The sequence below is a fragment of the Ramlibacter sp. P4_H7 genome (genome assembly GCF_056400765.1).
In genome coordinates this window covers 57,672-113,081 of record NZ_JBFUKP010000012.1, presented here as the reverse complement: position 1 = coordinate 113,081, position 55,410 = coordinate 57,672, and the positions used below count along the sequence as shown (strand labels likewise).

Sequence of the window (55,410 nt, the reverse complement as noted above, 5' to 3'; positions counted from 1 at the left end):
AGGCAGCAGCGCTTGCGCAGCGCTATCGCCCGCTGGTGGAAGAGAACGCGGTCAGCAAGCAGGAGTACGCCAACGCGATCGCCTCCGAGAAGCAGGCCGAGGCCGACGTCGCCGCCGCCCGCGCGGCCGTGCAGACCGCACAGATCAACCTCGGCTATGCGTCGGTCACGGCGCCGATCTCCGGCCGCATCGGCCGCTCGCTCGTCACCGAAGGCGCGCTGGTGGGCCAGGGCGAGGCGACGCCGCTGGCGGTGATCCAGCAGATCGACCTGCTGTACGTCAACTTCACGCAGCCCGTGGGCGAGGTGATGAACCTGCGCCGCGCGCTGGAGCAGGGCCGCCTGAAGCGCGCCGGCGCCGAGGGCGCCCAGGTGCGCGTGCTGCTGGAAGATGGCACCGAGCACACCCAGCCGGGCAAGCTGCTGTTCGCCGACCTGAGCGTCGACCAGAACACCGGGCAGGTCACGCTGCGCGCCGAAGTGCCCAATCCGCGCGGCGTGCTGCTGCCCGGCATGTACGTGCGCGTGCGCATCGAGCAGGCCAAGGCCGCCAACGCGATGCTGCTGCCGCAGCAGGCCGTGACGCGCGCCGCCACCGGCGACACCGTCATGGTGGTCGCGCAGGACGGCCAGGTGAGCCCGCGCACGGTGAAGATCGGCGGCGCGCAGAACGGCCAATGGGTGGTGCTCGAAGGCCTCAAGCCCGGCGAGCAGGTGATGGTGGACGGCTTCCAGAAGCTGCGTCCCGGCTCGCCGGTGAAGCCCGTGCCCTGGGCGGCCGCAGGCGCGGCTCCCGCGGCGTCCGCGCCGGCATCGGCCGCGTCCGCCCGGACCGCGGCGCCATCCGCGCCGGCTTCCGCGGCTTCCGGCGCGAAGAAGGGCTGAGGGGCGCCGCATGGCCAAGTTCTTCATCGACCGCCCCATCTTCGCGTGGGTGATCGCGCTGTTCGTCGTCGTCATCGGCGCCGTGTCCATCACCAAGCTGCCGATCTCCCAGTACCCGCCGGTGGCGCCGCCCTCCATCGTGCTGACCGCCACCTATCCGGGCGCCTCGGCGAAGACGCTGGAGGAGAGCGTCATCAGCGTGATCGAACAGGAGATGAACGGCTCGCCGGGCCTCATCTACATGGAGTCGGTGACGCAGGCCAACGGCATCGGCCAGATCACCATCAGCTTCGAACCGGGCACCAACCCGGACCTGGCGCAGGTGGACGTGCAGAACCGCCTGGCGCGCGCGACGCCGCGCCTGCCGTCGGCGGTGACGCAGCAGGGCGTACGCGTGGAAAAGGCGCGCTCCAACTTCCTGCTGTTCACGATCCTTTCCTCGGACGATCCCAACTTCACGCCGGTGGACCTGGGCGACTATGCGTCGCGCGCCGTGCTGCCCGAGATCCAGCGGATCCCCGGCGTCGGCCAGGCGCAGCTGTTCGGCACCGAAGCGGCGATGCGGGTGTGGATCGATCCGGAAAAGCTGGTGGGCCTCAACCTGTCCACCGCCGACGTGAACAACGCCATCCGCGCGCAGAACGCGCAGGTGGCCGCCGGCACCATGGGCGACCTGCCCAACGTGAGCGGCCAGTCCGTGGCCGCCACCATCGTGGTGCCGGGCCAGCTCACCAGCCCCGAGCAGTTCGGCAACATCGTGCTGCGTTCCACGCCCGACGGCGCCACGGTGCGCCTGAAGGACGTGGCCCGGGTGGAGCTCAACGCCCAGACCTTCGCCAGCTCCGCCCGCCTGAACGGCAAGCCCTCGACCGGCATCGGCGTGCAGCTGTCGCCCAGCGGCAATGCGCTGGCCACCGCCGAGGCCGTGCGCAAGCGCATGGGGGAACTCGCGCCGTACTTCCCGCGCGGCATGAAATGGGACATCCCCTACGACAGCTCGCGTTTCGTCAAGATCTCGATCTCGCAGGTGGTGGAGACGCTGCTGGAAGCCGTGGCGCTGGTGTTCCTGGTGATGTTCCTGTTCCTGCAGAACTGGCGCTACACGATCATCCCGACGCTGGTGGTGCCGGTGGCGCTGCTGGGCACCTTCGGCGCGCTGCTGGCGCTGGGCTTCTCGATCAACGTGCTGACCATGTTCGGCATGGTGCTGGTGATCGGCATCGTGGTGGACGACGCCATCGTGGTGGTGGAGAACGTCGAGCGCATCATGAGCCACGAAGGGCTGCCGCCGCGCGAGGCCACGCGCAAGGCCATGGGCCAGATCCAGGGCGCCATCGTGGGCGTGACCGTGGTGCTGATCTCGGTGTTCGTGCCGCTGGCCTTCTTCGCCGGCTCCACCGGCAACATCTACCGGCAGTTCGCCGCGGTGATGGTGGCGTCCATCGGTTTTTCCGCCTTCATGGCGCTGTCGCTCACGCCGGCGCTGTGCGCGACGCTGCTCAAGCAGATCCCGGCCGGCCACCACGTGGACAAGCGCGGCTTCTTCGGTGGCTTCAACCGGCTGTTCATGCGCACGGCCAAGGGCTATGAGCTGGTGGTGCACCGCATCCTGCGGCGGGCCGCGCGTTACCTGGTCATCTATGCGGCCATCGGCGCCGTCGCGGCGCTGGTCTACACGCGGCTGCCGACATCCTTCCTGCCCCAGGAGGACCAGGGCTACATCATCGTCAACGTGCAGCTGCCCCCCGGCGCGACGCTGGAGCGCACGCGCAGCGTGATGGAGCAGGTGGAAGGCTTCATCCTCAAGCAGCCCGAGGTGCAGAGCATGGTGGGCGTGCTGGGCTTCTCCTTTTCCGGCCAGGGCCAGAACGCGGCGCTCGCCTTCGTGACGCTGAAGGACTGGAAGGACCGCAAGGGCGAGGAGCACTCCGCCGGCGCGCTGGCGGGCCGCGCCTTCGGTGCGCTGTCGCGCATCCGCGATGCCTTCATCTTCCCGCTCAGCCCGCCGCCCATCCCCGAGCTCGGGGTGGCTTCGGGCTTCACCTTCCGCCTGCAGGACCGCGGCGGCAACGGCCACGAGGCGCTGGTCGCCGCCCGCAACCAGCTGCTGGGACTGGCCGGGCAGAGCAAGGTGCTCTCGCAGGTGCGGCCCGACGGCCTGGAGGACGCGCCGCAGCTGCAGGTCGACATCGACCGCGACAAGGCACAGGCCCTGGGCGTGAGCTTCGACGCCATCAACACCACCTTGTCGACGGCGCTCGGCTCGGCGTACATCAACGACTTCCCCAACCGCGGCCGCCTGCAGCGCGTGGTGGTGCAGGCCGATGCGCCCTCGCGCATGCAGCCGGAAGACCTGATGCGGCTGAACGTGATGTCCAGCCAGGGGAAGGCGGTTCCGCTGTCGGCGTTCGCCACCACGCGCTGGATCACCGGCGCGATGCAGTCGGTCCGCTACAACGGCTATCCGGCCATGCGCGTTTCCGGCGCGCCGGCGCCCGGCTTCAGCACGGGCGCGGCGATGGACGAAATGGAGCGGCTGGCCGCGCAGCTGCCCGCCGGCTTCGGCTTCGAATGGACCGGGCAGTCGCGCGAGGAAAAGCTCGCCGGCTCCCAGTCGCTGATCCTGTACGGCTTCGCCATCCTGTCGGTGTTCCTGTGCCTGGCCGCCCTGTACGAGAGCTGGTCCATCCCGCTGGCGGTGATCCTGGTGGTGCCCCTGGGCGTGCTGGGCGTGCTGCTCGCGACGCTGTTCCGCGGCTACGCCAACGACGTGTACTTCCAGGTGGGCCTGATCACGATCATCGGCCTGTCGGCCAAGAACGCCATCCTGATCATCGAATTCGCCAAGGACCTGCAGGCCCAGGGCAAGAGCGTGATCGAGTCGGCTCTGGCGGCGGCCCACCTGCGCTTCCGGCCGATCATCATGACCTCCATGGCCTTCGGCCTGGGTGTGCTGCCGCTGGCCATTTCCTCCGGTGCGGGCTCCGCCAGCCAGCGGGCCATCGGCACCGGCGTGATCGGCGGCATGCTCACCGGCACGGGCCTGGCCGTGTTCTTCGTGCCCATCTTCTTCGTCGTCGTACGCGGCTACTTCCACGGCAGCGAGCGCCAACGCAAGCTGCACGCCCACGAGCTGCAACGCGAGATGCCCGCCGGCGCCACCGCCGGAGACCAGATATGAGTTCGCCCATGCGCAAGCTATCCCTCGTCGCCGCCGCCGCGCTGCTGGCCGGCTGCTCCTTCATCCCCAAGTACGAGCGGCCCGAGGCCCCCGTGCCGACCTCCTTCCCCTACGAATCGGCGAAGGACGGGAAGGCGGCCGCCGAGACCCCCTGGGACCAGTTCCTCGAAGATCCCAAGCTGCGCTCGCTGGTCGCCACGGCGCTGCGCAACAACCGCGACCTGCGCGTCGCGGTGCTCAACATCGCCCAGGCCCGGGCCCAGTACGACATCCGTCGCGCGGACCGTGTGCCCACGGTGAGCGCCCAGGTGAACGGCACCCGCGCGCCCGACGTTCGCGGCGACCAGGCCAATCTCTACACCGCCGGCCTCGCGATCAGCAGCTGGGAGATCGACTTCTTCGGGCGCATCGCGAGCCTGAGCGAGGCCGCGCTGGCCCAGTACCTGGCGACCGAGGAGGGTCGCAAGGCGGCGCAGATCTCGCTGGTAGCCACCGTGGCGAACACCTGGCTGGCCCTGGCGGCCGACGAGGAACTGCTGGCGCTGACGCAGCAGACGCTCGCCACGCGCGAGGAGACGCTGCGCCTCACGCGCCTGCGACTGGAGAACGGCGTGTCGTCGGAGATCGATTTCCGCGTCGCCCAGTCGCTCTACGAAACGGCACGGGTCACGCAGTCGCAGGTGCAGCGCCAGCGCGCGCTGGACCTCAACACGCTGGCCCTGCTGATCGGCGAGGGCGTGCCGCCCGGCTACGAGGTGGGCGTCACCACCGAAGGCGTGAACCTGCCCGACGTGCCCGCCGGCCTGCCTTCCGACGTGCTGGCGCGCCGGCCCGACGTGCGCCAGGCCGAGCAGCAGCTGGTCGCGGCCAACGCCAACATCGGCGCGGCGCGCGCCAACTTCTTCCCGCGCATCACGCTGACCGCGGGCGTGGGCACGGCGAGCACCCAGCTGTCCGGACTGTTCGCCGGCGGGTCCTGGGGCTACACGGTGGCGCCTTCGCTGGTGTTGCCGCTGTTCGACGCGGGGCGCAACCGCGCGGGCCTGGCCTCGGCCGAGGTGTCGCGCGACATCGCCGTGGCGCAGTACGAGCGCGCCATCCAGCAGGCCTTCCGCGACGTGGCCGACGCGCTCGCGGGCCGAGCGACCTTCGGCGACCAGGTGGCCGCGCAGGCGCGCGTCGTCGAGGCGGAGTCGGTGCGCGTGCGGCTGGCCCGCCTGCGCTTCCAGACCGGCGTCGCCAGCTACCTGGACCTGCTGGACGCGCAGCGTTCGCTGTTCACCGCGCAGCAGGGCCTGGTGCAGACGCGGCTGGCGCGCCTGCAGAACCAGGTGCAGCTGTACCGCGCCCTCGGCGGCGGCTGGACGGAGCCCACGGCCGGCTCCTGACCGGACTCAGGACCGCGCGCGCCTCTGCATCGTCGCGGCGCGGGCCCACTGGGCCAGGCGGGATTGGGCGATGGAAGAGAGCAGGGAAACGGCGAACAGCATTTTCTTTTCCGGTGCGGTGCGTGGGTCTGGTCCGCATCTTCGGGTCCGCGGCGCGCTCTGCCCGTCAGCCGGACGACGGAGCCGCCGTCGCCATTGCCGGACGGCCGTAGGAGGCGTCCGATGCCGGCGGCAGGCTCAGGGCGCGTTACCCTCGCTCGCCACCTGGTGGAACACGCTCGTGATGGCGTAGCCCTTTTCGTCGATCTGCGCGCGCGCGTTGTCGATCTCATAGGGATGCAGGTGCTCCGCGCTTTCGTCCACGTGCACCGCCTGCTGGCGGGCCTGCCAGTCGACGTTGGTGGCCTCTTCCGGGATCGGCCGGCCGCTGGGCACGATGAGGTAGGAGAACTTGTTGCCCGCTTCCGGGCGGCGGTAGATGTCGACGTTCATGCGGCATTTTGTCGGACCGTGCCGTCGGCGTGGCGTAGGACTTGGCCCTCTCGCGGGCCGAGGCCACGTGGGGCCTGCTCGACCGTTGGACCCGACGGGGTGGAGGAGGGGGCTACCGCCGAGGACACCTCCGGTCTACACTCGCGCCTTCCCCCGATCTCAGCATTTCCGATGATCGACCGCACGCAACACAGCATCCTGGTGGTGGACGACACTGCGGCGTCCCGGTACTCCACCTCCCGCAGCCTGCGCGCCGGGGGCTTCAACGTCGTCGAGGCCGCGGCCGGCGCCGAGGCGCTCGAACTCGTCGACTTCGTGTCCGCCGTCGTGCTGGACGTGCACCTGCCGGACCTGCTGGGATTCGAAGTCTGCCGCCTGCTGCGAAGCCGGCCGGCCACGGCCGAGCTGCCGGTGGTCTACGTCTCCGCCCTCTACATCACCGAACAGGACCAGCAGGAAGGCATGGGCACGGGAGGCAATGCCTACATGGTGTCCCCTGTGGATCCCGAGGCGCTGCTCGCCACCCTGGACCAGCTGATCGGCGACCGGCGCACGGTCAGCCACTGAGCGGCTACACGACCATGGCGGTGGCGGCCCCGTCCATCGAGAGGATGGCGCCCGAGATGTAGGAAGCGCGCGGAGAGGCGAGGAACAGCACCGCCGCGGCGATTTCCTCCGGCTGCGCCAGCCGCCCGAGCGGCAGTTTCTTCTCGGCCTGCTGCCGCACCTCGTCCACCGTCGCATTGCGCAGCCGCGCATCGGCCGCGAAGCCTTCCGCGAGCCGGTCGGTCAGCGTGAGGGTCGGGTTCACGGCGTTCACCCGCACTCCCTTGGGGCCCCAGGCCGCCGCCAGGCCCGCGCTGGCGAGCATCAGCGCCGCATTCGCGGCGCCGCCGGGCAGGTGGGTCGGCGTCGCGACCTTGCCGCCCATGCCGACCACGTTGACGATGCTGCCCGCGCCGCGCGCGCCCATGCGCCGCACCACCGGATCGAGCACGTGGATGGTCGCGAAGAACTTGGACTGCATCGCGTGGTGCCAGGCCTGCGGTTCGAGCTCCGGGAACGGCGTGCGCCTGGCCGCGCCGGCGGAGTTCACCAGCACGTCGATCGGTCCGCCCTCGCGTTCGACCGCATCCACCATGCGCAGCGCCGCCGCCGCATCGGTCAGGTCGGCCGCGTAAGCCCGCACGGCTTCGCCGCCACCGAGGCTGGCGCGCGCCTGTTCCAGCCGGGCCGGATCGCGGCCGACGATGCTGACGCGGCAACCTTCGCGCAGGAACTCGCGGGCGCAGGCGAGGCCGATGCCGCGGCTGCCGCCGGTGACGAGGACGTGGCGTCCTTGCAGTTGCAGGTCCATGGGGTCTCCTTCAGGCGATGTCCAGCACGACGTTGCCCAGCACCTGGCCCTGTTCCACCAGGTCGTGGGCGCGGGCGATCTCCGCCAGCGGCAGGCGCTGCCCCACCGTATGCAACAGCGTGCCCTCGCGCAGCAGCGCGTCCAGTTCGCGCAGGCCGGCCTGCCGGTCCGCGTCGCTGATCTCGTAGATGAAGACGAATTTCATCGTCGCCTGGCTGCGCATCAGCCAGAAGGTCGGCAGCGTCGATTCCAGCGCGCCCATGCCGTACACCACGAGGGTGGCGTGCGGCCGCACGCAGGCCGGGTACAGGCGCGCGTTGGCGGTGAGGTCCATCTCGATCACGGCGTCCACGCCTTGCCCGCCGGTGATCGCCTTCACCCGCGCGGCCACGTCCTCGTCGCGATAGCGGATCACGTGGTCGGCACCGGCACGCCGCGCGTGCTCCGCTTTCGCCTCGGTGCTCACGGTGGTGAGCACGGTGGCGCCCTTGCGCCGGGCGAACTGGATCGCGTAATGGCCCACCGAGCCGGCGCCCCCTGCGACCAGCACCGTCATGCCGGGCTGCAGCTGCGCCAGCCGCACGGCCTGCAGCGCGGTGAACGCTGGGATGCCCAGGCACGCGGCTTCCGCATCGCCGAGGCTGTCGGGCATCGCCACCGCCTGCGCCGAGGGCAGGGCGATCCATTGCGCCGCGGTGCCGAAAGGGCGGTTCCACTGGCCGTTCCAGATCCAGACACGCTCGCCGATGCGGCGCTCGGACACACCGGCGCCGACCGCATCGATGGTGCCCGCGCCGTCGCTGTGCGGGATCACCAGCGGCCAGGCCAACGTCGGTCGTCCCGGACCGCCCTTGCGCGTCTTGAAGTCCGAAGGATTGACGCCGGACGTGCGCAGCCGCACGCGCACCTCGCCCGGCCCGGGCTGGGGCGTCGGCTGCTCGCCGACGGTGAACACCTCGCTGGCCGGCCCCTGCCGGGTGTAGAACGCTGCCTGCATGTTGCTGCCCTCCGCTGGGCGATAGCGTACGTCAAGCCTGCGCCCGCCGCTGCAGGGCGCGCGCGAAAGCCCAGCCGATGACGGGCAGCGCCAGCGCCGGCACCACCAGCAGGGGCAGCGGGCCCCCATGGTCGTAGGCGAATCCCGCGAGCGACACGCCGATCGCCTGGCCGTTGAAGAAGCAGAACGCGAACAGCGCCATGCCGGTGCCGCGCATGGCCGGCGCCATCTGCGTGGCATTGGTCTGCAGCGTGTTGTGGAACAGGTAGGTGCCGAAGCCGACGGCCAGCGCCACCGGCGCCGCCACCCAGGCCCAGGGCGAGACATACCAGCCGAGGAAGCCCAGGCCCATCACGAAGCCGCCGGCCAGCACCATGCGCCGTTCGCCGAAGCGCCGCACCACGTGGCGCGCGACGATGGCATAGAGCAGGCCACCCAGCGCATAGAGCGCGATCAGCGCCGACGCCGCCGACAGGGCGAGGCCGAAGCGCTGGTGCAGGTAGGAAGGCAGGAAGGCGAGCGGGCCCAGCAGGAACACGCCCTCGGCGAACACCGCGGCCACCACGACGCGGGCCCACGGCACCGCCAGCACCGATCCCAGCTGGCGGGCGAACGCGAAACGGCCCGTGCCGCGCAGTGGCGGCACCGACGGGATGTGGCGCAGCCGCACCAGCAGCAGGAACGCGACCACCACGTAGCCGGCGCACAGGGCGCCGAACGCCCCGCGCCAGCCCAGCGGCGTGTCGGCGAACAGTCCACCGCCGAGCTGGCCGGCGGTCATGCCCGACAGCGTTCCCATCAGCAGGCGCGCGAGCGTGGCCTGGCGCTGCTCGTAGTGCACGGCGTCCCCGATCCAGGCGATGGCGAGCGGGATCACGCCGGCGGCGGCGATGCCCCAGAAGACCCGCAGGCGCACCAGTGCGTCGAAATCCGGGGCCAGTGCGCAGGCCAGCGAGGTGAGGGCGCACCCGAAGAGGGCCGCGCACATCACGCGCGCCTTGCCGTAGCGGTCGCCCAGCGGGCCGAACAGCAACTGGGAGACACCGTAGGCGACCGCGAAGGTCAGGACCACGCGGCCGGCCGTGCCGGCGGTGAGGCCAAAGTCGCTGGCGAGCCGGGGCAGCAGGCCGTCGCAGATGCGCAGGGCGGCACCGCTGAAGAAGCAGGCGATGGACAGGAGGGTGACGGCGGAGCGCGTCGCGGCGTCCGAGCCGCCGGCGGGCGTACTGATGGCGGGGGAATTCACGGCAAATCCTACATCGGCCGCCCGGCGCGGCTGGTTCAGCCGTTGGCGCCGTCCTACGGGGCCGGCGGCCGGCAGGCGCGACCATAGGCGGCGATGAATCTCCCACGCGTCCAGCTCACGGCCGATGGCCACCCGATCCAGGTCTATGTCGCCCGCAGCGACGAGGAACGGGCGCTCGGCCTGATGCACCGGCGCGAAATGCCCCAGGACGAGGGCATGCTGTTCATGTGCGACCGCAGCGCCGTCCAGAAATTCTGGATGAAGGACACACCGCTGCCGCTGTCCATCGCCTTCGTCGACGAAGACGGCACGATCCTGAAGATCGCGGACCTCGAACCGCACGACCTGGAATCGGAATCTTCCGAACACCCGGTGCGCTTCGTGCTGGAAGTGAACCAGGGCTGGTTCGCCGAGCGCGGCATTACCCCCGGCACGCGCCTCTCCGGTCCCGTCTTCCTGGAGTGAATGCCATGCAAGGTCTCCCTGGCGAGGCGGCCGCCTTCACGGCGCAGCCCGGCGACCCCTACCCGCTCGGCGCCAACTGGGACGGACAGGGCACGAACTTCGCGCTCTATTCGGAGAACGCGACGCGGGTGGAACTGTGCCTGTTCGATGGCGACGATGCGGAGACCCGCGTGCCGCTGCGCGAGCAGACGGCCTTTGTCTGGCACGGCTACCTGCCCGGCGTGCGGCCGGGCCAGCGCTATGGCTACCGCGTGCACGGACCCTACGAGCCCGATCGCGGCCTGCGCTTCAACCCGCACCTGGTCCTGCTCGATCCCTACGCCAAGGCACTGGACGGCGTGGAGAATTTCGAGGGCGGCGTGTTCGCCTATGAAGTGGGGGGCGAGCGCGAGGACCACGCCATGCTGGAATCGGAGCAGCGCGGCGTGCCCCTGGGAGTCGTCCTCGATCGCGCCTTCGACTGGGAGGGCGACCGTCCCCCGAACCGGCCGCTGCACGAAACCGTGATCTACGAGGCGCATGTCAAGGGCCTGACCATGCTGCATCCGGAGGTGCCCGAGGAACTGCGCGGCACCTACGCCGGCCTGGCGCATCCGGTCATGCTGGCCTACCTGCAGGAGCTGGGGATCACCGCCATCGAGCTGATGCCGGTGCACGCCCACCTGGACGATCCTTTCCTGATCGACAAGGGTCTTACCAACTACTGGGGTTACTCCACGCTCAACTTCTTCGCGCCGGAGCTGCGCTACAGCGCGGCGTTCCGTCGCGGCGACGCGGTGGGCGCGGTGCGCGAGTTCAAGGAGATGGTGAAGGCGCTGCATGCGGCGGGGCTCGAGGTGATCCTGGACGTGGTCTACAACCACACCTCGGAAGGCAACCACCTGGGCCCGACGCTCAGCTTCAAGGGCATCGACAACCCGACCTACTACCGGCTGGTCGGCGACGACCCGCGCTTCTACTTCGACTACACCGGCACCGGCAACACGCTCAACGTGCGGCATGCGCAGACGCTGCAGCTGATCATGGATTCGCTGCGCTACTGGGTGCAGGAGATGCACGTGGACGGCTTCCGCTTCGACCTGGCGAGCACGCTGGCGCGCGGCCTGCACGAGGTGGACCAGCTGTCCGGCTTCTTCACCATCATCCACCAGGATCCCGTCATCAGCCAGGTGAAGCTGATCGCCGAGCCCTGGGACGTGGGCGAGGGCGGCTACCAGGTCGGCAACTTCCCCGTGAAATGGGCCGAGTGGAACGGCGTGTACCGGGATTCGCTGCGCGCGTTCTGGAAGGGCGAGGGCGGACTGGCGAGCGACCTGGGCTACCGCCTCACGGGCTCCAGCGACCTGTACCAGGGCGACGGCCGCAAGCCGTCGGCGAGCATCAACTTCATCACCGCGCACGACGGCTTCACGCTGCGCGACATGGTGAGCTACAACGACAAGCACAACGACGCCAACCTGGAGAACAACCAGGACGGCCACAACGACAACCGGTCCTGGAACTGCGGCGCCGAAGGTCCCACCGACGACGCCGCGGTCAATGGATTGCGCGCGCGCCAGCAGCGCAACTTGCTGGCGACCCTGCTCCTGAGCCAGGGCACGCCGATGCTGCTGGGCGGCGACGAGTTCGGCAACAGCCAGCAGGGCAACAACAATGCGTACTGCCAGGACAACGCCCTCAGCTGGTACGACTGGGCGCAGGCCGACACCGCGCTGCTGGCCTTCACGCGCCGGCTGATCCGCATCCGCCGCGAGCACCCGGCGCTGCACCGGCAGAAGTTCTTCTCCGGCCGCCCCATCCGCGGCAGCGACATCCACGACGTCGAGTGGTACCGCCACGATGGCCAGGCCATGAGCGACGAGGACTGGCAGAACCCGCACACGCAGTCGCTGGCGATGTTCCTGGCCGGCCACGGGCTGAAGGAGACCGACCGCCTGGGCCGTCCCGTGCAGGACGACCACCTGCTCTTCATGCTGTCCGCCTCGCACGAGGACCTGGAGTTCAGCCTGCCCGAGCTGTCCGGCTGCACGGACTGGGAACTGTTGGTGGACACCAGCGACGATGCGGCGAGGGAGACGTGTGCCGCGGGCGGCAAGACGCTGCTGCCGGGGCGCTCGCTGAAGCTGTTCCGCTGCGCGCGGGAGTGACGCGCGTCGCTGGGGTTCGGGCTGCGCCGCTCACCCCAGCCTACGGAGAGTGCACGAAGGCGCTCACCCCAATCTACGAGAGGCGGACGAAGGCGCGCACGGCCTCGATCACGGCGTCGGGTTGGTCCTTGTGCGGCGAATGCCCGCAGTCCGGGAGCTCGAGCAGCTGCGTCTGCGGCACGCGGCGCGCAATGCCGCGGACCTGCTCCAGCGTGCCGTATTCATCGTCCATCCCCTGAATCGCCAGCAGCGGGCAGCGGATCGCGCGGATCTCCTCTTCGATCGTCCAGCCGCGGAAGGCCGGCGCCAGCCAGATGTCGTTCCAGCCCCAGAACGCCGAATCGGCGTCGTCGTGGTAGCGGCCGAGGCGCTGCTTCAGGTCGGTCTGCAGGTAGGCATCGCGCGCCTGCCGGATGCTGGCGACGGAGACGTCCTCCACCAGGATGTGCGGTGCCAGCACGACCGCGCCCCGCAGCGCCTGCGGGAAGGCTGCGACATACAGCAGCGCGATCGAGCCACCGTCGCTGTGACCGAACAGCCAAGGCCGCTCGACTCCGAGTTCCCGCAGCAGCGCGGGCAGCACCTGGCGGGCCTGGTGGTGCATGAAGTCGGGCGCCCACTGCTCGCCAGCGGGACGCGGCGTGGACTTGCCGTAGCCGGGTCGGGAGTACACGAGTCCGCGCAGGCCGGCCGCGTCGCACAGGCGGGCAGGGAAGTCGCGCCACATCGCAACCGAGCCCAGGCCTTCGTGCAGAAAGACCATGGCGGGCGCGTCGGCCGCCGCGCTGCCGACCCACTCGTACTCGATGCGCAGCGGCGCGCCCTGGACGGAAAGCGAGGCGAAGGCCATGGCCAGCCAATATAGTGCAGGTCCAGGAGAACCCCATGCGTCCCACCACGGTTGCGCGCCCGGAAGGCGCCGAAGAAATGCCCCAGGCCACGCGCCTGGATGACGTCCGCATCCGCGAGGTGCGGCCGCTGATCTCGCCGGCGCTGCTGCAGTACGAACTGCCCGCCGACGATGCGGTGCAGGCGTTCGTGGAGCGCAGCCGCGACGAGGTGGCGGCGGTGGTGCACGGCAGCGACCCGCGCCTGCTGGCGGTGGTGGGCCCCTGCTCGATCCACGACCACGAGCAGGCCATCGAATACGCGCAGCGCCTGCGAGCGCTTGCCGGCGAACTGGGGCAGGACCTGCTGCTCGTCATGCGCGTGTACTTCGAGAAGCCGCGCACCACCGTCGGCTGGAAAGGCTTCATCAACGATCCGCGGCTGGACGGCAGCTTCCGCATCAACGAAGGCCTGCGCCTGGCGCGCCAACTGCTGCTGGAGGTTGCGCAGCTCGGGCTGCCCGCGGGCACCGAGTTCCTGGACCTGCTGAGCCCGCAGTACATCTCCGACCTGATCAGCTGGGGCGCGATCGGCGCCCGCACCACCGAAAGCCCCAGCCACCGCCAGCTGGCCTCGGGCCTGAGCTGTGCCATCGGCTTCAAGAACGGCACCGACGGCAGCGTGCAGATGGCCGCCGATGCGCTGGTGGCCTGCCGCGCGCCGCACGCGTTCATGGGCATGACCAAGATGGGACAGGCCGCGGTGTTCGAGACGGCCGGCAACGAGGACTGCCACATCATCCTGCGCGGCGGTTCGCGCGGTCCCAACTACGGCGCAGCCGACGTCGAGTCCGCCTGCGCGATCCTGCGCAAGGCCGGCGTGACGGAACGCGTGATGGTGGATTGCTCCCACGCCAATTCGGCGAAGGACTACCGCCGGCAGGTGGAGGTCGCGCGGGACCTGGCGCGCCAGGTTGCCGGCGGCGAGCAGCGCATCCTCGGGGTGATGATCGAAAGCCACCTGCAGCCGGGGCGGCAGGACCTCAAGCCCGGTGTGCCGCTGGCCCGGGGCGTTTCGATCACGGACGGCTGCATCGGCTGGGAGCAGACCGAGGAAGTGTTGCGGGAACTGGCCGTCGCGACGCGGCAACGGCGGAACGGGTGAGGGCGCTGCGCGAACCCCAGCCCGCTCAGGCCACCAGCCAGCCGATCGCCTCGCTGAGTTCGGAGAAAACGCGCAGCTCCATGCCTTGCGCGCGCGCGGCGGCCTCGCTCAGGCGGGTGAGTTTTTCCGGCGGAACCAGGGAGGCCACTTTCTCGAGGTGGCCCAGGTGGTAGTAGGCGAGCAGCCCGATCGCGCGCTGCTGTTCGGGACCGAAGGTGCCGACCACGTCGATCAGGTTGATCAGCAGGCGACGGGTGCCGTCTTGCCGGGTGCGCTCGGCGATCGCCAGCAGGACGGGTTCGGCGGTCTCCACGAAGGCGAGGGCGGTGACTTCCACCACCGAGAACGCAGGGCCATGGGTGAAATGCAGCGACGCGGTCACCGGGCGAGTATGCCTCGCCGACTCACATGTTGCGACGGTACTGGCCCCCGACTTCGAACAGGGCATTGGTGATTTGTCCCAATGAACAGACGCGCACGGCATCCATCAGCACTTCGAATACGTTTCGGTTATCGATCACGGCCTGCTGCAAGCGCTTGAGCAGCGCAGGCGCCTGCGATGCGTTGCGCGCGTGGAACGCCTGCAGCCGCTGCAGCTGGCTCTTCTTCTCGTCGTCGGTGGAGCGGGCGAGTTCCAGCTTGTCCAGCACCGCGTCGCCGTGCGGGTTGCGGAAGGTGTTGACGCCGACGATGGGCAGTTCGCCGGTGTGCTTGAGCATTTCGTAGTGCATGCTCTCGTCCTGGATGCGGCCGCGCTGGTAGCCCGTCTCCATCGCGCCCAGCACGCCGCCGCGTTCGGCAATGCGCTCGAACTCGGACAGCACCGCTTCTTCCACCAGCTCGGTGAGCTCGTCGATGATGAACGCGCCCTGGTTGGGGTTCTCGTTCTTCGCCAGGCCCCATTCGCGGTTGATGATCAGCTGGATCGCCATGGCCCGGCGCACCGACTCCTCGGTCGGCGTCGTGATGGCCTCGTCGAAGGCGTTCGTGTGCAGGGAGTTGCAGTTGTCGTAGACCGCGATCAGCGCCTGCAACGTGGTGCGGATGTCGTTGAACTGGATCTCCTGCGCGTGCAGCGAGCGGCCCGAGGTCTGGACGTGGTACTTCAGTTTCTGGCTGCGCTCGTTGGCGCCGTACTTGTCCTTCATCGCCACCGCCCAGATGCGACGCGCCACGCGGCCCAGCACCGTGTACTCCGGGTCCATGCCGTTGGAGAAGAAGAAGGACAGGTTGGGCGCGAAGTCGTCGATGTGCATCCCGCGCGCGAGATAGGCCTCGACGAAGGTGAAGCCGTTGGACAGCGTGAAGGCCAGCTGCGAGATCGGGTTGGCCCCGGCCTCGGCGATGTGGTAGCCCGAGATCGACACCGAATAGAAGTTGCGCACGTCGTGGTGCACGAAGTACTCGGCGATGTCACCCATCACCTTGAGCGAGAACTCGGTGGAGAAGATGCAGGTGTTCTGGCCCTGGTCTTCCTTCAGGATGTCGGCCTGCACGGTGCCGCGCACGTTGGCGAGCACCCATTCGCGGATCTTCGCCGCCTCGGTGTCGGTCGGGTCGCGGCCGTTGTCGGCCTTGAACTTCTCCAGGTTCTGGTCGATGGCGGTGTTCATGAACATCGCCAGGATGCTGGGCGCCGGGCCGTTGATGGTCATCGACACCGATGTCGCGGGGTCGCACAGGTCGAAGCCGGAGTACAGCACCTTCATGTCGTCGAGCGTGGCGATCGACACGCCGGAGTTGCCCACCTTGCCGTAGATGTCGGGACGCGGATCGGGATCGTTCCCGTACAGCGTGACCGAGTCGAAGGCCGTGGACAGGCGCTTGGCCGGCATGTTGGCCGACAGCAGCTTGAAGCGCTTGTTGGTGCGGAAGGCGTCGCCTTCGCCCGCGAACATGCGGGTGGGGTCCTCGTTCTCGCGCTTGAAGGCGAAGGTGCCGGCGACATAGGGGAAGCTGCCTGGCACGTTCTCCAGCATCAGCCACTTGAGCAGCTCGCCGTGGTCCTCGTACTGCGGCAGCGAGACCTTGCGCACGGTGGTGCCGGAGAGCGACTTCCAGGTGAGGGCGGTGCGGATCTCCCGGTCGCGGATCTTCACCACGTACTCGTCGCCGGCGTAGGCCTTCTTCATGTCCGGCCATTGCGCCAGCAGCTTGCGCGCGCTTCCGTCCTGCTGCTGCTCGCGCTGCACCGCGAGGTCCTCGGCGGCTTCCGCCGCGCGCGCCTTGTCCGGCTTGCCCAGCCGCAGCATGCGGCCCGCTTCGCGCAACTGCTGGATCTCGCGGGCCAGCGTCGCCTCCTTGCGGACCCGGGCCTTGTAGCCGCGCACCGAGTCGGAGATCTCCGCCAGGTAGCGCGTGCGCGCCGGCGGGACCACCGGCGTCTGGTTGGTGCTGTGGCGCACGCTCACCAGCGGCAGCCGGCCGTCCTTGAGCTTCAGGCCCAGCCCGGCCAGGCGCGGCTTGAGCGCCTGGAACAGCGCAGTGACCCCATCGTCATTGAAGCGCGCCGCCATGGTGCCGAACACCGGCATCTCCTCAGGCCGCTGGCCAAAGGCTTCGCGGTTGCGCTGCACCTGCTTGGCGACGTCGCGCAGCGCGTCGGAGGCGCCCTTGCGATCGAACTTGTTGATCGCGACGAACTCGGCGAAGTCCAGCATGTCGATCTTTTCCAGCTGGCTCGCGGCGCCGAATTCGGGCGTCATCACGTACAGCGGGATGTCCACGTGCGGAACGATGGCCGCATCGCCCTGGCCGATGCCCGAGGTCTCGACCACCACCAGGTCGAAGCCCGCGGCCTTGCAGGCGGCGATGACGTCGCCCAGCGCCGCCGAGATCTCGCTGCCGAAGTCGCGGGTTGCGAGCGAACGCATGAACACTCGCGTCCCTGAATCGGCCGCACCCGCCTGGCCCGCCGGCTTCGGCCAGGGCGAGATCGCGTTCATGCGGATGCGGTCGCCCAGCAGCGCGCCGCCGCTCTTGCGGCGCGACGGGTCGATGGAGATGATCGCCACGCGCAGGCTGTCGTCCTGGTCCAGGCGCAGCCGGCGGATCAGTTCGTCGGTGAGGGACGACTTGCCCGCCCCGCCGGTGCCGGTGATGCCCAGCACGGGGATCTGGCGCTGCCCGGCCTGCAGCCGGATCGCCTGCAGCAGCTGCGCGTCGGCGCTGCCGTTTTCCAGCACGGTGATCAGCTGGGCCAGCGCCCGCCAGCTGGCTTCGGACTGCCCCTGGATGGCGGCCAGTTCCTTCGGCGCATGGGGCGACAGGTCCTGGTCGCAGCGCATCACCATCTCGCCGATCATGCCGGCCAGGCCCATGCGCTGCCCGTCCTCGGGGCTGTAGATACGGGCGACACCGTAGTCCTGCAGCTCGCGGATTTCCGCCGGGACGATGACGCCGCCGCCGCCGCCGAACACCTGGATCTGGGCGCCGCCGCGCTCGCGCAGCAGGTCCACCATGTACTTGAAATACTCGACGTGGCCGCCCTGGTAGGAGCTGACCGCGATGCCCTGCACGTCTTCCTGCAGCGCCGCCGTGACGACCTCGTCCACGCTGCGGTTGTGGCCCAGGTGGATCACCTCCGCACCCATGCCCTGCAGGATGCGCCGCATGATGTTGATGGCCGCGTCGTGGCCGTCGAACAGGCTGGCGGCGGTGACGAAGCGCACCTTGTTCGTCGGGCGGTAGTTGGCGAGCGCCTTGAATTCGGCGGACAGGTCGGTCATGTCGGCATTGTCTCCAGGAAGCCTGGAGCCTAATTGACGTTTACGTTAACGTCAATCAAAAGGCGGAAAAAAGGGCGCCTCGCGGCGCCCTTCCGTAAGCCCTGGTCAGCCGTTGCCGTACAGGTAATTCGGCAGCCAGAGGGTGAGGCCGGGCCAGACGTACATGAACACCATGCAGAGGATCACGATGAGCATGTACGGCATCATGCCCGCGAAGATCTGGTTGATCGTCACGTGGGACGGCGACACGCCCTTCAGGTAGAAGGCCGACATGGCCACCGGCGGCGACAGGAAGGCCGCCTGCAGGTTGACGAACACCAGCACGCCCCACAGCATGGGGTCGATCTGGAAATGCTGCAGCAGGGGCAGGAAGATGGGCACGAAGATCACGATGATCTCGGTCCATTCCAGCGGCCAGCCCAGCACGAAGATGATCGCCTGCGACAGCAGCAGGAACTGGATCGGCGACAAGTTCAGGCTCAACACCCAGTGCTCCACCAGGCTCTGGCCGCCCAGGATGGCGAAGACCGCGGAGAAGATCGCCGAGCCGATGAACAGCCAGCACACCATGGCGGTCGTCTTGGCCGTGAGGAACACCGCCTCCTTGATCTTCTGGAAGTTCAGCGTGCCTGCCTGCCACGCCATCAGGAACGCGCCTGCTGCGCCGACGCCCGCCGACTCCGTCGCCGTGGTGATGCCGAACAGGATCACTGCCAGCACCACGAAGGTCAGGATCGCCAGCGGCATCACCGAGGACGTGAGCATGCGCAGGATCTCGAACTGTTCGGCGTCGAACGTCCAGTAGTACCAGGCCAGCGCCAGCGCAATCAGCGCCGACACGATCCAGAACCCCGTGTAGAACGCCGGCGGTACGGCCACGTGCTCCGTTTCCGCCTGCGGTTCGTCCAGGCGCTTGAGCGTGTCGCCCGAGGACGCCGCCGCATTGGTGCTGTCGGAGCCTGGCGGCTCCTGCAGGGCGCCGGCAGCGGCCGGGGCGGCCTCCGACCCGGGGGGCTCGCTTAGGCCGGAACTGGCGGCAGGCGGTTCCGTGAGCGCCGTGGAGGATGCGCCCGTACCGCCGGCAGCCGGCGGCTCCTGCAGGCCGCCGCCCGCCGGCACGGGTCCCGGCACGTCCTGCGACTTGCCCACGCTCGCCACCTGCTTTTCGGCGGGTTGCGTGGCGGTGATGGCCGGGCGGTCGTCCTTCTGCGAGTAGATCACCACGTACCACCAGGTGACGCCCATCGTGACCACCGCCAGCAGCAGCGGCACGAAGGAAATGCCCAGCGCGCGCAGGATGCGCCCGGCGCCGAGTGGCGACGCCAGGCTGACGGCGCCGCCCTGTGCGGGAACGGCCAGCGCCTTGCGCGGCGACAGCGCGGCGGCGAAGAGGGCCGGCACCATCCGCGGCGAATAAGTCGCCGACAGGTGCGTGAGCCACTCGGGGATCGGAACCTTCATCTTTTCCGGCGGCAGCTTGGGCGCGATCTTCGGGTTGATGAGCACCCAGCCGATCACGTAGATGAGGTACAGCAGCGCCAGGAAGAATCCCGGGAACATGGCGGCTGCATAGAGCTTGACCACGGACTGCCCTGCAACCGCCGCGTACACGATGATCATCACCGAAGGCGGGATCAGGATGCCCAGCGTGCCCCCGGCCGTGATCACCCCCGAGGCGAGCCGGACGTCGTAGCCGGCGTTGAGCATCGGGCGCATCGCGATCACGCCCATCAGGACGACCACCGCGCCGACCAGCCCCGACGCGATGCCCCAGAACGTGCAGATGATCAGCGTGGTGACGGCCAGCGATCCCGGGACGCGCCGGAATGCGAGCTGCACGCTGTGGAACATCTTGTCCACCAGCGCCCCGCGTTCCATCACGTATCCCATGAGAACGAACAGCGGGATGGACAGCAGGGTGTCGTTGTTCATCGCCCCGAAGGCGCGCTGCACCATCAGGTCGAAGATCTTGTTGTTCCAGAAGTGGACGCCCGGATCGTAGAAGGCCACCCACCCGAACATGATGCCGAGGCCCATGAGGGTGAAGGCGGTCGGAAACCCCATCATGATCACCACCACGATGAGGGCGAGCATCGTCATGCCCAGTGCTGCGTCGCTCATCATCACTCCTGCTGCATCCGCTGGCGCGCGGCGTCGTCGATGGATTTGGCACGGGCGATCGCGTCACGGCGCGCGTCTTCGTCCACGTAGGTGCTCCCGGCGAGCTGCTGCTCCACCACGTCGATCTCTTCGGCGTCGTCCAGGCGCGGCGTCCACTCGCCACGGCGCAGGCACACGACGCAGCGAACCATCTCCGAAATGCCTTGCAGCAGCACGGTGGCGCCGGCGATGGGAATGATGAACTTGAAGGGATAGATGGGCAGCGGCGTCGCGTTGAACGTCGTTTCGCGGATCTTCAGCGCGTCGCCGGCGTACACCCAGCCGGCATACGTCAGCGCCAGGATGCCGGGCAGGAAGAACGCGACGTAGAGCACGAGGTCGAGCGCGGCCTGGCGGCGCGGCGGCATGCTGCCGTAAAGAAAGTCGCCCCGCACGTGCCCGTCGTGCGCGAGCGCATAGGCGCCCGACATCATGAACAGGGTGCCGTACATCATGTTGCTCACGTCGAACACCCAAGCGGTCGGCATGTTGAGGATGTAGCGCTTGAACACCTCGACGCAGACCAGGAGCATCAGGGCCACGATCAGCCAGGCGAACGCCTTGCCGACCAGGGTATTGAAGGATTCCACGCCATGCAGCAGTTTGTCGATCGTCATAAGTTGTAGTGGTGTTTCGACTTCCTCGCGCAAAAAAACGGCCAGCGCCGGGACTGCCCCGATGCTGGCCGCCGCGGGGCGGGGCTCGCGTCAGGTCTTCTTCGTGCCGAAGTAACGGTTCCAGGCCATCTTGAAATCGACCTCGTAGTCGAACTGCCACTGGCCCGCGCGCTGGGCGAAGGCGCGCTGCGAATCCAGCACGCGCTTGAAGAACGGGTTGTCGGTCGATTTCTTCGCCACGACCCGGTCCCACGCATCCAGCTGGGCCTTCAGGATGGCGTCGGGCGTCTTGTAGAAGGCGACCTTGTCCTTGGTCTTCAGGTCGATGTAGTCCTGCGAATTGCGGTGGATCGCCTTCCAGGAGAAGTCGGCCGAGGCGGCCTGTACGGCGTAGTCGATGATGGACTTGAGCTCCGGCGCGAGGGCGTTGTACTTGCCCTTGTTGAACAGCACCTCGAACTGCTCGCCCGACTGGTGGAAGCTTTGCAGCATGCAGTTCTTCGCCACGTCGGGAAAGCCGAGCGCGCGGTCGGACGATGCGTTGTTGAACTCGGCGGCCTCGATCAGGCCGCGGTCCAGCGCCGGCACGATCTCGCCGCCGGGCAGCGGGTTGACCGCGGCGCCCAGGTCGGTGAAGAGGTCCACCGCCAGGCCCACCGTGCGGTACTTGAGGCCCTTCATCTGGGAGACGTTGGAAATGGGTTTCTTGAACCAGCCGAGCGGCTGCGTCTGCATCGGCCCGTAGAGGTACGACACCACGTCCATGTTGATGGACTTGTAGATTTCCTCCAGCAGCGCCTTGCCGCCGCCGTAGTAGTGCCAGGACAGCACCATGTTCGGATTCATGCCGAAGGCCGGGCCCGATCCCCACAGCGCCAGGGCCGAGTTCTTGCCGTAGTGGTACGCGACCACCCCGTGGCCGCCGTCCAGCGTGCCCTTGTTCACCGCTTCCAGCAGCTGGAAAGCCGGCACGACCGCGCCGGAGGGCAGCACCTCGATCTTCAGGCGGTTGCCCGCCATGTCGTTCACCTTCTTCGCGAAGTCCTGTGCGAACTCATGGAAGATGTCCTTGGCCGGCCAGGTGCTCTGGAAGCGGAACGCCGTGGTCTGCGCGACGGCCACCATCGGCGCCGACATGGCGCCGGCGGCAACGGCGGCGCCCTTCAACAGGCTGCGACGACGAGGGGTCTGGGGGGTGGTCATGCCTTGTCTCCTTGCGTTGGTATCGTTAGCAAGCTATCTTTGTTTCCGCTCCTGCAAGCCAGTAATAGGGTTTGTACGGAGCGATCACACAAAGCGACAAGGGATAGCTGACAAGACCCTGTCGCCCTGCATTCAAGAATCGAGAGACCTAGGAGACATCAACGATGGACAGACGTCATTTCTTCCATGGCACCGCCGCGGCCGCCGCTGCAGGGCTCGCCGGCTGCGCGACCACGGGCATGGGCGCCGGCACGGGCCGAACGCCTTTCCCGGTGGCCGGCGCGACCATCCCGGTGGCAGGGTCCGACATGGTGTTCCCCGTGCGGCGCATCTACTGCATAGGCCGCAACTACCGCGCGCACTCCATCGAGATGGGATCCAACCCGGACCGCGAGCCGCCGTTCTTCTTCCAGAAGCCCACCGACGCGATCCAGAACGTGGCGCCGGGCGCGGTCGCCGACCACCCCTACCCTTCGCTCACCAAGAACTACCACTACGAGGTGGAGCTGGTGGCGGCGATCGGCCGGGGAGGGCGCAACATCCCCGTGGCAAGCGCGCTCGACCATGTGTGGGGCTACACGCTGGGGCTGGACATGACCCGGCGGGATCTCCAGCGCGCGATGGGCGACGAGAAGAAACCCTGGGAGATCGGGAAGAGCTTCGACCACTCCGCCCCCATCGGCCCGCTGTTTCCGGTCGCGCAGATCGGCCACTTCCAACAGGGTGCCATCTGGCTGAAGGTGAACGGCCAGACCAAGCAGAACGCCAACCTGAACCAGATGATCTGGTCGGTGGCCGAGCAGATCGCCAAGCTGTCGGAAGCCAACGAGCTGTTCCCCGGCGACATCATCTACTCGGGAACCCCCGAGAACGTGGGTCCGGTGGTGCGCGGCGACGTGATGGAAATCCACATCGACAAGCTCCCCAACCTCAGCGTCCGCGTCGTCTGAAGACCCCGGCGGCGTCGCGCTGGCAAAATCGCCGGCATGAACGCCGCCGCATCTCCTTCCCCCACCGTCAACCGGGATGTGCCGCGCCCCGCGCAAGGCTATGCCGGGGACGTCACGCCCGAGCTGGCCTGCCGCTGGTGGCAGGCGGGCGATGCAGTGCTCATCGACGTGCGCACCGATGCCGAGCGCGAATGGGTCGGCTTCGTGCCGGGTGCCGTGGGGCTGTCATGGAAGCAATGGCCGGGGATGCAGATCAATCCCGGCTTCGACGAGGCCCTCCGCGCCGCCGTGCCGCCCGGCAAGAAGGCCGTCCTGCTCTGCCGCAGCGGCATCCGCTCGATTGCCGCTGCCCGCCGCGCCACCGAACTCGGCCTGGAGGCGTACAACATCCTGGAAGGCTTCGAGGGCGATGCCGACGAGCAGGGGCACCGCGGCCGCAAGGGCGGCTGGCGCCTGCTCGGCCTGCCCTGGCGCCAGAACTGAGGCGCCCGTTTCTTTTCTTTCGACAAAGGTCCATCCATGGCAGTCAACCTGAGCGCCCCGGGCGCGGAATCGCTGCACCCCGTCGCGGGGGTGCGCATCGGCGTGGCCGAGGCCGGCATCCGCAAGGCGAACCGCAAGGACCTCACGGTCTTCCTGCTCGACGAGGGATCGGCGGTGGCGGGCGTGTTCACCCAGAACCGTTTCTGCGCCGCACCGGTGCAGGTGTGCCGTGACCACCTGGCCCGCGGCGACATCCGCGCGATGGTGATCAACACCGGCAACGCCAACGCCGGCACGGGCGAGGACGGCCTGGTGCGCGCACGCACGACCTGCGTTGCCGCCGCGCGCCTGCTCGACATCGCACCGGAACAAGTGCTGCCGTTTTCCACCGGCGTGATCATGGAGCCGCTGCCGGTCGACCGCATCCAGGCGGGGCTGCCGGCCGCCCTGGCGGATGCGCAGGCGTCGCACTGGCTGCGGGCCGCCGAAGGCATCATGACCACCGACACGCTGCCCAAGGCCTTCAGCCGCCAGTTGCGCATCGACGGTGCCACCGTCACGGTCACCGGCATCAGCAAGGGGGCCGGGATGATCCGGCCCAACATGGCCACCATGCTCGGCTTCCTCGCCACCGACGCGAAGGTCGACGCGAAGCTGCTGCCGGGCCTGGCGTTCGACTTGGCCGAGGGCTCGTTCAACCGCGTGACGGTGGACGGCGACACTTCCACCAACGATTCGTTCGTAGTGGTCGCCACCAACAAGGCACAGCATGCGGCCATCACCTCCTTCGACTCGCCTGCCGGGCAAGCCCTGAAGGCGGCGATGCTGGACGTGGCGCGCCTGCTCGCGCAGGCGATCGTGCGCGACGGCGAGGGCGCCACCAAGTTCATCACGGTGCGCGTGGAAGGTGGCAAGAACGCCGCGGAGTGCCGGCAGGTGGCCTACGCCATCGCCCACTCGCCGCTGGTCAAGACCGCCTTCTTCGCGAGCGATCCCAACCTGGGCCGCATCCTGGCGGCCGTGGGCTACGCGGGCATCGACGACCTGGACCAGACGAAGATCGAGCTGCACCTGGACGATGTGCACGTGGCGACCCAGGGCGGGCGCAACCCGTCGTACCGCGAAGAAGATGGCCAGCGCGTGATGAAGAAGGCGGAGATCACTGTTCGCGTGGGCCTGGGCCGCGGCAGCGCGGCCGACCAGGTGTGGACCTGCGACTTCAGCCACGACTACGTGACGATCAACGCCGACTACCGCTCATGACCGACAAGTTCGATACGCTCATCGCGCGTGCCACGCAGCTCCTGGACCGCATCGAGGCGATCCTGCCGCAGCCCCTCACGTCCCCCGACTGGAACGCCGCCATCGCCTGGCGCTACCGCAAGCGCTCCAGCGGGCATGGCGTCATGGAGCCCGTCAGGCACGTGGCCGCCATCGGCCTCGAAGACCTGAAGGAAATCGATGCGCAGAAGGAGAAGATCGAGCGCAACACGCTGCAGTTCGTGCAGGGGCATCCCGCCAACAACGTGCTGCTGACCGGGGCGCGCGGCACCGGGAAATCTTCGCTGATCAAGGCCTGCCTGAACGCCTATGCCGGCCGGGGCCTGCGGCTGATCGAGGTGGACAAGGCCGACCTGACCGACCTGCCGGACATCGTCGACGTGGTGTCGGGCCGGCCGGAGAAGTTCGTGGTGTTCTGCGACGACCTGAGCTTCGAGGAAGGCGAGCCAGGGTACAAGGCGCTCAAGTCCATCCTGGACGGCTCGGTGGCCGCCTCCACGCCGAACGTGCTGATCTATGCCACGAGCAACCGGCGCCACCTGCTGCCCGAGTACATGAAGGAAAACCTCACCTACACGCACACCGCCGACGGAGAGGTCCATCCGGGCGAGGTGGTGGAGGAAAAGATTTCCCTGTCCGAACGCTTCGGCCTGTGGGTGAGCTTCTATCCCTTCAGCCAGGACGAATACCTGCACATCACCGCGACCTGGCTGGAGCACTTCGGCGTGCCGAAGGCCGAGATCGAGGCCGCGCGTCCGCAGGCCCTGGTGTGGGCCCTGGAGCGCGGCTCCCGCAGTGGCCGGGTCGCGTACCAGTTCGCCCGGGACTACGCGGGACGGCACCACGCGTGAACGGGGTGCTCGTTGCCGATGGGGATCGCCCGCGCGAAGGCGGGCCGGATCGCAAGGAAGTGGAAGTTGCCGTGGGGGTGCTGCTGCGCGACGACGGCGCCTTCCTGCTGACCTCACGGCCCCCTGGCAAGGTGTACGAGGGCTACTGGGAATTTCCCGGCGGCAAGGTGGAGTCCGGGGAGAGCGTCGAAGAGGCGCTGCGCCGGGAATTGCAGGAGGAGATCGGCGTCACGATCGGCGCGGTCCATCCCTGGCGGGTGGAACGCGTCGACTACCCGCACGCGCTGGTCCGGCTGAACTTCTGCAAGGTCTACGATTGGACGGGCGACCTGCACATGCACGAAGGCCAGCAGTTCGCCTGGCAGCAGTTGCCCGTCACGGTCGGGCCGGTGCTCCCGGGGACCGTGCCCGTGCTGCGCTGGTTTGCCGAAGAGCGCGCCTACCCCGGCGCGACGCACTGAAGCTTCACTGTTCCTTGGGGTCGCCGAACGGCAGGTCGTCCGCAGGGGACTCGTCCGGCACCCGGAAACTCTCGCTGGCCCAGGCGCCGAAATCCAGGTTCTTGCACCGTTCGCTGCAGAACGGCCGAAAGGCATTGCTGGGCGCGAACACGCTGTCGCCGCCGCAGGCGGGGCAGCGCACGATGCGGGGCTTGTCGGCACGCGTCGCCATCTCGACCTCACGCGCAGAGGGTCAGTTCGAAAGGGGTGTTGTCGCTGCTGGCCTGCATGCGGTCGCTCTCCTGCCGCATCATGCGAACGGAGACGATCAGCCGATTGCCGCTGATTTCGGGCACCACGCCGAGGGCTGGATCGATGCGCAGTCGCAGCAGCTGGAAGGTGCGACCCTGCGGCAACGTCTGCTGCAACTGTCCGCCGGTGGCGATCACCTTCTGAGGCGCGCCCGAATCGCGCAGCAGGCGCAGCAGCAGGTGGATCGACTCGGCGAGCGGCGCCAGCGTGGTCGCCCAGCGCTCCAGGTCGGCCCGACGCTGCTCCGGCGGCAGATGCTGCCAGGCGTAGTAACCGGGCAGGTCGAACTCGCAGGTGCCGCCGGGGATGCCAGCGCGGCTGCGGATGCTCATCAGCCACTCGTTCTCGGTGAGCGGCTGCCCGGCCTTGCCCGGCGTACCGTTGACGACGCTGAAGCAGGACTCGATCTGCGCGATCACGCCGTCCAGGGCCTTCTCGGAAATGGCGGGATTGCCGCGGTATCCGTTCATGACCTGTTTCTGGCGTTCCAGGTCCTTCAGCACGTCCGACTTGAGGTCCGCCCGCGCTGCCACGTCCATCACTTCGAAGATGGTGGCGAGCGCATAGTGGTGGTCAAGGGGATGGCTGCGCGGGATCAGCTCGCCCAGGCGGCGGAACAGGTGTTCCAGCCGCAGGTAGGTCCGGATGCGTTCGTTGAAGGGATATTCGTAGAGGATCACGCGCGGGCGTTGGGCGGACAGGCAGGAAGCAGGGCGCCATCATAGCCCGAAGGTCCGGGCGGCCTGTTCCACTTCGTTGCGCAGGGCTTGCAGGTTCAGCCCTTCGTTGCAGATCACGAGGTCGGCGGCCGCGAGCCGCAGCGCGCGCGGGGCCTGCGCGGCGATGATGGCGCGCACCTCCCCGGCGGACAAGCCACTGCGGGCGATGACGCGGGCAACCTGGGTCTCCGGTTCGCAGTCCACGACCAGGACGCGGTCCACCTCCCGGCGCCAGCGGCCGGACTCCACCAGCAGCGGGATGTCGAACACGATGCAGCGCGCGCCGGCGGCGAGGGCCGCATCGACCTGCCGTGCGATCTCTTCGGCCACGAGTGGATGGATGATCTGTTCGAGTTCGCGGCGCGCGTCGGGATGGGCATAAGCGCGCTCGCGCATCTTCATGCGGTCCAGCGCGCCTTCGGGGGTGATGAACTCCGGGCCGAACACCTGCGCAATCCGGGGGATGGCAACGCCACCCGCCGCCGTGGTGGCGCGTGAGATGGCGTCGGCATCGACGGCGGCGGCGCCCAGCTCCTGGAGCATCGCCAGCACGGTGCTCTTGCCGCTGCCGATTCCGCCCGTGAGCCCGATGCGCACGGCCATGGCTGTCCTAGGCGCCGAAGGGGAAGGCGAAGGGCAAGAGGGCGGGCAGCGCCGCAGGACTCAGCGCCAGGGCCAGCAGCCCGGCGCCGGCTAGGTAAGGCCCGAAGGGCATGGGAATGTCCTTGTTGGCCAGCTTGCCGACGACGATCAGCAGCACGCCGATCACGGCGCCCACCATGGACGACATCAGGATGATGGCGAGCAGGAACGGCGCGCCCAACCATGCTCCGAGGGCGGCCAGCAACTTGAAGTCACCGTAACCCATGCCTTCCTTGCCGGTGGCGAGCTTGTAGGCCTGGAAGATCATCCAGAAGACGCCATAGCCCAGCGCGGCGCCCCACACCGAAGAGGCGAGAGGGACGGTCCACCCGAGGGCCGAGGCGAGAAGACCCAGCCACAGCAGCGTGTAGTTCAGGTCATCCGGGAGGATCTGCGTGTCCATGTCGATGAGGAACAGGCAGATCAGGAGGGCGGCAAACGCGGCCCATGCAGCTGCCTGGAGGGTCAGTCCCCAGCGCCATCCGCACAACGCAAAGAAGCCGGCGGTGATCAGTTCGACCAGAGGGTAACGCAAGCTGATGGGCGACTTGCATTCGGAGCACCGTCCTCGCAGCACCAGCCAGCTGACCACGGGGATGTTCTCGTACCAGCGGATCACGTGTCCGCAGCGCGGGCAGCGTGAGCGCGGGACCACCAGGTTGAAAGGTTCCTGTGGCTCCAGCGCCTGGCCCGTGTACTCTGCGCACTCCCCGGCCCATTGGCGTTCGAGCATCTTCGGCAACCGATGGATGACGACATTGAGGAAACTGCCGACCAGGAGGCCGAGGACGCCGGCGATCACCGCCGCGTCCCATCCTGCACCGAACGCCATCAGACGACCGAGCCCAGCTTGAAGATGGGCAGGTACATGGAGACCACGATGCCGCCGATGATGCCGCCCAGGAACACGATGATCACCGGCTCCATCAGGCTGGAAAGGCCGGCCACCATGTCATCGACCTCGGCTTCGTAGAAGTCCGCGGCCTTGCCCAGCATGTGGTCGATGGAGCCCGACTCTTCGCCGATCGCGCACATCTGCAGCACCATGGACGGGAACACGTTGGCGTTGGTCATCGCCGCGGTCAGGCTGGTGCCGGTCGACACCTCCTGCTGGATGCGCTGGGTCGCCATCTCGTACACCGAGTTGCCGGAGGCTCCGCCGACGGAGTCCAGGGCTTCCACCAGCGGCACCCCCGCCGCGAACATGGTCGACAAGGTGCGCGTCCAGCGCGCGATCACGGACTTGAAGACAAGGTCCCCGAACACCGGCAGTTTCAGCATGAGCCGGTCCATGAATTGCTGGACCTTCACGTTGCGCTTCCAGGCCTGCATGAAGAAATAAAGGCCGCCGCCAATGCTGCCAAAGATCAGCCACCACCACTTCACGAAGATCTCGCTCAGCCCGATCACGAACAGCGTGGGAGCAGGCAAATCCGCCCCAAAGGAGGTGAACACTTCCTTGAACGCAGGGATCACGAAGATCATGATCACCGAGACCACCACGAAAGCCACGACCACCACGGCGATCGGGTACATCAGGGCGGACTTGATCTTGGACTTGATCGCCTCCGTCTTTTCCATGTAGGTCGCGAGCCGATCGAGCAGGCTCTCGAGAATACCCGCCGCCTCGCCCGCTTCCACCAGGTTGCAGTACAGGCTGTCGAAGTAGAGGGGGTACTTGCGGAAGGCGGCGGAAAGCGAAGTGCCGGTTTCCACGTCGAGACGGATGTCGTTCAGCAGCTTGGTCACGCTGGCATTGGCGTTGCCGCGTCCCACGATGTCGAAGGACTGCAGCAGCGGCACGCCTGCCTTCATCATCGTCGCGAGCTGGCGCGTGAAGATCGCGATGTCCTTGGGCCTGATCTTCTGGCCCGAACGCATCTTGCGCTTCTTGATTTTCGTGGGCGAAACGCCCTGCCGGCGCAGCGACGCCATGACCTGGTTCTCGCCGGCGGCACGGGTTTCCCCGCGCACCTGCTTGCCGTTGCGGTCCCGGCCCTCCCACTCGAAGACGAATTCCTTGGTTGCGGTAGCGGTGGCCATCAGGGCTCCTCTTTGCGTCTTGCGCTTTTATTCGTTCGTGACAGCCAGCACTTCCTCGAGGGAAGTCAGACCGAGCTTGACCTTGTTCAGGCCGGACTCGCGCAGGCTCCTCACGCCCTCCTTGCGCGCCTGTTCGGCGATCTCGAGCGCACTGCCGTCGGCCAGGATGATCCGTTGCATGTCCTCGCCGATGGGCATCACCTGGTAGATGCCGACGCGGCCCTTGTAGCCGTTGTTGCACGCCGAGCAGCCCACCGGGTGGTAGGGCGTCCAGGATCCGTCGACTTCCTCTTCCTTGAAACCCGCATCGATCAGGGTCTCATAGGGTATATCCATCGGCTTCTTGCACTGCGCGCAGAGGCGGCGCGCCAGGCGCTGGGCGGTGATCAGGATCACCGACGATGCAATGTTGAAGGGCGCGATGCCCATGTTGCGCATCCGCGTGAGCGTCGTGGGTGCGTCGTTGGTGTGGAGCGTGGACATCACGAGGTGGCCGGTCTGGGCCGCCTTGATGGCGATGTCCGCGGTCTCGAGGTCCCGGATTTCGCCGACCATGATGATGTCCGGGTCCTGCCGGAGGAACGATTTCAGCGCTGCGGCGAACGTCAATCCCGCCTTGTCGTTCACGTTCACCTGGTTGACGCCGGGCAGGTTGATTTCCGCCGGATCCTCCGCGGTGGAGATGTTCACGCCCGGCTTGTTCAAGAGATTCAGGCAGGTGTACAGGGACACCGTCTTGCCGGAGCCGGTTGGCCCGGTGACCAGGATCATCCCGTAGGGGCGGCCGATGGCTTCCATCAGCCGCTCTTTTTCCTCCGGTTCGTAGCCCAGCGCATCGATGCCCAGCCTGGCGCTGCTGGGATCCAGGATACGGATCACGATCTTCTCGCCGAACAGCGTGGGCAGCGTCGAAACGCGGAAGTCGATCACCCGATCGGGGCCCACCTTCAGCTTCATCCGGCCGTCCTGCGGAACCCGCTTCTCGGAGATGTCCATGCGGGAGATCACCTTGATGCGGGAAGCGAGCTTTTCCTTGATGGCGACCGGCGGGGAAGCGATCTCGCGCAGTTCGCCGTCGACCCGGAAGCGGACGCGGTATTGGTGCTCGTAAGGTTCGAAATGCAGGTCCGAGGCGCGCGCACCGATCGCGTCCAGCAGCATCTTGTGCAGGAACTTGACGACCGGGGCGTCGTCGACGTCGGAGGTCGCACCCTTATCGTCCTCGTCCCCGGTGGAAGTGTCGATGTTCGATTCATCGAACTCGAAATCGTCGCCGATGATGCTGTCCATGGCCTCGGTGGCCGTGGTGGCGAGGCCCTCCACCATCTTGGTCAGCTTGTCGTACTCGGCGATCACCCAGTCCACGCCCATCTGCGTGGCGAACTTGATCTTGTCGGCCGCTTGCTGGTCGGACGGGTCCGCGGTGGCGACGATCAGCCGGTTGTTCCGCTTCGACAGGACCACGACCCGGTAGGCCTGGCAGATCTTGGCGTCCAGGAGGCCTTTGGGCAGGCGTTGGAGGTCGATCGCGTCCAGGTCGAGCACCGGTGCTCCGAACGCCGTGGACATGGTGTGGGCCAGGTCGGCGGCGGACACGGCGCCCGATCCCGTGAGTTCCGCAATGAAGCTGGTCCGGTTCGCCTGTGCCTTCCGGTACGTCTCTTCGGCCGCTTTCTGCCCGAGCTTGCCCGCGGAAACGAGCGCGCGGCCGAGGCCCGGGAGGGCGATGGAGGCTTCGGTGATCGGATCGACAGCGGCCATGGACTTGGGATTCAGGGGACGGATGGGTCCGACCCAGGCAAAAGTTACCGCCTCATCATCCCGAAAAGCCGAGTTGGTGTAAATCTGAACGGCCTGCGCCGGGCGTCAGCGTTGGAATGAAGTCACGGCGCGACGCGTCGAGTGTCGTCCGCGCAATGACTTGTTACTGACGGATGGAAGAAGACCAGTTGCAAACTGGTCGGGGTGAGAGGATTCGAACCTCCGGCCTCTACGTCCCGAACGTAGCGCTCTACCAGGCTAAGCTACACCCCGATTTCCGCGACACGCCGCGTGCTGAGGGATCCTCAGTTGCGACGCTGCAGCAGTGAAGCCGCCAATTGTACCAAAGCCTGAGCATGCTCATTCGTTGGGAGCTGTGCGGCGGCTGACATCGCGCGCTTTGCTTCGGCCGATGCCGCGTCGCGCGCGACCTCCAGGGCGCCCGTTTCCTGCACGATGCGGATGACTTCGTCGAGTTCCCCCGTCGCCCCGTGCTCGATGGCGTGTCGCAGGAGCCCGCGTTCGGTGTCGCCTGCACGCCGCATGGCAGCGATCAAGGGCAAGGTCACTTTTCCTTCGCGCAGGTCGTCGCCAAGGTTCTTCCCCATTTCTCCCGCATCGCCGGCGTAGTCCAGCACGTCGTCGATCACCTGGAATGCCGTTCCCAAGGCCTGGCCGTAGACGGCGCACGCCTCCTCGACGCTCGGCGTGGCCTTGGCCAGCACGGCGGCCAGGCGTGCGCTCGCCTCGAAGAGCTTCGCCGTCTTGGAGCGGATCACTTGCAGGTAGGCAGCCTCGTCGAGCTCGGGGTCGTGCATGTTCATCAATTGCATGACCTCCCCTTCGGCGATCACGTTGGTGGCCTCGGCCAGGATCTCCATGACGCGCATGTCGTGGGCATCCAGCATCATCTGGAAGGCGCGGGAATAGAGGAAATCGCCCACCAGTACGCTGGCCGGATTGCCGAAGCTCTCGTTGGCCGTGGCACGGCCTCGCCGCAGCGTCGACTCGTCGACGACATCGTCGTGCAGGAGCGTGGCGGTATGGATGAACTCCACCACCGCCGCCAGGTTGAAGCGCTGTTCGCCGCGAAATCCGAGCGCGCCGCATACCAAGAGGAGCAGCGCAGGGCGCAGCCGCTTGCCGCCCGACGAAATGATGTAGCGCGACACCTCGCCGACCAGGGGAACGCCCGAGTCGAGGCGACGGGCGATGACGGCATCGACTTCCCGCATGTCGTCCGCGATGAGGGTTAGCACGGAGGCGACGCTGGAAGAGGAATCGGTCAAGACAGGGATCCGCGGAGTTGCAGGATTATAGGAAGGGCTCTGCAGCCCTCTCCCCGGACGGGCGCCCTGCCTTGTGAGCGCCTACAAACTATGCTAGAATCGCCGGCTTTTCCGGAAATCCGTCCGGGAAAACGAGGGCCCTTCGATGGGCCGTCCCATTTGTGAGGTCAACCATGTACGCGGTCATAAAAACCGGGGGCAAGCAGTATCGCGTTGCTTCCGGCGACAAGATCAAAGTAGAACAGATTGCTGCGGACATCGGCCAGGAAATCACGATCGACCAAGTTCTCGCTGTCGGCAACGGCGGCGACCTGAAGATCGGCGTCCCCCTGGTGTCCGGTGCCACGGTAAAAGCCACGATCGTGGCGCACGGCAAGCACGAGAAAGTGCGCATTTTCAAGATGCGTCGCCGCAAGCACTACCAGAAGCACCAAGGCCATCGCCAGCAATACACCGAGCTCCAGATCGGTGCGATCGCCGGTTAAGGAGAACGGGAAATGGCACAGAAAAAAGGCGGCGGCTCTACGCGAAACGGGCGTGATTCCCAGCCGAAAATGCTGGGCGTCAAGGCCTTCGGCGGCGAACTCATCAGCGCCGGCTCCATCATCGTGCGCCAGCGTGGCACCAAGTTCCATCCCGGCACGAACGTCGGCGTGGGCAAGGACCACACGCTGTTCGCCCTGGTGGATGGGCACGTGAGCTTCAAGATCAAGGGCTCGCTGAACAAGCACACGGTCAACGTGATCCCTGCCGCCTAAGGTAATCTTTAGCGGCAAGTCCAAAGCCCCGACTTGTCGGGGCTTTGTTTTTTTCAGGGCACACCATGAAGTTCGTCGACGAGGCATACATCGACATCGCTGCGGGCGATGGGGGCAACGGCTGCGTCTCGTTCCGCCACGAGAAATACAAGGAATTCGGCGGCCCGAACGGCGGCGACGGCGGTCGGGGCGGCCACGTCTACGCGGTGGCGGATCCCAACCTCAACACGCTCGTCGACTTTCGTTTCTCGCGTCGGCACGACGCCGGCCGCGGCGAACACGGCATGGGCTCGGACATGTTCGGGCACGCCGGCAACGACATCACTTTGAAGATGCCGGTGGGCACGATCCTCAGCGACGCCGAAACGGGGGAGGTGCTGTACGAACTCATGCAGCCTGGCGAGAAGATCATGATCGCCAAGGGCGGCGACGGCGGCTTCGGCAATATGCGGTTCAAGAGCTCAATCAACCGGGCGCCTCGGCAGAAGACGCCTGGCTGGCCGGGCGAGAAGAAGAACCTGAAGCTGGAACTGAAGGTGCTCGCCGATGTGGGCTTGCTGGGCATGCCCAATGCGGGCAAGTCCACGTTGATCGCCGCTGTGTCAAACGCGCGGCCGAAGATCGCCGACTATCCCTTCACGACCTTGCACCCCAATCTGGGCGTGGTACGCGTCGGACCTGAACAGAGCTTCGTCATCGCCGACGTCCCCGGCCTGATCGAAGGCGCGGCGGAAGGCGCCGGCCTGGGCCACCAGTTCCTGCGCCACCTGCAGCGGACCCGCCTGCTGCTGCACGTGATCGACATCGCCCCGTTCGACGAGGGCGTCGATCCGGTCGCCCAGGCGAAGGCCATCACCGCGGAACTGAAGAAGTACGATCAGGCGCTGTTCGAGAAGCCGCGCTGGCTGGTGCTGAACAAACTGGACATGGTCCCGGTCGACGAGCGCGCCGCGAGAGTGAAGGACTTCGTGAAGCGACTGAAGTACAAGGGGCCCGTCTTCGAGATCTCCGCGCTCACGCGCCAAGGCTGTGAACACCTGGTCCAGGCGATCTACCAGCACATTCGCGCGCAGCAGGTCGCCGAGCAGCCGCCGGTGGAAGTCGACCCACGCTTTGCCGGCAGCGACAATCCGGGTCCATGAACCCTGTTCGGTCCCCCGAAGGGGCGCGCGCTGCAGTCTGGAACACGGAGGCTTCCTGATGTCGGAGAGAAACGGATCGGCGACCCTGCGTGATGCGCGGCGCATCGTCGTCAAGGTGGGCTCCAGCCTGGTCACCAACGAAGGCCGTGGGCTGGACGAAGGCGCCATCGGCGAATGGTGCCGGCAACTGGCCGCATTGGCTGCGCAGGGCCGTGAAGTGATCATGGTTTCCAGCGGCGCCATCGCCGAGGGGATGAAGCGACTCGGCTGGACGACGCGCCCGCACGAACTCAATGAACTGCAGGCGGCAGCGGCGGTTGGCCAGATGGGCCTGGCGCAGATGTACGAGACCAAGCTGCGCGAGCACGGCCTGGCGTCCGCGCAGGTGCTGCTGACCCACGCGGACCTGGCAGACCGCGAGCGCTACCTCAACGCGCGCTCCACGCTCCTCACCTTGCTGTCCCTGCGCGTGCTACCCGTCATCAACGAGAACGACACGGTCGTCAACGACGAGATCAAGTTCGGCGACAACGACACGCTGGGGGCGCTGGTGGCGAACCTGGTGGAGGCCGACCTGCTGGTGATCCTCACCGATCAGAGAGGCTTGTACAGCGCCGATCCGCGCAAGGACCCGAACGCGCGCTTCATCCAGGAGGGTCGCGCGGGCGATCCGGCACTGGAGCAGATGGCCGGCGGCGCGGGTTCGAGCATTGGCAAGGGCGGCATGATCACCAAGGTGCTCGCGGCCAGGCGCTCCGCCGGTTCCGGGGCGTCGACCGTGATTGCGTCCGGCCGGGAACACGATTGCCTGCTGCGCCTGGCGCAGGGTGAAATCGTCGGCACGCTGCTGGTGGCCCCGACGCAGAAGAGCCAGGCCCGCAAGCGCTGGATGGCGGATCACCTCCAACTCCGGGGCGCCGTGACGATCGACGCCGGGGCCGTCTCCAAGCTGCGCGACGAGGGCAAGAGCCTTCTGCCGATCGGGATGACGGCGGTCGAAGGCGACTTCTCTCGCGGCGAAGTCATCGCGGTACGGGATCCGTCGGGGCAGGAAATCGCCCGCGGACTCGCCAACTACGCGGCGGCGGAGGCTCGTATGCTGTGCCGCAGGCCCTCCAGCGACATCGAGAAGCTCCTCGGGTACATGGCCGAACCCGAGATGATCCATCGGACCAACTTGGTCGTCACGCGTTAGACTAGGGGCGGGGGCGAAGCTAGCGGTTCACGCCGCCCCGTTCGAAGCGGCGGTCGACCGGCGCCCGCAGGTCGCGCACGATCTGCACCGCGGGCCCGTTGGGCGCGCGCCCGAGGCAAGCCCCGCTGCGCGCGATGGCCAGGCTGTAGCGCGCGTTGGGCACGCTGTACAGGTCCTTCCAGTCGCTTCCATTCGCCGCCACCCAGCCGCTGTCCGGGTTGTGCCGCGCATAGACCTTCACCTCGCCGGTGCTGCACCGGATGCCTTCGTAAATTCCGTTGGTGACGCCGGAGCTGCCTGCGGCGACCACGACGTAGCGCACGACCGAATCCGGTCCGACGCTCACGGAGTCGGGGTCGACGGCAAAGTGCAGACTGCTTGCGCCGCCCGGGACCTCCACGGGGATCAGGCCTTGTGTGCGCAGCGCCGGCGGTGGCGGGGCGTCGACTTCCTTCCAATCCGGGCTGTCGGGCGCAGGCTGTGCGCCGACGTAGAGGGAGGCGCCGGCCAGGGCCAGCGCCAGGAATCTAAGAAGCATGCTTTCCCTTGGCGGACGGTTGGTCCCGTCCCTGCGGATTCGGTTCGAACGTGGCGCCCGGAGGAAGCTCGATACCCGATCCCGGCACTGCGTCGGCGCCGTTGTCGTGCATGCCGTGTTCCGCCTCGCGCGAGCGCATGCCGCTGCGCAAGTAGCGGTTGCGGTGATCGGTGCGGGGCAGGTAGCGCGCCAGCTCGCGCAGGGCCATTTCGTAGACCCCCCGCTTGAACTCCACCACCACGTCCAGCGGCACCCAGTAATCGTTCCAGCGCCAGGCGTCGAACTCGGGGTGGTTGGTTGCACGCAGGTTGAGGTCCCAGTCCTGGCCGATCAACTGCAGCAGGAACCAGATCTGCTTCTGGCCCTTGTAATGGCCACGCGCGTCGCGGCGGATGTAGCGCTCGGGCACCTCGTAGCGCAGCCAGTCCCGGGTGCGCGCGACGATGCGCACATGATCCGGCTTCAACCCGACCTCCTCGTGCAGTTCCCGGAACATTGCCTGTTCGGGACTTTCGCCGCGGTCGATGCCGCCTTGAGGGAATTGCCAGCTGTGCGTCCGGATGCGTTTGCCCCAGAACACCTGGTTTTTCTGGTTGAGCAGGATGATGCCGACGTTAGGCCTGAAGCCGTCCCGGTCAAGCATAATCACACCCCAAATCTTTGAACTGAGTTCATTATGCACGGCGCCTCTGCGCGCTGGAAGGGCTCAGCCAATCCCACCTCCCTCGCCCGATTTGATGAGAGCCTCCCAGTTCCTGATTTCCACGCTCAAGGAAGCGCCCGCCGATGCGGAAGTGACCAGCCACAAGCTGATGATGCGGGCCGGCATGATCAAGAAACTGGGGGCCGGAATCTACACCTACATGCCCATGGGGCTGCGCGTGATCCGCAAGGTCGAGGCCATCGTGCGCGAAGAGATGAACCGCGCCGGCGCCGTCGAATGCAGCATGCCCGTCGTGCAGCCCGCCGAGCTTTGGCAGGAGACGGGGCGCTTCGAGAAGATGGGGCCCGAGCTGCTGCGCATCAAGGACCGGCACGATCGTGATTTCGTCGTGCAGCCCACCAGCGAGGAAGTCGTCACCGACATCGCCCGGCAGGAGTTGCGCAGCTACAAGCAACTGCCCAAGAATCTGTACCAGATCCAGACGAAGTTCCGCGACGAGCGCCGGCCCCGCTTCGGCCTGATGCGAGGCCGCGAATTCATCATGAAGGACGCGTACAGCTTCGACCGGGACCAGGCCGGTGCCAAACGAAGCTACGAGGTGATGGCGCAGGCCTATCGGCGCGTGTTCGATCGTTTCGGCCTGCGATACCGCGCCGTGGCAGCGGACAGCGGCGCCATCGGCGGCGACTTGTCCGAAGAATTCCAGGTGATTGCGGCCACGGGCGAAGATGCCATCGTCTACTGCCCGCAGAGCGAGTACGCGGCCAACATGGAGAAGGCGGAGGCGCTGGCGCCCATGGGTCCGCGTCCGTCCGCCGCGCAGTCCATGCAGAAGGTGCCCACGCCGGGCAAGAGCACCTGCGAACAGGTCGCCGAGCTCCTGAAGGTGCCGCTGGAGACCACCGTGAAGTCGCTGGTGCTGGCCACCGACAAGATGGACGCGCAGGGCGGCATCGTCGGCACGCAGGTCTGGCTGCTGCTGGTGCGCGGCGACCACGACATGAACGAGATCAAGGTGGGCAAGGTCCCGGGGCTGGATACAGGCTTCCGCTTTGCCACCGTGGCGGAGATCGAGGCGCATTTCGGCACCAAGCCGGGTTACCTCGGCCCGATCGGCATGAAGCAGGCGGCGAAGATCGTTGCGGACCGCGAGGTGGCCTGCATGGCCGACTGGATCTGCGGCGCCAACGAAGAGGGTTACCACCTCACCGGCGTGAACTGGGGCCGCGACCTGCCCGAGCCCGACGCAGTCGCCGACCTGCGCAATGTCGTGGAAGGAGACCCCTCGCCCGACGGCAAGGGCCGGCTCGCGATCGAACGCGGGATCGAAGTGGGGCACATTTTCTACCTCGGAACCAAGTATTCGAAGGCCATGAACGCCACATTCCTCGACGAGGACGGCAAGCCCAAGGTGTTCGAGATGGGCTGTTATGGCATTGGCATCACGCGTCTGCCGGCGGCGGCCATCGAGCAGAACCACGACGACCGCGGCATCATCTGGCCCGATGCGATTGCGCCGTTCACGGTGGTGGTCTGTCCCATCGGCATGGACCGCAGCGCGGAAGTGAAGGCAGCCGCTGAGAAGCTGCACGACGAGCTCGCCGGCGCAGGCGTCGACGTGATGCTGGACGATCGGGGCGAGCGCCCCGGCGCGATGTTCGCCGACTGGGAATTGATCGGGGTGCCCCATCGCGTGGTGCTGTCCGACCGCGGCCTCAAGGAGGGCCAGGTCGAATACCAGAACCGCCGCGACACGGCGGCGACCAAGATGCCCCTCGGCGAGATCGCGGCCTTCCTGAAGGGACGGCTCGCCGCGTGATCACCCGGCGCGGCTGTCTTGCCCCGGCCTTGGCCGGTGCCGGGCTCGCGCTCTTCGGCTCGCCCGCGCGCGCCGGCGGGCAGATCGAGGAGCCGCTCGCCGACTCGGTGCGCACGGCCCTCAGTTCGGCCATCGCCAACAGCGCTCCGCCCGTTCCCGACTTCACCGACATCGACCAGCGCCTGAAGTACTTGCGCTGGCTGGGCGCGATGAGCCAGCGCCTGCAACGGCGCAAGACGGAATGGGTCGAGCGCAAGGAATTCCTGCAGAGCGTCTGGTACGAGAGCAAGCGAGCGGGTCTCGATCCGTCGCTGGTGATGGGATTGATCCAGGTGGAGAGTGGCTTCCGCAAGTTCGCGGTCAGTCCGGTCGGCGCGCGGGGCTACATGCAGGTGATGCCGTTCTGGACCCGGCTGATCGGCGATGGCGATCCCTCCAGCCTGTTCCACATGCAGACCAACTTGCGCTTCGGCTGCGTGATCCTGCGTCACTACCTCGATCGCGAGAATGGCGACCTGTACATGGCGCTCGGCCGCTACAACGGCAGTCGTGGCCGGCCGCAGTATCCGAACGCTGTATTCGCCGCCAGCCGCACCTGGCAGTGGAACGAGGGCGCGCCGCCGCCGGTGTCGCCGATCCCCGGTGTGCCGCCCGAACGCGTGCCGGGCGGTCCGTCCTGACGCGTCAGTTCAGGAAACCGATCTTCGCGCGGCCGTTGCCGCACTTGGGCAGGTCATCCGCCTGCAGGCTGTCCCGGTGTGCCAGGCGTGCATTGCCGAAGCCTGTCATCAGAGCCCGGCGCATTTCGCGCGGGGCGAGTTCGGCCAGGCAGTCCAGCACGTCGTCCGCGGGATCTTCGTCGAAGCGCCTGCCCCAGCCGTGTTCGGTGCGGATCGAAAGGTACAGGTTGCGGGCAATGGCGCGCGCCTGTTCGGGCGTGGGCGCGTCGATCTCGAACACGTTCATGCGGTTGAGGATCGGCTCGGGAATGCAGCGATCGTCATTGGCGGTCATGATCCAGATCACCTGGCTCGCGTCGATCGCGACCTCCGCGAATTCGTCCATGAAGGTCTCGGCCGTGTCGTGCTCCAGCAGGCTGTAGAGGGAGCCGAGCGGGTCGTACTGGGCGTCGGCGCTTGCCTTGTCGATCTCGTCCACGACGATGACCGGGTTGGCGTACTGTCCGTCGACGAGTGCCTCGAACACCTTTCCTGGCTTTGCCCCCTTCCATTGCGAAGACGCGCCCGAGAGCAGCCAGCCCGCCGTCATCGAACTCATCGGGACCAGGCTCATGCCGGTGCCGAGCAGGTCCGCGAGCTGCCGCGCGAAGTGCGTCTTGCCGATGCCAGGTGGCCCGAGCAGCAGCATGGGGGTGATCTCGATGCCGTCGCCGGAGTCTTGCGCCAGCGCGACGTGGCGCTTCAGGTCGTCCAGCGCATCCGCGAAGTTGGGCAGTTGCTCGTACAGCCCGGCCATCTCCGGCACGCCGCTCGGCTTGACCTGGAAGCGTTCAGGGCCGCGCTCGAGCATGCGCTCATAGGTTGCACGGAGATTCTCGTGTTCCCGGGCCGACAGCTTGGCGAGCTTGCGCTCGACATCGTGCGGACGGAATACGTTGCGCAGGTTGGCGATGGGCAGTTTCAGGCCCGGGCTGTGCGGAACGAGGCTACGGGATTGCATCTTCCACTCCTTCACGACTGTGCTTCATTCCAGCATAGGCATCGAAGGCGGGCAACAAGTGGCTGCCCATTCGCACGAGCTTGTCAGTTGAAGTCGACAGTCCGGGGCGGAAGATGGGCCATTGGCAGCCGTGAGGGTGGAGTGCCAGCGTGCCCGGATGTCCGGGCACGAACGACAGCTGGGCGCTGCCGTGGATCAGGACTGGGCGGGCGTTCCCAGCACCTGCTGCAGTTCGCCGCTCTGGTACATCTCCATCATGATGTCCGAGCCGCCGACGAATTCACCGCGCACGTAGAGCTGCGGGATGGTCGGCCAGTTGCTGTATTCCTTGATGCCCTGGCGGATTCCATCGTCCTCCAGCACGTTCACGGTGGTGAGCTGCTTGGGATCGACCCCGCAAGCCTTGAGGATCTGCACGGCGCGGCCGGAGAAGCCGCACATGGGGAAGGACGCATTGCCCTTCATGAACAGCAGGATGTCGTTGTGTTTGACGAGGTCGTCGATGCGTTGCTGGGCGTCGCTCATGGGGAACTCTCTCCTGGGCAAGAACTTCGGATATCTGGCGCCGGATTATCCCAGTTCAAGCCAGCGGCCGCCGGAGCAGCGTTCGATGCCGGCCAGGTCCTTGCGGCTGATCACCGAAGCAAAGCCCGAGCCCTCTAACAAGCCCCGCACGGCGTCGGCCTGGTCCCATCCATGCTCCAGCAGCAGCCAGCCTCCGGGCTCCAGATGGGACGACGCTTCGTCGATGATGGCGCGCAGGTCGGCAAGGCCGTCCCTCCCCGCGACCAGAGCCTCGCGCGGCTCGTGTTCCAGGGCGGGCAGGTGGGCGTCTGACTCGGCAATGTAGGGCGGGTTGCTCACGATGAGCTGGTAGCGGCCGGCGCCCTGCAGCCAGCTGGCCTGGCGAAAGCGCACCGGCAGGTCCAGTCGGCGGGCATTGGCGCTCGCCACCTCGAGGGCGTCGCTGCTGCGATCCACCGCCTCCACCTGCGCATCGGGCCGGGCGGACTGGATCGCCAGTGCAATGGCGCCACTGCCGGTGCCCAGGTCGAGCACACGGGGCGCGGGCCCATCATCCAGCACCTGCAACGCCCACTCCACCACGGTCTCCGTGTCCGGCCTGGGAACCAGCACCCGTGCGTCCACTTGCAGGGGCAGGCCGAAGAATTCCTTTTCGCCGGTGAGATAGGCCAGCGGCTCGCCGGCAACTCGCCTCTTGCACAAAGCGAGAAAGCTTTCTCGGTGCTCGGCTCCCAGATCGTCTTCGTCGTGCGCGATCAGCCAGGCGCGCTCGCGACCTCCGCGCCCGAGGACGTACAGCAGCAGCAACTGCGCGTCCAGCCGCGCGACGCCCTGCGCGGCGGCTTCCGACAGCGCCTGCGAGAGAGTCACGCCCGTGCGGCGCCCATGCCGACCTCGAGCTCTTCCAGCTGCTCCGCGCGGCGCGCGAGCAGCAGGGCCTGGATCACCTCGTCCAGGTCGCCTTCCATGACGGCGCCCAACTTGTACAAGGTCAGGTTGATCCGGTGGTCGGTCATGCGTCCCTGCGGGAAGTTGTAGGTCCGGATGCGGTCCGAGCGGTCGCCGCTGCCGATCAGGCCCTTGCGCGTCGCCGCTTCCTTCGCCGCCCGCTCGGAGCGCTCCTTCTCCTGGATGCGCGCGGCGAGCACCTGCATGGCCTTCGCCTTGTTGCGGTGCTGGGAACGGTCGTCCTGGCATTCGGCGACGATGCCGGTGGGGAGGTGCGTGATGCGCACGGCGGAGTCGGTCTTGTTGACGTGCTGACCGCCGGCACCGGATGCCCGGTAGGTGTCGATGCGCAAGTCGGCAGGGTTGATCTGCACCGCCACGGCCTCGTCCGGCTCCGGCAGCGCCGCCACCGTGCAGGCGCTTGTGTGAATGCGTCCCTGGTTCTCGGTGGCCGGCACTCGCTGCACGCGATGGCCGCCCGACTCGAACTTGAGCTTGCCGTAGGCGGCGTCGCCAACGACGCGGATCACCACCTCCTTGTAGCCGCCGACCTCGCCTTCGCTCTCGCTCACGATCTCGGTGCGCCAGCCCTGCCGCTCCGCATAGCGCGTGTACATGCGCAGCAGGTCGCCTGCAAACAGCGCCGATTCGTCGCCGCCGGTGCCCGCCCGAATCTCGAGGAAGGCGTTGCGCACGTCGTCGGGATCCTTGGGCAGCAGCAGCCCCTGCAGCATATTCTCCAGGGAAGGCAGTTCCTCTGCGATGGCGGCCATTTCTTCCTTCGCCATCTCCGCCATCTCGGGGTCTTCGACCATCTCGCGCGCCTGCGCCAGGTCGCGCTCGCGCTGCTGGAAGCGCTGGAAGACGCCGTTGACTTCGGTGACCTCAGCGTGCTCGCGCGTCAGCTCGCGAAAGCGCGCCATGTCGTTCACCACCTCGGGCTGCGACAGATAGAAATCCAGTTCCTGGAGGCGGACGGGAAAGCGCTCGAGTTGCTGGCGGAGGAAAGGTTTCACGGTGGAAGGTCTCGTTGCGGGCTGGACCCGCATTCCATCGTGGCGGGCCGACACGTCAGGATGCCGGGACCGACCCGGCATGACGTGTGCGGCGCTAACGCTCTTTGCGCAGGAAGAAGTGCTCGATCGCCGCGCTGGCGCGCTGGCGGGATTCGGTGTCGCCGGCCCGCAGTTCGGCCATCGCGCCGTGCAGCATCTTCTGGGTGAGGCCGCGCGAGAGGGCTTCCAGCACGGCATCCACGTCTTCGCCTTTGGCGAGCAGCTTGCGGGCCCGTGCGAGTTCGACCGCACGCCACTCGTCTGCCTGGAGGTTGAGCTGCTGGATCAGCGGCACCACGTGGCGCTGGTCCATCCAGTGCACGAAGCTCTGCACGCCGGCGTCGATGATCGCTTCGGCCTGAGCCACCGCGGCTTGCCGGTTCGCGTGGCCGGCCTGGACCACATGCGCCAGGTCGTCCACGGTGTACAGGTAGACGTCTTCCAGTGCCTTGACTTCCTGCTCGATGTCGCGGGGCACGGCGAGGTCCACCATGAACATGGGGCGGTGCTTGCGGGCCTTGAGGGCGCGCTCCACGGCCCCGAGGCCGATGATGGGCAGCTGGCTGGCGGTGGAGCTCACCACCACGTCGAATTCATGCAGGCGCGAAGGCAGGTCCGCCAGGCGCATCACTTCCCCACCGAAGCGGCTGGCGAGTTTCTCGCCGCGCTCCAGTGTCCGGTTCGCGACGGCGATCGCCTTCGGGCTCTTGGCGGCGAAGTGCGTGGCTGCCAGCTCGATCATCTCGCCGGCGCCGACGAACAGCACCTTCACTTTGCCGAGATCCTCGAACAACTGCCCGGCCAGCCTGACGGCCGCAGCCGACATGCTGATCGAATGCGCTCCGATCTCGGTGGAAGTGCGGACTTCCTTGGCAACCGCAAACGAGCGCTGGAACAGCTGGTTCAGCGTGGTGCCCAGCGCACCGGCCTCGTCCGCGACGCGCACGGCGTCCTTCAGCTGGCCGAGGATCTGGGCCTCGCCCAGGACCATCGAGTCCAGTCCGCTTGCAACGCGGAAGGCGTGGCGGGCGACCCCTGCGTCCTGCAGCATGTAGGAGTGGCTGCGCAGCAGGCCTGCATTGACGCCGCCCGAGTGGGCCAGCCAGTCGACCGTGCTGTCGATGTCGTGTTGCGCGCCCGCGCAATAGATCTCGGTGCGGTTGCAGGTCGAGAGGATGGCCGCCTCAGGCGCGCGGCCGATCCGCGAGCCGACGCTGTCGCGCAAGGCGTGCAGCGTGGGCGCGATCTGGTCGATGGCGAAGGCAAAACGGCCCCGCAAATCCAGCGGTGCTGTCGTATGGTTAATGCCCAGGGCCCAGACTGCCATGCGCCGAATTATAAAATTCGATCCAGATCAAGTACTTAGGGTAGATCAATCCCACTTGTTCTAGATCAACTGCTGTCCCGTGGGCCCCATCGACTTCTCCATTCACCTGCTGAGCTTTTTCGCCCCGTCCTTCGCGGTCGCCGTCCTCGTGGCACTGGCCGGCCGGGTGGTGCTTCCGCGCAACAACCAGCCCAAGCGCTGGTGGTTGCCAGTTTCCCTCAACTTCCTCGCGGGCGCTGCGGCCCTGGTGGGAGGCTTGGTGCTGTTCGGCCGCGACGGAAAGATGCTCACCTATGCGGGCATGCTGGTCGCGATCGCCAGCGCCCAATGGCTCGGCGGCCGTGCCTGGCGCTCCTAGAATCGGCCCCCCATGCTGTTCCTGCTCTCTCCGGCCAAGACCCTGGACTACGAATCGCCGTTGCCGGACCTTCCCCACACGCTGCCCGCCTTCGTCCACGATGCCTCGCGCCTGATCGAGGTGCTGCGCCGCAAATCGCCGCAGGAACTGGCTTCGATGCTGGACATCAGCGACCCCTTGGCCGCGCTCAATGTCGCCCGCTACCAGGCGTGGACGCCCAAGTTCACCGGACGCAATGCCAGGCAAGCCATCCTGGCCTTCGACGGGGACGTCTACGACGGCCTCCAGGCGCGGCAGCTGAAACCGGCCGACCTGGAATGGGCGCAGCAGCATCTGCGCATGCTGAGCGGCCTGTACGGTGTGCTGCGTCCGCTCGACTGGATGCAGCCCTACCGCCTGGAAATGGGGACCTCCCTCCAAGTCGGTCCTGCCGCCAACCTGTACCAGTACTGGGGCAGCCGCATCGCCGAGAACCTCAACCAGGCCCTGGCCGCGGACAAGACGCCGGTGGTGGTGAACCTGGCATCCCAGGAGTATTCCCGTGCGGTGGATCGCCGGGCGCTGAAGTCCAGGGTGATCGACTGCGTATTCGAAGAGTGGCGACCAAGTGGCTGGAAGGTCATCAGCTTTTCCGCCAAGAAGGCGCGCGGCCTGATGGCGCGGTATGCGATCACCCGCCGGGTGGAGACCCCGCGCAATCTTGAAAAATTCAACCTCGAAGGCTATGCCTTCGACCCTGCCGCTTCGCAAGCCGAGCGGCTGGTGTTCAGGCGCAGGATGGCACCATGACCATGACAGGAACCACGCACCAGCAGGTGACGCCCGAGTTGCGCAAGTGGATCGTGGAGCAGGCCCAGGCCGGGCACGACGCCGCGTCCGTGCTCAAGGCCATGCTGGCGTCAGGCTGGAACCAGGATACCGCGGTGGAGGCGATGGAGAGCACGCTGCGCGATCACCTGGAAGGGCAGGCCCGCGCGGACGGACTGCCGCCCGCGGCACGGGTGCCGGATCCACCGCTGGAAGAGTCGCCTTTGTACCTGGACGCGGGCGACCGGCGCGTCGAGGTGCTGCAGGCGATGTACGCCCCGCGCGTGGTGGTGTTCGGGAAGCTCCTGTCCGATGAGGAGTGCGAACAGCTGATCGCGCTCGCCACGCCCCGCCTCGCGCGCTCCCTGACGGTCGCGACCAAGACCGGCGGCGAAGAGGTCAATGCCGACCGCACCAGCCACGGCATGTTCTTCCAGCGAGGCGAGAACGACGTGGTGCGGCGCATCGAGGAACGCATCGCCCGGCTGGTGAACTGGCCGGTGGAAAACGGCGAGGGACTGCAGATCCTGCAGTACGGTCCGGGCGCGGAATACAAGCCGCACTACGACTACTTCGACCCGACGGAGCCAGGGACCCCCACCATCCTGAAGCGGGGTGGCCAGCGGGTGGCGACCCTGGTGATGTACCTGGGCGAACCGGAAAAAGGCGGTGGAACGGTCTTCCCGGACGTCCACATGGAAGTGGCGCCGCGCCGTGGCAACGCCGTGTTCTTCAGCTACGAGCGCCCGCATCCCTCCACCCACACGCTGCATGGCGGCGCGCCGGTGCTGGCGGGCGAGAAGTGGATCGCCACCAAGTGGCTGCGCGAGCGCCGCTTCGAGTAAGGGGGCCATGACTACTCCCGAACGCTCCCAGCTTGGCAAGCCGGTCAGCTACCCCGACCGGTACGACGCCACCCTGCTTTTCCCGCTCGCCCGCTCCCCCAAGCGCGAAGAGATCGGGATCGCCGGGGCGCCGCCTTTTTTCGGCGCCGACCTCTGGACGGCCTTCGAACTGAGCTGGCTCAATCCCCGCGGGAAGCCGCAGGTCGCGATCGCGCATTTCACGGTACCGTGCGAGAGCCCCAACATCATCGAAAGCAAGTCGCTCAAGCTCTACCTCGGCAGTTACAACGCCACAGTCTTTGGCAGCGCCGATGAAGTCCGCGACCGCCTCCGCGCCGACCTCAGCGAGGTGGTATGGCGTGGCGCGCCAACCCAATCGTCCGTGGGGGTTCGGCTCCTGATGCCCGACGTGTTCGATCGGGAGCCCGTGCACGAGCTGGACGGACTGAGCCTCGACCGCCTCGACATCGAGTGCGACCGCTACACGCCGGCCCCGGAGTTGCTGACGGCGGCCTTCGACGAGCAACCGGTGGAGGAGGTGTTGACCAGCAACCTGCTCAAGAGCAACTGCCTGGTCACGGGGCAACCGGACTGGGGCAGCGTTCAAATCCGCTACACGGGTCCGCAGATCGAGCAGGGCGGGTTGCTGCGCTACCTGGTGAGCTTTCGCAACCACAACGAATTCCACGAGCAGTGCGTGGAACGGGTCTTCATGGACATCTGGCGGCAGTGCAAGCCCGTGCGCCTGGCGGTCTATGCCCGTTACACGCGCCGCGGCGGGCTGGACATCAATCCACTGAGGACCAGCCATCCCATGGCCTTGCCGCCCAACATCCGGACGGCCCGGCAGTAGCAGCCGTCAGCGGACGGCAATCCAGTCGCAGCGCAGGCGCCGGGCCCGGTGGGCCTTCGCTCGCCAGGCCACGTAGATCGTGGGGGCCGACATGGCCAGGGCCAGCAAGGGCGCGGCCCAGAGCGCATCGAAGGTGAAGGCCGGAATCCATCCGACCCAGCCAACGATCCAAAGCGTCAGCATCACGTCCCAGGCGTGGTATTCGACGGGATGTTCGCGCTGGTGGCTCACGTGCCACCGCTTGATTCGCTGCAAGGCGTCCAGGTCCATGAAACGTCCTCCTCGCGCCGCCCGCCACCGCGAGGGCTTGAGGTCAATGTAAGTTCCGCGTAAGGCGCTGTCTATCGGCCGAAGGACGTACCCCGGTGTCAGCCGCCATCCCGAGCGGACAGTCCATCTTGGAACAGGTCCGGCGTCTGCTCCGCGGCCACAGGGGGCGTTGCGGGGCGCAGCACCGGCGTCTGGAGGTCGCCATCGACCCGGGCCAGCTTTCCCACGCGCACGCCGAGCAGGCGCAGCCGGGGGCCCAGGTCGACGCGTTTGAGGCACTGGCCAGCGGCGCGCCGGATGGTGGCCGCGTCTGCGGTGAAATGGTCCAGGGTCAGATCGCGGGTGGCCGTGCGGAAGTCGTCGTAGCGCAGCTTGATGCCGATGGTGCGCCCCACGTAGCCCTTGCGCCGGAGGTCCTCGGCCACCCGGCTGCACAGGTCGGTGAAGATGGCGCCCAGCTGGGAGCGGTCGCGCACTGCGTGCAGATCCCGCTCGAAGGTGGTCTCACGGCTCATGGACACGGGTTCGCTTTCCGTGACCACCGGCCGGTCGTCCCGCCCCCAGGCTGCGTCATGCATCCAGGCGCCGTAGGCTTGGCCGAAATTGTCGATCAGCCAGTCCCGCGGCTGCGCGGCGATGTCGCCGATGGTGTGCACATGCAGGCGGTGCAGCTTGGCTTCCGACTTCGGGCCGATGCCGTTGATCTTGCGCACCGGCAGCGGCCAGATCTTCGCCTGCACGTCCTCCTCGAGCACGATGGAGATGCCGTTGGGCTTGTTGAACTCGCTGGCCATCTTGGCGATCAGCTTGTTCGGCGCGACGCCGATGGAGCAGGTGAGGCCCGTCGCCTGGACGATCGATTTCTGGATCAAGCGCGCCAGCACCCTGCCGCCTTCGCGCTGGCCGCCCGGCACGTCGGTGAAGTCGACGTAGACCTCGTCGATGCCGCGATCCTCCATCACCGGCGCGATCTCCTGGATGACGCCTTTGAAGGTGCGCGAAAAGCGCCGCACTTCGTCGAAGTCCACCGGCAGGACGATCGCCTGCGGGCACAGCCGCGCGGCCTTCATCATGCCCATGGCCGAGCCGACGCCGAACTGGCGGGCGGGGTAGGTGGCGGTGGTGATCACGCCGCGGCCCACATAGTCCTTGAGCAGCGGGAACGCGTCCACTGGAATGTGCGCCAGCGGTCGATCGGCGTAGCGCTGGAGCAGCATGTCGTCGGTGCGCCGCCGCCCGCCGCCGATCACCACCGGCAGCCCCTTGAGCTGCGGGTAACGCAGCAATTCGACGGACGCGAAGAAGGCGTCCATGTCCAGATGGGCGATTCGACGCAGCTTGGGCACGGAACGAATTGTGCAATTACGCCGAACCCGTGCCCGGCAGTTGATTTATGACAAATCGTTACGAACTCTCGGCAGGGATCATCGGCCCATGGATCGTTGGGAGTCAGACCAGGGCGCCGAGAGCACCGATTGCGCGGTTGCGCGCATCGTGTACGCAAGCCAGGCCACCATCTCGCAAAGCATCTATGCCGAGATGGAGAAGATTCGCGCCAGTGCGTTGAAGCACAACGAGCCGGCGGGCATAGCGACCGCGTTGCTCTACCAGTCGGGGTGGTTTGTGCAGTGGAAGGAAGGGCCGGGGCCGAAGTTGCTGAAGCTCATGGACCGGGTCGCCGGAGATGGTCGCCACCACGACCTGCGCGTGGTGCACCGCAGTCGCGGGCCGCGCCTGCTCAGCGGACCCTGGTCGATGGCCGTCGTGCAGTGCCAGGAGACCGGCTCGGACATGGAAGAGCGGGTGCGCCGCCTCAAGCTGCAAGTCGACGAGGGACGCCAGTTTTCGCCTGCGGCCATCTGGAGACGCCTGTCGACGCCGATGGAGCATCCGGGTGCGATGCACCACTACGACCCCGATGGCTTCCAGCGGGTGCTCGTTTGCTCGGCTGCGGGTACCAGTTCGTTCGACATGGTCAACTGGCTCGGGGAGCGCTACGCCACCGAGGTCGTGCACCGCCGTTTCGCCGGCGCCCACGACCTCGACGTCGGCACCAATTACGTCGATTTCCACCAGGGTGGGCGTGTGCTGCGCGTGATCGCCATGGCGCGGCACGGACTGACCGTGCCGCTCACCCGGGCCTTCATGGCCGACTACTCGCACTTCGTCCTGCTGCTCTCGCTCGATGCGGACCGCAACCTGCAGTTGATGGAACGCGTGTTGGAGGCCTATTCGACGATGCAGCAGCCGCCCGTCCTGGTGGGCGTCGCCAGCCGGCCCGAGATGCACACGCTGCCCCATGCGTTGGCGAGGCGCTTCCACCTTCCTTACCAGCTGGCGGTCGCGGATTCGCGCGAATGGGAGTCGAGCTGGCATGCGCTGGAGCCGCTCCTCGCCGGCTGGCAACTGGCCGCCAACAGTTCCGGCATGGACGGAGCCTGGCGCGCGGCCTTCGCTCAGTAAGTCCCGGGCAGCAGGACGCCGCGGTCCACGTCCTGGATGTTCGTGCGCCCGCAGAAGGCCATTGAAAGGTCCAGCTCGTTGCGGATGATCTCCAAGGCACGCTCCACGCCTTGCTGCCCCATCGCTCCCAGTCCGTAGAGCATGGCGCGGCCGATGTACGTGCCGCGCGCGCCCAAGGCCACGGCCTTCAGGACATGCTGGCCGGAGCGAATCCCGCCGTCCATGTGCACCTCGATGCGATCGCCCACGGCTTCGACGATGTGGGGCAGCGCGGAGATGGAAGAGGGCGCTCCATCGAGCTGCCGGCCGCCGTGGTTGGACACGATGACGGCATCGGCACCCGAGTCGGCCGCCAGTTTCGCATCCTCGACGTCCTGCACGCCCTTGAGGATCAGCTTGCCGCCCCAGCGGTTCTTGATCCATTCCACGTCGTTCCAGGACAGCCGCGGATCGAACTGCTTGGCCGTCCATTCGGACAGGGAGCCCATGTTCTCCACGCCCTTCACGTGGCCGACGATGTTGCCGAACTGCCGGCGCCTCGTGCCGAGCATGCCCATGCACCACCGCGGCTTGCTGGCCATGTTCAGGATGTTCGGCAGGGTGAGCTTGGGTGGCGCGGAAAGGCCGTTCTTCAGGTCCTTGTGACGCTGTCCGAGGATCTGGAGGTCGAGCGTCAGCACCAGCGCGGAACAGTTGGCGGCCTTGGCGCGGTCGATCAGTGCCTCGATGAAGCCACGGTCGCGCATGACATACAGCTGGAACCAGAAGGGATGCCGGTTGGTCGCTTCGGCGATGTCCTCGATCGAGCAGATGCTCATGGTCGAGAGCGTGAACGGGATGCCCATGTTGCGCGCCGCCCGGGCCGCGAGGATCTCGCCATCCGCATGCTGCATGCCCGTGAGGCCGGTCGGCGCAATGGCCACGGGCATCGCCACGTCCTGGCCGACCATGGTGGTGCGCAGGGTGCGGTCTTCCATGTTCACCGCCACCCGCTGGCGCAGCAGGATGCGGTCGAAGTCCGCCTCGTTGGCCCGGTAGGTGCTTTCCGTCCAGGAACCCGAGTCGGCATAGTCATAGAACATCCGCGGCACGCGCTTCTGTGCAAGCACCCGCAGGTCCTCGATGTTGGTGATGACGGGCAAGGCAGGTCTCCTCTGGTATGGCGGCAGATGGTAGCGGCTCGCGCCGGCGGCCGACCTGAAGAAATTTCGGCGGCGGCGGAATTGCCTTCAACCCCTTGCCCGCTGCCTGGCGTCATCGAACGCACGACAACCGCCCGGCCAAAGGGCCGGGGAGGACGTCCGCCCAGCGACTAGGCGCCCAGCCGCTTCTGGTGCCGCGCGATCTGCGTCCGCACCTGGGCCGGCGCCGTGCCGCCCAGCGTGTTGCGCGCGTTCAGCGAGCCGCGCAGCGAAAGGTGGTCGTACACGTCCTTGCCGATGGCGGCGTTGAACTGCTGCAGCACCGCCAGCGGCAGTTCGCTCAGGTCGCAGTTGTGCGACACGGCGGCCTTGACCGCGTGCGCGACGGTCTCGTGGGCGTCGCGGAAGGGCAGGCCTTTCTTCACCAGGTAGTCGGCCAGGTCGGTGGCCGTCGCGTAGCCCTTGAGCGCGGCCTGCTCCATCGCCTGCGGCTGCACCGTGATCCCGCCCGCCATTTCCGCAAAGATGCGCAAGGTGTCCTTGAGCGTGTCGACGGTGTCGAACAGGGGCTCCTTGTCTTCCTGGTTGTCCTTGTTGTAGGCGAGCGGTTGCCCCTTCATCAGCGTGATGAGCGCCATCAGGTGGCCCACGACGCGGCCGGTCTTGCCGCGGGCGAGCTCCGGCACGTCCGGGTTCTTCTTCTGGGGCATGATCGACGAGCCGGTGGTGAAGCGGTCGGCGATCCGGATGAAGCTGAAGTTCTGCGACATCCACAGGATCAGCTCCTCGGAGAAGCGGCTCACGTGCACCATCACAAGCGAGGCGGCCGCCGCGAACTCGATCGCGAAGTCGCGGTCGCTGACCGCGTCCAGGGAGTTCTGGCACACCGCTTCCATGCCCAGCTCCCTGGCGACGGACTCCCGGTCCAGCGGATACGTCGTGCCGGCCAGGGCGGCGGCGCCGAGGGGCAGCCTGTTCACGCGCTTGCGCACGTCCAGCATGCGCTCGTGGTCGCGCGCGAACATCTCGACGTAGGCCAGCATGTGGTGGCCGAAGCTCACCGGCTGCGCCACCTGCAGGTGGGTGAACCCGGGAAGCACGACGTCCACGTTGTGCTCGGCGAGGGTCAACAGGGCCTTCTGCAGGTCCAGCAGCAGGTCGGCGATCAGGTCGATCTCGCCTCGCAGCCACAGGCGCACGTCGGTGGCGACCTGGTCGTTGCGGCTGCGCCCGGTGTGCAGGCGCTTGCCGGCGTCGCCCACGATCTGGGTCAGCCTGGCCTCGATATTGAGGTGGACGTCCTCCAGGTCCAGCTTCCATTCGAACGCCCCGGCGCCGATTTCCTGGCGGATCTGGTCCATGCCGCGCCGGATGTCCGCCAAATCCGTTGCAGAAATGACACCCTGTTTTTGCAACATCGCTGCGTGCGCCAGGGACCCGGCGATGTCGGCCTGCCACAGTCTCTTGTCGAAGAACACACTGGCGGTGTAGCGTTTTACGAGGTCGCTCATGGGTTCGCTGAAGAGGGCGGACCACGCCTCGGACTTGTGATCGAGTTGACTCATAGGGGATGCACGGATGCGCTTGCGGATGGGCAGGGAGCTTGGCTTCACCAATAATGAAGGCCGAAGGAGGGCCGATGGACGCGCTTGAGCGCGCACACAGTCTGATGGACGACTCGCAACTATTATCCGCGTTCCAGGAATTGTCCCGGTCGGCCAAGCCGCTGGCAAAACCGCGGCCGACCATGGTTTTCGACACCTGCCAGCTGGGCGTGGTGCTGCGGTCCGTGCTGTTCGTGGAAGCCGTGATGGCCGTGGGCGCCACCTTTGCCGCCGGCGGAGTGATCGAGTGGCTGCAGCGGGTGGCGATCCTCAGCGGCGCCGCCTTGCCCGGCACCATCGGCTGGCTGGCGATCACCTGCGGCGGCAAGAACCTGTTCGCCCGCCTCCCGGCAGCCTGGCAACAGGGCGTCGCCGTGGCGCTCGGCGCATTGGCCGGCCTGGTCGGCTGCGCCCTCCTGGCCCTCGTGGGGGCGCCCCGTTCCAGTCCCTGGCTCGCCTCCGCCCTGGCCGGGGCGCTCCTGTCGGCGGTCATGGTGGCGACCCTGGTGCTGCGTGCCAAGGGCAGCCTGCCCGCGGAGACGGCGGCGCGGCTTGCCGAGTTGCAAGCGCGCATCCGACCGCACTTCCTTTTCAACAGCCTGAACAGCGCCATCGCGCTGGTCAGGGAGGACCCGGCCCGCGCGGAACATCTGCTGGAGGATCTCAGCGAGTTGTTCCGGCATGTGCTCGTGGCCAAGACGGATGCCGCCACGCTGGCCGAAGAAGTGCAGGTGGCGCGCCATTACCTGGACATCGAACAGGTCCGTTTCGGCGACCGCCTGCGGGTGCAGTGGGCCATCGACCCCGACGCCGCCAAGGCGCGGGTCCCGGCGTTGTTCCTGCAGCCCTTGGTGGAGAATGCGGTCAAACACGGGGTGGAGCCGAGCCCCACGGGGGCCGACGTGAAGGTATCGACGCAGAAACGGGGCAGCGTCGTGGTGATCAAGGTGACGAACACCGTGCCTGCCGGACAGGGACGTCCCGGCAATGGCGTGGCGTTGGGCAACGTGAGGGACCGGCTGCGGCTGCTGCATGACATGCAGGCGCAGTTCCAGACTGCGCTCATCGATGGGCGCTACCAGGTGCGGATGGAAGTTCCGGCATAACGAGCGACGGAGAAAAAACATGGGCTTGAAGATGCTGTTGGTGGACGACGAGCCGTTGGCGCGCTCGCGCCTGCGAACCTTGCTGGCGGACTGCAAGGCGCCGGCGGCCGAAGTCGCGGGTGAAGCGGCCAATGCCGCCCAGGCGATGGAGCACCTGCGGCGCCAGAGCTACGACGGCGTCTTGCTGGACATCCACATGCCCGGCGCCGACGGCCTGGCGCTCGCGCAGGTGCTGCGCACCTTGCCCGAGCCGCCCGTGGTGGTGTTCGTCACGGCCTATGCTGAACACGCGGTCACGGCCTTCGAACTGGAGGCGGTGGACTACCTGACCAAGCCTGTGCGGCTGGAGCGCCTTGAGCAGGCGCTGGCCCGGGTGGAAAAGGCCCGCCAGGCCCGCGCCGGCGGCCCGGAACCCGAGCAGGAAGTGCTCGTGATCCAGGATCGGGGTCGCACCGAACGCGTCCCGGTGACCGAGGTGCTGTATTTCAAGGCGGAATTGAAGTACATCACGGTCCGCACGGCCGCCAGAAGCTATATCCTCGACGGTTCGCTCAGCGACCTTGAGGACCGCCACGGCGCGCAGTTCCTGCGGGTGCACCGGAATGCGCTGGTTTCCCGGCGCGCCGTGCGTGCGCTCGAAAAGCACTTCGACGCGGAGGAAGGCGAGGGCTGGGCGGTGCGCCTGAACGGGATCGAAGAATCCCTGGCCGTGTCGCGGCGCCAACTGAGCGCCGTGCGGGAGGCGCTGGCAAGTTGAGCAACGAGGGCAGGGGACTCGCAGCAGTGGCAGGTTCAACGTGAGTTCCAATTCACCCGATGCTGGCGGCGGCGAGGACATTCCTCGCAAACCGTACGATCTCAGTCAGCCCCCTGAGGTGCTGCTTCCTCTGTCCCAGAACGTCCGCAGCGTGGCGCTCGGGGTGTTGATGGTGCTCGCCGTGCTCGCCGTGCTCAAGCTGGCCAGCGGCTTCTTCATTCCCCTGATGATCGGCCTGGTCTTCAGCTACGCGCTGTCACCGGTCGTGGATGGCTGCCAGCGCTGGCGCATCCCGCGGTCGCTGACTGCCGCAATCCTGGTCCTCGGAATCCTCGGAGGCACCGGCGCGGCGGTCTACTCGCTCTCCGATGACGCCAACGAGCTGATTTCGACCCTGCCGGACGCCGCACGCAAGGTGCGCGATTCCCTGCGCCGCAGTCCGAAGACGAGCAGCAAGACTCTGGACTCGGTGCAGCAGGCCGCCGCGGAACTGCAGCGCGCCGCCGAGGATGCGGCTGCCACCGGCGCAACCGTCGCCCCCCGAGGCGTGCCGCACGTGATCGTGGACAAGCCGCGGTTCGACCTGCGCGACCACCTGTGGACGGGCACGCTGGGCGTGGCCACCGGTATTGGCCAGCTGGTCATCGTCGCCTGTTTGACCTTTTTCCTGCTCACTTCCGGCGACACGTTCCGGCGCAAGCTGGTGAAGATCACCGGGCCGGGCCTGGCCGAGAAGAAGCTCACCGTGCAGGCCCTGGACGAAATCAATGCGCAGATGAAGCGCTACCTGCTCGTGCAGGTGCTGGCCAGCGTGGGAACCGGCGTGGCGACGGGCGTCTTGTTTGCGCTGGTGGGGTTGAACCACGCAGCCGTGTGGGGCGTGGCGGCCGGCATCCTGAACCTCATTCCCTACGTTGGCCCCATCG

Annotated in this window: 54 protein-coding genes and 1 tRNA gene (2 of these 55 running past the window's edge); 26 read left to right on the top strand and 29 right to left on the bottom strand. The window is 67.3% G+C overall.

Going from position 1 to position 55,410, the window contains the following annotated elements; translation table 11 throughout:
* The 3 genes in view from AC1DSA_RS17095 to AC1DSA_RS17085 are tightly spaced (at most 10 nt apart) and all read left to right on the top strand, a layout consistent with a single transcriptional unit that may run on beyond the window.
* Positions 1 to 884 carry the 3' portion of an efflux RND transporter periplasmic adaptor subunit gene (locus AC1DSA_RS17095; protein WP_477891300.1) on the top strand. Its footprint begins 373 nt before the window's first position, so 884 of the gene's 1,257 nt are visible here — the last part of the coding sequence; its start codon lies off the left edge, out of view; the stop codon is at positions 882 to 884.
* A gap of 10 nt (positions 885 to 894) precedes the next feature.
* The gene (locus AC1DSA_RS17090; RefSeq protein WP_477891298.1) at positions 895 to 4,065 is read left to right on the top strand and encodes an efflux RND transporter permease subunit; all 3,171 of its coding nucleotides are present in this window, start codon (positions 895 to 897) and stop codon (positions 4,063 to 4,065) included.
* A gap of 8 nt (positions 4,066 to 4,073) precedes the next feature.
* Positions 4,074 to 5,453 (top strand): efflux transporter outer membrane subunit, encoded by a 1,380-nt coding sequence (locus AC1DSA_RS17085; protein ID WP_477891296.1) that lies wholly within the window; start codon positions 4,074 to 4,076, stop codon positions 5,451 to 5,453.
* A gap of 237 nt (positions 5,454 to 5,690) precedes the next feature.
* On the opposite strand, the gene AC1DSA_RS17080 is transcribed toward AC1DSA_RS17085, so the two are convergent.
* Complete coding sequence (locus tag AC1DSA_RS17080) at positions 5,691 to 5,945, bottom strand: DUF6139 family protein (RefSeq protein WP_477891294.1); 255 nt, start codon at positions 5,943 to 5,945, stop codon at positions 5,691 to 5,693.
* A gap of 171 nt (positions 5,946 to 6,116) precedes the next feature.
* On the opposite strand from AC1DSA_RS17080, the gene AC1DSA_RS17075 reads away from it, so the two are divergent.
* Complete coding sequence (locus AC1DSA_RS17075; RefSeq protein WP_477891293.1) at positions 6,117 to 6,512, top strand: response regulator; 396 nt, start codon at positions 6,117 to 6,119, stop codon at positions 6,510 to 6,512.
* Between the two features lie 4 nt (positions 6,513 to 6,516).
* On the opposite strand, the gene AC1DSA_RS17070 is transcribed toward AC1DSA_RS17075, so the two are convergent.
* From AC1DSA_RS17070 to AC1DSA_RS17060, 3 genes are read right to left on the bottom strand one after another with little or no spacing between them, the layout of a single operon-like run.
* Positions 6,517 to 7,302: an SDR family oxidoreductase gene (locus tag AC1DSA_RS17070; protein WP_477891291.1), complete on the bottom strand. Its 786-nt coding sequence runs from the start codon at positions 7,300 to 7,302 to the stop codon at positions 6,517 to 6,519.
* Between the two features lie 10 nt (positions 7,303 to 7,312).
* Positions 7,313 to 8,299: an NADPH:quinone reductase gene (locus AC1DSA_RS17065; RefSeq protein ID WP_477891289.1), complete on the bottom strand. Its 987-nt coding sequence runs from the start codon at positions 8,297 to 8,299 to the stop codon at positions 7,313 to 7,315.
* 31 nt (positions 8,300 to 8,330) lie between these two features.
* Positions 8,331 to 9,545 (bottom strand): MFS transporter, encoded by a 1,215-nt coding sequence (locus tag AC1DSA_RS17060; protein WP_477891287.1) that lies wholly within the window; start codon positions 9,543 to 9,545, stop codon positions 8,331 to 8,333.
* Positions 9,546 to 9,638: 93 nt separating this feature from the next.
* Here AC1DSA_RS17060 and AC1DSA_RS17055 point away from each other — a divergent pair, with 93 nt between their 5' ends.
* Both AC1DSA_RS17055 and glgX read left to right on the top strand, forming a co-directional pair.
* Positions 9,639 to 10,010: a DUF192 domain-containing protein gene (locus AC1DSA_RS17055; protein WP_477891285.1), complete on the top strand. Its 372-nt coding sequence runs from the start codon at positions 9,639 to 9,641 to the stop codon at positions 10,008 to 10,010.
* Positions 10,011 to 10,015: 5 nt separating this feature from the next.
* Positions 10,016 to 12,157: a glycogen debranching protein GlgX gene (glgX, locus tag AC1DSA_RS17050; protein ID WP_477891284.1), complete on the top strand. Its 2,142-nt coding sequence runs from the start codon at positions 10,016 to 10,018 to the stop codon at positions 12,155 to 12,157.
* A 73-nt stretch (positions 12,158 to 12,230) separates the two neighbouring features.
* Here the strand turns inward: glgX and AC1DSA_RS17045 are convergent, their stop codons facing one another.
* A complete protein-coding gene (locus AC1DSA_RS17045; RefSeq protein WP_477891282.1) occupies positions 12,231 to 13,007 on the bottom strand; it encodes an alpha/beta fold hydrolase in 777 nt (258 codons plus the stop codon).
* 14 nt (positions 13,008 to 13,021) lie between these two features.
* On the opposite strand from AC1DSA_RS17045, the gene AC1DSA_RS17040 reads away from it, so the two are divergent.
* Complete coding sequence (locus AC1DSA_RS17040) at positions 13,022 to 14,149, top strand: 3-deoxy-7-phosphoheptulonate synthase (RefSeq protein WP_477891280.1); 1,128 nt, start codon at positions 13,022 to 13,024, stop codon at positions 14,147 to 14,149.
* 25 nt (positions 14,150 to 14,174) lie between these two features.
* Here AC1DSA_RS17040 and AC1DSA_RS17035 read toward each other — a convergent pair whose 3' ends face one another.
* The 5 genes from AC1DSA_RS17035 to AC1DSA_RS17015 form a co-directional block, all read right to left on the bottom strand.
* Positions 14,175 to 14,531, bottom strand: a complete 357-nt coding sequence (locus AC1DSA_RS17035) for a SpoIIAA family protein (RefSeq protein WP_477891279.1) — start codon at positions 14,529 to 14,531, stop codon at positions 14,175 to 14,177.
* A gap of 22 nt (positions 14,532 to 14,553) precedes the next feature.
* Positions 14,554 to 17,877, bottom strand: a complete 3,324-nt coding sequence (gene icmF / locus AC1DSA_RS17030) for a fused isobutyryl-CoA mutase/GTPase IcmF (RefSeq protein WP_477891277.1) — start codon at positions 17,875 to 17,877, stop codon at positions 14,554 to 14,556.
* Positions 17,878 to 17,982: 105 nt separating this feature from the next.
* Positions 17,983 to 19,998: a TRAP transporter large permease gene (locus AC1DSA_RS17025; RefSeq protein WP_477891275.1), complete on the bottom strand. Its 2,016-nt coding sequence runs from the start codon at positions 19,996 to 19,998 to the stop codon at positions 17,983 to 17,985.
* Positions 19,999 to 20,000: 2 nt separating this feature from the next.
* Positions 20,001 to 20,654 (bottom strand): TRAP transporter small permease subunit, encoded by a 654-nt coding sequence (locus tag AC1DSA_RS17020; RefSeq protein WP_477891273.1) that lies wholly within the window; start codon positions 20,652 to 20,654, stop codon positions 20,001 to 20,003.
* Between the two features lie 90 nt (positions 20,655 to 20,744).
* On the bottom strand, positions 20,745 to 21,857 hold the full coding sequence (locus tag AC1DSA_RS17015) for a TRAP transporter substrate-binding protein (protein ID WP_477891271.1): 1,113 nt from the start codon (positions 21,855 to 21,857) through the stop codon (positions 20,745 to 20,747).
* Positions 21,858 to 22,021: 164 nt separating this feature from the next.
* Between AC1DSA_RS17015 and AC1DSA_RS17010 the strand changes: the two genes are divergently transcribed.
* From AC1DSA_RS17010 to AC1DSA_RS16990, 5 genes are read left to right on the top strand one after another with little or no spacing between them, the layout of a single operon-like run.
* Positions 22,022 to 22,807 (top strand): fumarylacetoacetate hydrolase family protein, encoded by a 786-nt coding sequence (locus AC1DSA_RS17010; protein ID WP_477891269.1) that lies wholly within the window; start codon positions 22,022 to 22,024, stop codon positions 22,805 to 22,807.
* Between the two features lie 36 nt (positions 22,808 to 22,843).
* Positions 22,844 to 23,290: a rhodanese-like domain-containing protein gene (locus AC1DSA_RS17005; RefSeq protein WP_477891268.1), complete on the top strand. Its 447-nt coding sequence runs from the start codon at positions 22,844 to 22,846 to the stop codon at positions 23,288 to 23,290.
* Positions 23,291 to 23,326: 36 nt separating this feature from the next.
* Positions 23,327 to 24,553, top strand: a complete 1,227-nt coding sequence (argJ, locus tag AC1DSA_RS17000) for a bifunctional glutamate N-acetyltransferase/amino-acid acetyltransferase ArgJ (RefSeq protein WP_477891266.1) — start codon at positions 23,327 to 23,329, stop codon at positions 24,551 to 24,553.
* Positions 24,550 to 25,422, top strand: a complete 873-nt coding sequence (locus tag AC1DSA_RS16995) for an ATP-binding protein (protein ID WP_477891264.1) — start codon at positions 24,550 to 24,552, stop codon at positions 25,420 to 25,422. Before argJ ends, AC1DSA_RS16995 begins: the two co-directional genes overlap by 4 nt.
* A gap of 5 nt (positions 25,423 to 25,427) precedes the next feature.
* Positions 25,428 to 25,883 (top strand): NUDIX domain-containing protein, encoded by a 456-nt coding sequence (locus AC1DSA_RS16990; protein WP_477891409.1) that lies wholly within the window; start codon positions 25,428 to 25,430, stop codon positions 25,881 to 25,883.
* Positions 25,884 to 25,887: 4 nt separating this feature from the next.
* Here the strand turns inward: AC1DSA_RS16990 and AC1DSA_RS16985 are convergent, their stop codons facing one another.
* From AC1DSA_RS16985 to AC1DSA_RS16950, 8 genes are all read right to left on the bottom strand, one after another.
* Complete coding sequence (locus tag AC1DSA_RS16985) at positions 25,888 to 26,094, bottom strand: DNA gyrase inhibitor YacG (RefSeq protein WP_477891262.1); 207 nt, start codon at positions 26,092 to 26,094, stop codon at positions 25,888 to 25,890.
* A 7-nt stretch (positions 26,095 to 26,101) separates the two neighbouring features.
* The gene (gene zapD, locus AC1DSA_RS16980) at positions 26,102 to 26,854 is read right to left on the bottom strand and encodes a cell division protein ZapD (RefSeq protein ID WP_477891260.1); all 753 of its coding nucleotides are present in this window, start codon (positions 26,852 to 26,854) and stop codon (positions 26,102 to 26,104) included.
* A 39-nt stretch (positions 26,855 to 26,893) separates the two neighbouring features.
* Positions 26,894 to 27,496, bottom strand: coding sequence for a dephospho-CoA kinase (gene coaE, locus AC1DSA_RS16975; protein WP_477891258.1), 603 nt, complete (start codon positions 27,494 to 27,496; stop codon positions 26,894 to 26,896).
* Positions 27,497 to 27,503: 7 nt separating this feature from the next.
* Entirely contained in the window at positions 27,504 to 28,367 is an 864-nt protein-coding gene (locus AC1DSA_RS16970) for a prepilin peptidase (protein ID WP_477891257.1), read from the bottom strand.
* Positions 28,367 to 29,578, bottom strand: coding sequence for a type II secretion system F family protein (locus tag AC1DSA_RS16965; RefSeq protein WP_477891255.1), 1,212 nt, complete (start codon positions 29,576 to 29,578; stop codon positions 28,367 to 28,369). Before AC1DSA_RS16965 ends, AC1DSA_RS16970 begins: the two co-directional genes overlap by 1 nt.
* A 27-nt stretch (positions 29,579 to 29,605) precedes the next feature.
* A complete protein-coding gene (pilB, locus tag AC1DSA_RS16960) occupies positions 29,606 to 31,339 on the bottom strand; it encodes a type IV-A pilus assembly ATPase PilB (RefSeq protein ID WP_477891253.1) in 1,734 nt (577 codons plus the stop codon).
* Between the two features lie 196 nt (positions 31,340 to 31,535).
* Positions 31,536 to 31,612 (bottom strand) — tRNA-Pro (locus AC1DSA_RS16955).
* A gap of 32 nt (positions 31,613 to 31,644) precedes the next feature.
* Positions 31,645 to 32,574, bottom strand: a complete 930-nt coding sequence (locus AC1DSA_RS16950) for a polyprenyl synthetase family protein (protein WP_477891407.1) — start codon at positions 32,572 to 32,574, stop codon at positions 31,645 to 31,647.
* Between the two features lie 227 nt (positions 32,575 to 32,801).
* Here AC1DSA_RS16950 and rplU point away from each other — a divergent pair, with 227 nt between their 5' ends.
* From rplU to proB, 4 genes are all read left to right on the top strand, one after another.
* Entirely contained in the window at positions 32,802 to 33,113 is a 312-nt protein-coding gene (gene rplU, locus AC1DSA_RS16945; RefSeq protein ID WP_477891251.1) for a 50S ribosomal protein L21, read from the top strand.
* A gap of 12 nt (positions 33,114 to 33,125) precedes the next feature.
* Positions 33,126 to 33,386, top strand: coding sequence for a 50S ribosomal protein L27 (gene rpmA, locus AC1DSA_RS16940; protein WP_477891249.1), 261 nt, complete (start codon positions 33,126 to 33,128; stop codon positions 33,384 to 33,386).
* Between the two features lie 65 nt (positions 33,387 to 33,451).
* Positions 33,452 to 34,528 carry an Obg family GTPase CgtA gene (gene cgtA, locus AC1DSA_RS16935; protein WP_477891247.1) on the top strand — a complete coding sequence of 359 codons (1,077 nt, stop codon included), beginning with the start codon at positions 33,452 to 33,454 and terminating at the stop codon, positions 34,526 to 34,528.
* Positions 34,529 to 34,586: 58 nt separating this feature from the next.
* On the top strand, positions 34,587 to 35,723 hold the full coding sequence (gene proB, locus AC1DSA_RS16930) for a glutamate 5-kinase (RefSeq protein WP_477891245.1): 1,137 nt from the start codon (positions 34,587 to 34,589) through the stop codon (positions 35,721 to 35,723).
* Positions 35,724 to 35,742: 19 nt separating this feature from the next.
* Here proB and AC1DSA_RS16925 read toward each other — a convergent pair whose 3' ends face one another.
* The gene (locus AC1DSA_RS16925) at positions 35,743 to 36,261 is read right to left on the bottom strand and encodes a CNP1-like family protein (RefSeq protein ID WP_477891243.1); all 519 of its coding nucleotides are present in this window, start codon (positions 36,259 to 36,261) and stop codon (positions 35,743 to 35,745) included.
* Positions 36,251 to 36,904 (bottom strand): RNA pyrophosphohydrolase, encoded by a 654-nt coding sequence (locus AC1DSA_RS16920; RefSeq protein ID WP_477891242.1) that lies wholly within the window; start codon positions 36,902 to 36,904, stop codon positions 36,251 to 36,253. The genes AC1DSA_RS16925 and AC1DSA_RS16920 overlap by 11 nt, the downstream gene beginning before the upstream one ends.
* 94 nt (positions 36,905 to 36,998) lie before the next feature.
* On the opposite strand from AC1DSA_RS16920, the gene AC1DSA_RS16915 reads away from it, so the two are divergent.
* Both AC1DSA_RS16915 and AC1DSA_RS16910 read left to right on the top strand, forming a co-directional pair.
* Entirely contained in the window at positions 36,999 to 38,744 is a 1,746-nt protein-coding gene (locus tag AC1DSA_RS16915; protein ID WP_477891240.1) for a proline--tRNA ligase, read from the top strand.
* The gene (locus AC1DSA_RS16910) at positions 38,741 to 39,424 is read left to right on the top strand and encodes a lytic transglycosylase domain-containing protein (RefSeq protein WP_477891238.1); all 684 of its coding nucleotides are present in this window, start codon (positions 38,741 to 38,743) and stop codon (positions 39,422 to 39,424) included. Before AC1DSA_RS16915 ends, AC1DSA_RS16910 begins: the two co-directional genes overlap by 4 nt.
* A gap of 4 nt (positions 39,425 to 39,428) precedes the next feature.
* Here AC1DSA_RS16910 and AC1DSA_RS16905 read toward each other — a convergent pair whose 3' ends face one another.
* The 5 genes from AC1DSA_RS16905 to hemA form a co-directional block, all read right to left on the bottom strand.
* Positions 39,429 to 40,424 (bottom strand): AAA family ATPase, encoded by a 996-nt coding sequence (locus AC1DSA_RS16905; RefSeq protein WP_477891236.1) that lies wholly within the window; start codon positions 40,422 to 40,424, stop codon positions 39,429 to 39,431.
* Positions 40,425 to 40,619: 195 nt separating this feature from the next.
* A complete protein-coding gene (gene grxD / locus AC1DSA_RS16900; protein WP_477891233.1) occupies positions 40,620 to 40,949 on the bottom strand; it encodes a Grx4 family monothiol glutaredoxin in 330 nt (109 codons plus the stop codon).
* 45 nt (positions 40,950 to 40,994) lie between these two features.
* The gene (gene prmC / locus AC1DSA_RS16895; RefSeq protein WP_477891231.1) at positions 40,995 to 41,819 is read right to left on the bottom strand and encodes a peptide chain release factor N(5)-glutamine methyltransferase; all 825 of its coding nucleotides are present in this window, start codon (positions 41,817 to 41,819) and stop codon (positions 40,995 to 40,997) included.
* On the bottom strand, positions 41,816 to 42,913 hold the full coding sequence (gene prfA / locus AC1DSA_RS16890) for a peptide chain release factor 1 (RefSeq protein ID WP_477891229.1): 1,098 nt from the start codon (positions 42,911 to 42,913) through the stop codon (positions 41,816 to 41,818). The genes prmC and prfA overlap by 4 nt, the downstream gene beginning before the upstream one ends.
* A gap of 94 nt (positions 42,914 to 43,007) precedes the next feature.
* Positions 43,008 to 44,279: a glutamyl-tRNA reductase gene (gene hemA / locus AC1DSA_RS16885; protein ID WP_477891227.1), complete on the bottom strand. Its 1,272-nt coding sequence runs from the start codon at positions 44,277 to 44,279 to the stop codon at positions 43,008 to 43,010.
* Positions 44,280 to 44,358: 79 nt separating this feature from the next.
* On the opposite strand from hemA, the gene AC1DSA_RS16880 reads away from it, so the two are divergent.
* The 4 genes from AC1DSA_RS16880 to queF are packed head-to-tail and all read left to right on the top strand — an operon-like array spanning position 44,359 to position 47,142.
* Positions 44,359 to 44,637 (top strand): hypothetical protein, encoded by a 279-nt coding sequence (locus AC1DSA_RS16880; RefSeq protein WP_477891225.1) that lies wholly within the window; start codon positions 44,359 to 44,361, stop codon positions 44,635 to 44,637.
* A 12-nt stretch (positions 44,638 to 44,649) separates the two neighbouring features.
* Positions 44,650 to 45,426, top strand: coding sequence for a peroxide stress protein YaaA (gene yaaA, locus AC1DSA_RS16875; RefSeq protein ID WP_477891223.1), 777 nt, complete (start codon positions 44,650 to 44,652; stop codon positions 45,424 to 45,426).
* Positions 45,427 to 45,428: 2 nt separating this feature from the next.
* The gene (locus AC1DSA_RS16870; RefSeq protein WP_477891405.1) at positions 45,429 to 46,289 is read left to right on the top strand and encodes a 2OG-Fe(II) oxygenase; all 861 of its coding nucleotides are present in this window, start codon (positions 45,429 to 45,431) and stop codon (positions 46,287 to 46,289) included.
* Between the two features lie 7 nt (positions 46,290 to 46,296).
* Positions 46,297 to 47,142 (top strand): NADPH-dependent 7-cyano-7-deazaguanine reductase QueF, encoded by an 846-nt coding sequence (gene queF / locus AC1DSA_RS16865; RefSeq protein WP_477891221.1) that lies wholly within the window; start codon positions 46,297 to 46,299, stop codon positions 47,140 to 47,142.
* Positions 47,143 to 47,148: 6 nt separating this feature from the next.
* Here the strand turns inward: queF and AC1DSA_RS16860 are convergent, their stop codons facing one another.
* Positions 47,149 to 47,412: a hypothetical protein gene (locus AC1DSA_RS16860; RefSeq protein ID WP_477891219.1), complete on the bottom strand. Its 264-nt coding sequence runs from the start codon at positions 47,410 to 47,412 to the stop codon at positions 47,149 to 47,151.
* Positions 47,413 to 47,510: 98 nt separating this feature from the next.
* Positions 47,511 to 48,725 (bottom strand): Y-family DNA polymerase, encoded by a 1,215-nt coding sequence (locus AC1DSA_RS16855; RefSeq protein WP_477891403.1) that lies wholly within the window; start codon positions 48,723 to 48,725, stop codon positions 47,511 to 47,513.
* A gap of 121 nt (positions 48,726 to 48,846) precedes the next feature.
* Here AC1DSA_RS16855 and AC1DSA_RS16850 point away from each other — a divergent pair, with 121 nt between their 5' ends.
* A complete protein-coding gene (locus tag AC1DSA_RS16850; RefSeq protein ID WP_477891217.1) occupies positions 48,847 to 49,875 on the top strand; it encodes a BLUF domain-containing protein in 1,029 nt (342 codons plus the stop codon).
* Here AC1DSA_RS16850 and AC1DSA_RS16845 read toward each other — a convergent pair.
* Both AC1DSA_RS16845 and argH read right to left on the bottom strand, forming a co-directional pair.
* On the bottom strand, positions 49,869 to 51,017 hold the full coding sequence (locus tag AC1DSA_RS16845; RefSeq protein ID WP_477891215.1) for an alpha-hydroxy acid oxidase: 1,149 nt from the start codon (positions 51,015 to 51,017) through the stop codon (positions 49,869 to 49,871). The genes AC1DSA_RS16850 and AC1DSA_RS16845 overlap by 7 nt on opposite strands.
* 170 nt (positions 51,018 to 51,187) lie before the next feature.
* On the bottom strand, positions 51,188 to 52,582 hold the full coding sequence (argH, locus tag AC1DSA_RS16840) for an argininosuccinate lyase (RefSeq protein WP_477891213.1): 1,395 nt from the start codon (positions 52,580 to 52,582) through the stop codon (positions 51,188 to 51,190).
* Positions 52,583 to 52,656: 74 nt separating this feature from the next.
* On the opposite strand from argH, the gene AC1DSA_RS16835 reads away from it, so the two are divergent.
* The 3 genes from AC1DSA_RS16835 to AC1DSA_RS16825 all read left to right on the top strand — a co-directional run.
* On the top strand, positions 52,657 to 53,727 hold the full coding sequence (locus tag AC1DSA_RS16835; protein ID WP_477891211.1) for a sensor histidine kinase: 1,071 nt from the start codon (positions 52,657 to 52,659) through the stop codon (positions 53,725 to 53,727).
* A 19-nt stretch (positions 53,728 to 53,746) separates the two neighbouring features.
* Positions 53,747 to 54,484, top strand: a complete 738-nt coding sequence (locus tag AC1DSA_RS16830) for a LytR/AlgR family response regulator transcription factor (RefSeq protein ID WP_477891209.1) — start codon at positions 53,747 to 53,749, stop codon at positions 54,482 to 54,484.
* 118 nt (positions 54,485 to 54,602) lie between these two features.
* A protein-coding gene (locus AC1DSA_RS16825) for an AI-2E family transporter (RefSeq protein WP_477891207.1) crosses the window boundary here: on the top strand, positions 54,603 to 55,410 show its 5' portion. 302 nt of this gene lie beyond the right edge of the window; the window shows 808 of its 1,110 coding nt (coding positions 1-808); it begins with the start codon at positions 54,603 to 54,605; the stop codon falls past the right edge of the window.

Bases quoted from the DNA above. Each gene is read 5' to 3' on its own strand.
- AC1DSA_RS16830 (WP_477891209.1), top strand. From the start codon at position 53,747: ATGGGCTTGAAGATGCTGTTGGTGGACGACGAGCCGTTGGCGCGCTCG.
- AC1DSA_RS17010 (WP_477891269.1), top strand. From the start codon at position 22,022: ATGGACAGACGTCATTTCTTCCATGGCACCGCCGCGGCCGCCGCTGCA.
- AC1DSA_RS16835 (WP_477891211.1), top strand. From the start codon at position 52,657: ATGGACGCGCTTGAGCGCGCACACAGTCTGATGGACGACTCGCAACTA.
- icmF (WP_477891277.1), bottom strand. From the start codon at position 17,877: ATGACCGACCTGTCCGCCGAATTCAAGGCGCTCGCCAACTACCGCCCG.
- AC1DSA_RS17020 (WP_477891273.1), bottom strand. From the start codon at position 20,654: ATGACGATCGACAAACTGCTGCATGGCGTGGAATCCTTCAATACCCTG.
- AC1DSA_RS17075 (WP_477891293.1), top strand. From the start codon at position 6,117: ATGATCGACCGCACGCAACACAGCATCCTGGTGGTGGACGACACTGCG.
- AC1DSA_RS16870 (WP_477891405.1), top strand. From the start codon at position 45,429: ATGACAGGAACCACGCACCAGCAGGTGACGCCCGAGTTGCGCAAGTGG.
- AC1DSA_RS16850 (WP_477891217.1), top strand. From the start codon at position 48,847: ATGGATCGTTGGGAGTCAGACCAGGGCGCCGAGAGCACCGATTGCGCG.
- proB (WP_477891245.1), top strand. From the start codon at position 34,587: ATGTCGGAGAGAAACGGATCGGCGACCCTGCGTGATGCGCGGCGCATC.
- AC1DSA_RS17025 (WP_477891275.1), bottom strand. From the start codon at position 19,998: ATGAGCGACGCAGCACTGGGCATGACGATGCTCGCCCTCATCGTGGTG.
- AC1DSA_RS16925 (WP_477891243.1), bottom strand. From the start codon at position 36,261: ATGCTTCTTAGATTCCTGGCGCTGGCCCTGGCCGGCGCCTCCCTCTAC.
- grxD (WP_477891233.1), bottom strand. From the start codon at position 40,949: ATGAGCGACGCCCAGCAACGCATCGACGACCTCGTCAAACACAACGAC.
- AC1DSA_RS16965 (WP_477891255.1), bottom strand. From the start codon at position 29,578: ATGGCCACCGCTACCGCAACCAAGGAATTCGTCTTCGAGTGGGAGGGC.
- AC1DSA_RS17080 (WP_477891294.1), bottom strand. From the start codon at position 5,945: ATGAACGTCGACATCTACCGCCGCCCGGAAGCGGGCAACAAGTTCTCC.
- queF (WP_477891221.1), top strand. From the start codon at position 46,297: ATGACTACTCCCGAACGCTCCCAGCTTGGCAAGCCGGTCAGCTACCCC.
- AC1DSA_RS16920 (WP_477891242.1), bottom strand. From the start codon at position 36,904: ATGCTTGACCGGGACGGCTTCAGGCCTAACGTCGGCATCATCCTGCTC.
- AC1DSA_RS17065 (WP_477891289.1), bottom strand. From the start codon at position 8,299: ATGCAGGCAGCGTTCTACACCCGGCAGGGGCCGGCCAGCGAGGTGTTC.
- AC1DSA_RS16905 (WP_477891236.1), bottom strand. From the start codon at position 40,424: ATGCAATCCCGTAGCCTCGTTCCGCACAGCCCGGGCCTGAAACTGCCC.
- yaaA (WP_477891223.1), top strand. From the start codon at position 44,650: ATGCTGTTCCTGCTCTCTCCGGCCAAGACCCTGGACTACGAATCGCCG.
- AC1DSA_RS16860 (WP_477891219.1), bottom strand. From the start codon at position 47,412: ATGGACCTGGACGCCTTGCAGCGAATCAAGCGGTGGCACGTGAGCCAC.
- AC1DSA_RS16855 (WP_477891403.1), bottom strand. From the start codon at position 48,725: ATGGACGCCTTCTTCGCGTCCGTCGAATTGCTGCGTTACCCGCAGCTC.
- argJ (WP_477891266.1), top strand. From the start codon at position 23,327: ATGGCAGTCAACCTGAGCGCCCCGGGCGCGGAATCGCTGCACCCCGTC.
- AC1DSA_RS16970 (WP_477891257.1), bottom strand. From the start codon at position 28,367: ATGGCGTTCGGTGCAGGATGGGACGCGGCGGTGATCGCCGGCGTCCTC.
- AC1DSA_RS17085 (WP_477891296.1), top strand. From the start codon at position 4,074: ATGCGCAAGCTATCCCTCGTCGCCGCCGCCGCGCTGCTGGCCGGCTGC.
- AC1DSA_RS16995 (WP_477891264.1), top strand. From the start codon at position 24,550: ATGACCGACAAGTTCGATACGCTCATCGCGCGTGCCACGCAGCTCCTG.
- AC1DSA_RS16950 (WP_477891407.1), bottom strand. From the start codon at position 32,574: ATGCGGGAAGTCGATGCCGTCATCGCCCGTCGCCTCGACTCGGGCGTT.
- pilB (WP_477891253.1), bottom strand. From the start codon at position 31,339: ATGGCCGCTGTCGATCCGATCACCGAAGCCTCCATCGCCCTCCCGGGC.
- AC1DSA_RS17070 (WP_477891291.1), bottom strand. From the start codon at position 7,302: ATGGACCTGCAACTGCAAGGACGCCACGTCCTCGTCACCGGCGGCAGC.
- AC1DSA_RS16915 (WP_477891240.1), top strand. From the start codon at position 36,999: ATGAGAGCCTCCCAGTTCCTGATTTCCACGCTCAAGGAAGCGCCCGCC.
- rpmA (WP_477891249.1), top strand. From the start codon at position 33,126: ATGGCACAGAAAAAAGGCGGCGGCTCTACGCGAAACGGGCGTGATTCC.
- AC1DSA_RS17015 (WP_477891271.1), bottom strand. From the start codon at position 21,857: ATGACCACCCCCCAGACCCCTCGTCGTCGCAGCCTGTTGAAGGGCGCC.
- AC1DSA_RS17005 (WP_477891268.1), top strand. From the start codon at position 22,844: ATGAACGCCGCCGCATCTCCTTCCCCCACCGTCAACCGGGATGTGCCG.
- glgX (WP_477891284.1), top strand. From the start codon at position 10,016: ATGCAAGGTCTCCCTGGCGAGGCGGCCGCCTTCACGGCGCAGCCCGGC.
- rplU (WP_477891251.1), top strand. From the start codon at position 32,802: ATGTACGCGGTCATAAAAACCGGGGGCAAGCAGTATCGCGTTGCTTCC.
- coaE (WP_477891258.1), bottom strand. From the start codon at position 27,496: ATGGCCGTGCGCATCGGGCTCACGGGCGGAATCGGCAGCGGCAAGAGC.
- AC1DSA_RS17090 (WP_477891298.1), top strand. From the start codon at position 895: ATGGCCAAGTTCTTCATCGACCGCCCCATCTTCGCGTGGGTGATCGCG.
- argH (WP_477891213.1), bottom strand. From the start codon at position 52,582: ATGAGTCAACTCGATCACAAGTCCGAGGCGTGGTCCGCCCTCTTCAGC.
- cgtA (WP_477891247.1), top strand. From the start codon at position 33,452: ATGAAGTTCGTCGACGAGGCATACATCGACATCGCTGCGGGCGATGGG.
- AC1DSA_RS17045 (WP_477891282.1), bottom strand. From the start codon at position 13,007: ATGGCCTTCGCCTCGCTTTCCGTCCAGGGCGCGCCGCTGCGCATCGAG.
- AC1DSA_RS17055 (WP_477891285.1), top strand. From the start codon at position 9,639: ATGAATCTCCCACGCGTCCAGCTCACGGCCGATGGCCACCCGATCCAG.
- AC1DSA_RS16985 (WP_477891262.1), bottom strand. From the start codon at position 26,094: ATGGCGACGCGTGCCGACAAGCCCCGCATCGTGCGCTGCCCCGCCTGC.
- hemA (WP_477891227.1), bottom strand. From the start codon at position 44,279: ATGGCAGTCTGGGCCCTGGGCATTAACCATACGACAGCACCGCTGGAT.